Genomic DNA, 49,944 nt, shown 5'->3' on the forward strand with positions numbered 1-49,944 from the left:
AAGGTGCCGCTAGTCGGTATGCAAATCTATAAAAAACATCTTTATTCAATCGTTTATTTAGCTAACTCGCTTAACCAAACACTCGCCACAATATCCAAAACATCCCTATCATCAAGAGAGCAATCACGAGCAGTCGTTTTAGCCAATAGGGCAGTAGAGATTTCTTATAGCCCAAGTCATTTAGCTGATTGTCGACACCATCTTGCAATCCCTTAAAACCTTGGTTTTTCTTGGTAGTCTTAACGCGATTTTTTACCAGTGGCCCAGGTTCATCTTCCTCTTGCTCTCTATCAAAACTGATGGCGCCATTCGGAATACCTTGTTTACTAGCGATCGTATTGAGTTTTTGTTGTTGCTTTACCTTTAGCTGGGTTTCATAAGCATCAATTCTGCTTTTGGCTTCATCCATGCTGATGTTTTCGTCTGCCGACAAAGTTTTAATAGCCATTACGAGGTTATTTTTTTCGATCATCATAATGACGTCTTTTGGCAACTTTGTATTGACCGATTTGTCACTAGGGTCGGGGTTAAACATGATTGTCCTTATTACGACATATAAGTTTGAATGAGTAGTGTGCTCATTATAACCATGTTAGATAAGCAATGTTCAAGCAAAAAAATACCGCGGCCACTATTGTGACGGCGGTATTTTATTATTTATCTTTATCAGCATTTCTACCAATATTTAATAAATTATAGATCTTTCCAACGTTGGATAGATTCTTTGATAACTTCTTTGGCTTCGCTCACGTCACCCCAAGATTCAACGACAGTGGTGCCCGCTTTTTTCAAGTCTTTGTAATGACTGAAATGGAACTCTAGTTGATTGATTAACTGCTTTGGTAGGTCTTCTAAGCTGTTGTAAGCATTGCCTGTGTCGCGATCGTCAGCAGGAACAACAACGATTTTGTCATCTACTTCGCCATCATCAACAAACTTCATTACACCGATAACTTTGGCTTTTAAGAAAATGCCAGTTGGCAGTGGCTGTTCAGTCAATAGCAATACGTCAAGCTCATCGCCATCTTCGTCAAGTGTTTGTGGAATGAAACCATAGTTACAAGGTTTGGCAAAAATCTGTGGGTCAATACGGTCAAGCTCAAATACGGCTAATTCGCGATTCCACTCAATTTTATGGCTGCTACCAGCTGGGATTTCTACTACTACGTTGATGATGCCGCCGTCTACGTCGCCTGCGTCCAAAATTTTATTAAAATCTGCCATAAAATGCTCCAATTTGCTTTTGTTTTAAATGTTTGAATAAGGGGCCGTGCTAGGGATACAGTAAGGATAGTTGCTGTGTCCGATTTGTACTGCATGCGATTATAGCAAGTTTGTACTGAATTTTCTCTTAATGCTTAAGTCTAAGCGTGCAAGATATTATGCAAAAAAAGATTATGCAGAGGTAGGCTCAAAACTCATTTGGGTGTGATTGCTCGCAACTCAATCAGTCCAGCATGGCGCTTGGCGATGTTATCAACAAGTTTTTGAGTGACTACATCATAGCTGAATGAATTACTCGTGTGCTGTTCGGTTTGCGCTTCTGGCTCTTTTTGCTCTGAATCTGTTTGCATGGCTACAAAGTCAGACAGCCGTAGCATTTGCATGCCTGCATAACCACAAGGATTGATAGCGTTAAATGAAGATAAGTCACAATTTAGATTAATGGCAATACCATGATAGCTAAAGCCATGCTTAATCTTGAAGCCTAGCGAGGCCATTTTTCCAAGCATAATTTTATTATCAAGAGATTTATTATCTGTAGTGGTGCTGTCGTCTGTTGCAGTATTGTCGGCATATAGGTAGACACCAGGGGCGTCACGGCGCGCATGCGCACTGATATTATCACTGTTAGATGGTGAGCTACGCAAACAGTCATTGATGACGTCTTCGATCGCTTGCTCAGCGTGTGAAACGAGATTGCGCACACTCCATTTGAGACTGTCCAAGTCAAATAACCAATAGATAACCAATTGCCCATGACCATGCCATGTCACCTGACCGCCGCGATCTGTCTTGATGATAGGCGTATCAGTACGCTGCAATATATGCTCTTCTTTGCCTGCCTGCCCAAGTGTGTAGACGTCGTTATGATCGACAATCCATAATTCATCAGGCGTACGCAGCCCTTGCTGCTTTTTTAGATCAATACGTTCGAGAGTACGTGCCAACATTGCATCGAGAGTAGGGACATAATCGGCCGTTGATAGAGATTTACTAATAAGCGTATCATTAAGAGGTTGTGTGTCATTTTGCATGAGAGTATCTGTCTTATTATTATCAAGGTGAAAATAAATAATGCTCATTGGTAGTGTAGCAGTTTTGGCGACTCTCGCCCAAAGTTATATGCTATCCCAATGTCTATAGAAGGTGTAAATACTAATAACATATAGCTTGGTAATGAGCGATGAAATAACAGGTATATAACAGCGCCAAGTGACTCATAGCGGTGCTACTAGTACAAACGCACTAGTTGACCAAAGGTACTGTTCATTGCTCAGTCGATGCGCTACATTAAAGTATGGTAAATGGAATCTGATGAAAATGTATGGTCAGAGCAGGTTATCAACGAGCGCACCCGACTAGACAGATAGAGCTTCTAACCAAATATAGTGCAGTGACTACAAACCTTATGACTATGACAAGGAAGGCAAATGACAGATAGTAACCAAAGCGCCCATGAGCAGGCAGTGACCGATACAGGTTTTGAGCTGCAGCGTGTGCCTGAAGCACTAAGTACGGCAACGACTATCGATGAGATGAAAGCACAGTTTTTGCGCTTGCAGATATTAAGTCGTACGCAACCAATCAATGATTGGGGCACTCGTGCAACGCAACTAGACAATCTAGAGGTAATGCTGAGTGATAATCAAGAAAGCTTTGCAAAAGCTATTAGCGCAGACTTTGGCTATCGTAGTCAGTCAGAGACACAGTTTGCTGAGATGTTTCCTAGCTTTACTGGTATTAGCCACGCCAAGAAACACGGCAAAAAGTGGATGAAAACACATCGTGCGCCTATTTCAGCATTATATATGCCAGCCCATAATGAAATTCAACCACAGCCATTGGGTGTGGTCGGTATTATGGTGCCTTGGAATTATCCCCTGTATTTGGCAATAGGGCCAATGATTGACGCGCTGACTGCGGGCAACCGAATCATGGTCAAGATGAGTGAGGCTGCACCGCAATTTGCTCAGGCATTCGCTGATGCCATTGCTCGTTATTTCTCACCAGATATGATTTGTGTGGTGCTCGGTGAAGTTGAAATTGCCGCCGCCTTTAGTGAGTTACCGTTTGATCATCTGCTATATACAGGATCGACTGCGGTAGGCAAAAAAGTGATGGCAGCAGCAGCGCCTAATTTGACACCAGTGACGCTTGAGCTTGGCGGCAAATCACCAGTAATTGTACTAGATGATGCCAATCTAGAATCTGTTGTCAATCGTGTAATGATGGGTAAGACGCTAAATGCTGGACAGACATGTATTGCGCCAGATTATGTCTTGATTCAACGTCAGTATCATGACCAATTCATTCAGCTAGCAAAAGAGTGGATGACCAAACACTATCCTAATATTGAAGAAAATCCAGACTATTCTCGCATCATTAATAGTGATCAGTTTAAACGGGTAAAAGGCTATTTAGATGCTTTAACAGATGGTGAGATGCATGCGCTAACTACCGCCGAGGCCAATATAGAGACTCGCCTCATGCCACCAGTCATCGTCAGCGAGCCTGCGCCTGATAGTGAACTCATGCAAAACGAGATTTTTGCTCCGATTTTGCCGCTGATGCATTATGAAACGCTTGATGATGCCATTTACTTTGTGAACTCGCGCCCACGGCCATTGGCGCTATATGTGTTCAGTGATAACTATAGCAGTATCGAAAACGTGCGCAACAACACGGTCTCAGGTGGTCTTTGTATCAACGAAGTTTTGATACATGTGGCTCAGCACGATTTGCCATTTGGTGGTGTGGGTGACTCTGGTACAGGTGCCTATCATGGTAAGGCTGGCTTTGAACGCCTCAGCCATATGAAGCCTGTATTTGTACAAACCAAACTTAATGGCCTTAATTTATTGTTGCCGCCGTATGGTGGATTGTTTAAAAAGGCGATGGCGTTGTTCTTGAAGTAAAGGTCTTTAAAATAACCGTTTTTGAAATAACGGTTCTTGAAGTAGACGTTTATTGTAGTTATGAAAGTAAGTAGTGACCTTTGTTAATCGATATCATAACAAATAGCACCCACCCAAATGGGTGCTATTTTTTTGTCTAAAACATTGATTGCTTAAATATGAATTTCTAAAGTTTAGTGCTATTTACCATAAGAGCGGTATCAAGATTGTCGTAAATTTATCTAGTGCATTAGTCGACAAATAAGCATTTGTCATCACTTCTAGAAGTCGTTACACTTTGTAGTAAGTCCAAACAACAGTAGATAGTAGCTGAATGGCTTATAGATAGCATTGGTAATATCATATAGCGACGTTTAGCCGTTTTTCTTTAGTTCTATTGTTTCAACAGTAATTTTATACCGATACAACATGATAATAGGAAAGCGCATGCGCCAATGGATTGCTTTAAGCTTACTGTGTATGAGCGCGTTACTACTGCCTGTATCGGCTTCTGCCGCGTGTGAGTCGCCGATTAAATTTGGGGCACTAACTTGGGAGAGTGGGCAGTTTACTTCCGGTGTGCTCAAATATATCGTAGAAGATGGGTACGGCTGTACGGTAGAAGAAGTGCCAGGAGCCGGTCCTGCACTTGATACCGCGTTATCACAGAACGACATTCAGGTCATTGGGGAGCAGTGGATTGGACGTTCGCCAATCATGGAAAAAGCTATTGAGCAAAATAAAGTGGCTGTCATTGGCGATACGCTAAAAGGCGGTGCAACTCAAGGTTGGTATGTTCCAAGGTACGTCTTGGAAGAGAACCCAGGACTGCGCAGCTATCAAGATTTACCTAAATATACTGAGCTATTTAAAGACCCTGAAGAGCCTAGTAAATCACGTTTTATGAACTGTCCATCTGGTTGGACCTGTGAGATTTTTAACACACGTTTGCTAAAAACCACTGGTTTAGACAGTCTCTTTAACAACGCACATCCTGGTACGGGTGCTGCTCTCGATGCTGAAATCGCTTCCGCTTTTGAACAGCATAAGCCACTGCTGTTCTACTACTGGCAACCCACTGGGCTAATGGCAAAATACGACCTTGCGCCATTAGAGTTTCCAGCTCATGAGGATGAATGTTGGCAAAACTTACTGCTCGCCGATGGTAAGATGGACTGTGTGTCAGGGTTTCCCGTATCACCCTTAGGTATTGCCGTTTCTACGCCATTTATCGAATCCAACCCTGAATTAGCAACTGTCTTTGAAAAGGTGCAATTTACCTCTGATGAGCTAAATAGTGCTATCTTGGAAATGAGCGAAAGTAAACGCACTGGCGACGAGCAAGCTATGGTATTTTTACGTGAAAACCCAGACGTTTGGCAAGCGTGGTTATCCGATGAAGCAGCAACTAATCTATCTACTAAGTTAGGCCTTAGCTCAACGGGTGCTATCGATACAGAGACAGCTGCATCAAACACCAATCAGTCAGCGCTATCATCAAGCTTTCCTTCATGGTCGCTTGAGACACCACTCAATAATGCTTTAGCAAGCGTCGTTCAAAACTATGGCGATGTATTCCGTACTATTAGTACGATGGCCCTTACTTATCTGCTACTACCTATTGAGCGGTTATTAACTGCTATTCCACCTTGGCTTATTATTGCATTTGTGACCGTACTTGGTTGGTTTGGTGTCCGCAAAATTTGGTTTGCGCTGGCATGTGGTGCAGGATTGTTTTTGATAGGTGCTTTTGGATTGTGGGGCGCACTGATCGATACTTTAGCGCTGCTTATCGTATCGGTACTGGTTACGGTTGTGATTGGTATTCCTATTGGTATCGCCATGTCAGGTAGCAAGCTACTACGTAAGCTAGTGACGCCAGTGCTAGATGTCATGCAGACGATGCCGAGTTTCGTCTATCTTATACCAGTGCTGATGCTGTTTGGTATTGGTAAAGTGCCTGCGTTATTTGCAACCGTCATTTATGCGCTGCCACCCTTGATTCGTTTGACATCATTAGGGATTGCGCAAGTTAACCATGAAATGGTTGAGGCAGGACGCTCTTTTGGTAGTACCCATCTACAGCTGCTTCTTTGGATTAAACTACCACAAGCATTGCCCAGTATTATGGCAGGTATCAATCAGGCCGTGATGATGTCGCTGGCTATGGTGGTATTGGCTTCAATGATTGGTGCTCCTGGGCTTGGGGAAGACGTACTGCAATCTATCCAAACGCTCAATATCGGTCAAGGCTTACAAGCAGGTACGGCTATCGTTATCATTGCCATTATTATCGACCGTATCACGCAAGCATTTGGTCAAGGTAAGCGTACCCGTCAAAAAACCATTGAAGCAGGTAGACGTCCGATTGGATAGAAGGTTATCTGATGGGATATGACTGAACTTATGTTAATCGACCACCGTCATAATAATAAAAACCACATGAACAATGAGAGCAATGAGAGCAATGATGAATCATATCCAATTAAAAAACATCAGTAAGATTTATAATGCCAATAGCACGCAAGCACAGTCTGCATTGGCATTACTGGCTGAGGGTATGGATAGCATCAAGGTAAAAGAGCAAACGGGCTATTCAGTTGGCCTTTATGATATCAATCTAGATATCAAGGCAGGTGAGTTGCATTGCATCATGGGATTGTCAGGTTCGGGCAAGTCAACGCTGATACGACATATTAACCGCTTGATCGATCCAACCAGTGGCGAGATATGGGTAGATACTGCTCTGAATAGAGACCATGCGACTCACACTACAACTGATAGGCAATTAGCGACAGATAATGTAAGTACGGTAGTAGTAGAAGAGAGCTCTGCTACGGCTACTAATATTTTAGCGCTCAATGACAAGCAGTTGCAGCATTATCGTCAACAGACAGTCAGTATGGTTTTTCAGCACTTTGGCTTAGTGCCACATATGACGGTTATACAAAATGTCGCATACGGTTTGCGTGTCCGAAAAATGAGCGTAAACGAGCGACATGAAACAGCTAGACATTGGCTTAATGAAGTGGGGCTATCAAATTTGGAAAACAGCTACCCTGATGAGCTTTCAGGCGGTATGCAGCAGCGCGTTGGTCTAGCTCGTGCCTTAGCGACGGATAATCCAATTCTGCTAATGGATGAAGCGTTCTCTGCACTTGATCCACTCATTCGTGCTCAGTTGCAAGACCAACTACTCGAATTACAAGAACGATTGAACAAAACCATTGTGTTTATCACTCATGATATTGATGAAGCTGTCAAAGTAGGTCAGCGTATCAGTATGCTAAATGGCGGTCGACTCATACAAACGGGTACGCCGAGCGAGTTGCGACATAATCCTTCTGATGATTATGTTGAGCAGTTTATGAGTGCAAAAGCGTAAGCCGTAATAACCACCTACAAATAGATTTTCTGGATAAACTTGGGTGATATCTTTATGAAGGGGTTAAGTAATTGCCATCATCTTACGGTCGTTTCGCTACAATCAAAAGTGAACTCTGAAATAAATACCAAACTTCGTTATACTGAACGATTTATCGATGGCTCATAATGAATAAGCGTGTATTGTTTGTCGTTCATATATGATGTCGCTTTGTCTATCAAATGACGTTTGTTTTTTATTTTTGCACTTTTAAGGCCATAGCATGATTGTTTCTTATGCACCTATTATTACTTCATTACTTGATAATGATTTGTACAAATTTACGATGTTACAAGCCATGCTGCATCAGTTCCCGCAAACCCATGGTGTTTACCGTTTTCGCTGCCGCAATAATAAAGATGCAGCCTATCCATTGTCTGATATTCAAAAAGATCTAGAGCAGCAACTAGACAGCTTATGCGAATTACGCTTTTTGCCAGATGAGCTAGAATACTTACGTAGCCTACGCTTTATTCGCTCGGATTTTGTGGACTATCTAGAGCTGTTTAAATTAAAACGCCGTTTTATTACGGTAAGTACAGACGATAAAGGTCGCCTGTTTATTGATATCGAAGGGCCGATGATTCAAGCGATGTTCTTTGAGGTATTTGTGTTGGCTATCGTTAACGAGCTTTATTTTAATGCGCTCTCTAATGATAGCGTGATTGAAGAAGGACAACGTCGCCTTGATGAAAAAGTGGCGCTATTGCATCAGTATGCCGAAAAGCAAGCTCAGTACGGTCAGGATACGCCGCCATTTATTGTCGCTGATTTTGGTACGCGTAGGCGCTTTAGTCAACGCTGGCAAGCACATGTTGTAGAGACCTTACATAAAGCCGAGCCAAAGATTGTCGGTGGTACATCAAACGTGTATTTGGCCAAGCAATTAGGAATGACGCCAATAGGCACTATGGCGCATGAGTTTATGCAGGCATTTCAGGCATTAGATGTGCGTCTGCGTGACTCACAAAAGGCTGCGCTTGAAGCATGGGTGCATGAGTATCGTGGGGACTTAGGTATCGCGTTGACTGATGTGGTCGGAATGGACGCGTTTTTACGTGATTTTGATTTGTATTTTGCCAAGCTATTCGACGGTCTGCGTCATGATAGTGGCGACCCTTACATCTGGGGTGATAAGGCGATTGCCCATTATGAGAAGCTAAAAATAGACCCAAAGACAAAGATTTTGACCTTTAGCGATGGGTTAAATTTAGAGAAGGCGTGGGAGCTGCATCAATATTTCAAAGATCGCATTAGAACCAGCTTTGGTATTGGTACCAATCTGACCAATGATATGGGTATCACACCGATTAATATCGTGCTTAAATTGGTAGAGTGCAATGGTCAGCCAGTCGCCAAGCTGTCTGATAGCCCAGGCAAGACCATGATCAATAACGACACGTATCTTGCCTACCTGCGTCAAGTCTTTGAAGTTGACGAACCAGAGTAAACCGAATATTAAACTGTTGCGTTGCCAAATGAGATTGATGTGCTTGGTTTGACTAATCAGCTGCTACCCAGTGGCTGTTTTCTATTTAACTATCGAGACTGCTGGTAGATTTTTCTTCAGCAAAGGCTACATCCAATGCTTGCTGTACAGCATTGATACGAGTTTCGCAAACACGATAAGCGGCAATCGACTCTTCAACCGTTGTCATTAGGTTATCAATATCAGGCTCATCCTGCTGCTGCAGCTCAGCCGCATTGGTTTTTAAGATATCATAAGCCGCCTTAAAGGTTTTTGGGGCGGCTTTTTTGCGTCGGCGAGTAGGGGTAGTCATGAAGCTTCCTAATTTTTAAAAGTAAGATAAGTAATCGTTATATATTATTATGTGGTTAAGTTAGAGTGTTTGAGTTTTCCGGCGCTTTTTGATTCGTATTGACATCGACAATCTGCGCTTTTGCGTTGCCATCTTTTAAAATGATATTGACTGTTTGTTCAGCAGACAGTTGAGTGCTACTGGTGAGTGTCTGCTTGTCTTGAGCATCTGTGAGCATGGTATAGCCTTGCTTGAGCACGCGAGACGGACGATGTAATAGCACAATATCACGTAGATGTTCGCTATCGCGCTGTGCTTGCACAATTTTCTGCTGCGCGTTTTGCATGATTGACGCTTGATAACTTTTGCTATTGGTAGCGGCTTTTGCGAGTTGTTGATGCGCTAAGGTTTGCGTTTGCGTGTATCGCTCAGCCGTCAATCTGCTTGCCTGTTTTACTTGACGCTGGGCACTTTGTTGAATACTACGCCATGCATAATCACTGTCTTTTCGTAGAGCGGTGAGTTGTCCAATCGTTTGCGACTGTATTTGGCTCAACTGGCGTGCGGTTTGTTGCTCAGCAATATTTAGTTGACGCTGAGCCGCTTGCTTGATTTGTGCTTGATATTGTAGCGTCTGAGTGACGAGCTGAGCCAAATGACTATGGATAGCAGCAATCACCTTTGAGGGTGTGTCAAAGCTGGTATGCGCCACTTCATCTAAGATGACTTTGTCACGCTCATGACCGATGCCCACCCAGACAGGGACGGGCTGCTCAGCAACCAAAGCTGCCAACTCATAATCATTGAGATAAGCCAAATCACCAACCGCACCGCCGCCACGAATAATAACCAACAAGTCTGGTAGACGCTGATAAGCATCGTAAAACTGCTGCTGGGCGCTAACGATGGCTTGGCGGATTTCAGCGGGCGCATGATTACCCTGAAAAGTCGCATTATGATAGTGGAAGTGACACGCACCTGTACTGGCTAAGCGATCGGCATCGGCTTGAAAATCACCCAATCCAGCTGCCTTTTCAGGGGCGATGACCAGCACATGCTCGATATCAAAAGGGGCAGGTAGCTGTTGATTAAGATGTAATAGCCCCTCACCTGTTAAGCGGTCGACCATTTCTGCATATTGCCGTGCCAAATCGCCTAGCGTATAGCTGGGGTCGATATCTTCAATGGTGATTGAAAAACCGTACTGGGCATGGAACCCTGCCGATACTTTGAGGAGTACGGTCAAGTCACGCTCAAGCGGCATACCGGTCGCGCGTTCAAACTTGGCTAATACACGAGCAGCTTTAAAGCGCCAGAGATTGCCACGACAACTGGCGACTACTTTGCCATCGTCGTCTTTTTCTGCCAGTTCAAAGTAGTAGTGACCACCTTTACTCGACAGATTACGGATTTCAGCCTTTACCCATACACGGTGGTCAAAAGTTTGTTTGATGACCATCTCAACCGCTGATAAATAATCGCTTAGACGTAGGACCGTATCCTCTAAATGGTCTTCTTGCTCAGCGAGTTCAGCCTCTAGAGTTTCCAAATCTTTGGCAGGTGTTAATACTTTGGCCTGTTTAATATTTGAAAGATTGGGTTTGCGCATAATATTAGACCAAAGATAATGAAAATATAAAAACTGACGAAGATGTGCTGAATACGATAGCGCATAGTTTAACTCAAAAAGGAAAGTACAAAAAGCGAAGCCAACAAGCTTTGATTGATATATTATCTATATCGCAGTTTGTTGGCTACTTGATGAGTGGGTATGGTATGTCGTTTGTTAGCGAACGGATTGTTAGTTTTGTTTCATTGACAGGCAGTTGTTGTTATTGGCAACGGAAGTTAATGTTGTATTCATAATCATCGCCACGTGACAAATCTGGTGTACCTGTGCCGAAGATTGAGCCAACAACAGCACCTACTTGGCCAACCATACGGCCAGTGCGTTCGTTCAAGATACCATTGTATTTTGTGTTGTCATCAACGATGATCACTTGCTTGCTTCGACAAGTCTTTTGAGCACTATCGATCGCATTTTGCTGTGCTTTGACTTTGGTCTCGGCGATACCAGTTGTCTCGTAGATAGAGTTGGCACGTTGGATCACTGGTGAAGAAGGCGTGCTTTGACAGGCGCTCAAAGCAAGTGCAGCCACTAACGTTGCCGTCAAACTGGCAGTTTTATTAAAAGTATTCATAAACAACTCCTGATTTATATAAACAGAACGTCTTAGCAATAGGCAAAGCTTTATGAAAATAGCTTATCTATCTATTGAATGTCTAGAGCGTTATTGTGTGATGTATTACGGATATATTGCCAATGAATCTTGTAATAGATACAAACTAGTTTGAAACCCCAAGAACAGTAATATTTCAAAAATGCAGACAACCTTTATTGACCAAAAATAAAACAAGTCGCATCCGTACACAGCAAATCACTTGAAATATAAATTGTATCTAGGATAATTGAGCCATTCATTTTTTATTAATAAGTAATACTATGCAATTGATTCCTGCTCCTGCTGGTGTGCTCGAGGTTGACGCACTGTGGCAAAATGATAATCCTAACGATCCAAATACAGATACTGTGGCGCTGCTGTGCCATCCTAATCCGTTGTTTAATGGTACGATGAATAACAAAGTGGTAACTACCATGTATCGCTTTGCTCGCGACAATGGTATGCATGTGGTGCGCTTTAACTTTCGCGGCGTTGGACAATCGACAGGCGAGCACGATTATGCGGAAGGTGAAGTGGTCGATACAATGACCGTGCTACAATGGATTGCTGAACAAACCAATGCTCGAAAGCTATGGTTGGGTGGTTTTTCTTTTGGTGGCTATGTCACGGCACGCGTGGCTGAGCAAGTGCTTGAAGCATCACATATATGGGGATTGGATGACTTTAAAGTAGCGAGAATAGCTCTGATTGCACCATCGGTTGAAAAAAACGACAGTACTGATATTAGTCTGCCTGCGGATAGAACTTTTGAGATTTATGGCAATGCGGACGAGGTGATTGAACCTCACAATATGCAAGCATTTGCAGACCGGTTGGGTATTGAAGTTAGCGTAGTTGACGGCGCTGGTCACTTTTTCCATGGTCGCCTATCAGAGCTCAAAGGTTTATTAGACAAGCATAGCTTTGGACAGGATAGCTAAGTTTATTCATAGCTAGCTCAGCTTCATAGTTTTCGTTTTGATATGGTTTAGCATGGCTTGATAGCGTTATGCTAAATTGCCCTATTATTTTGATATTTATTTAATTCAACGATGAGTCGTATTATGAGTTTATCTCCATTGCAACGTTACGAGAAAGCCGTCAGTACAGATGAGTTTACTCGGGATGAGCAGCAATTTCAGGCCATGAGCTATCTTGATGAGATATATCAACAGCTCATCAATAGCGCACCGCAAAAGAAAGGCTTTTTTGGCTTTTTAAAATCAAAACCTGTTGCGCCAACAGGTCTTTATATGTGGGGCGGAGTCGGCCGTGGTAAAACATGGATGATGGACATGTTTTATGACTCGTTGACCATCGAGCGCAAGATGCGTCTGCATTTCCATCATTTTATGCAACGTGTCCATAGAGAGCTCAACAAACTACAAGGTGAGAGCGATCCGTTAGAGAAAGTTGCTGATATTATCTATAAAGAAGCGGTCATCATCTGCTTTGATGAGTTTTTCGTTTCGAACGTCTCTGATGCCATGATATTAGGCGATTTATTCACTATGCTGTTCAATCGTGGTATTACTTTGGTTGCTACCTCAAACATTGAGCCAGCTGGACTGTATAAAGACGGCTTACATCGTGACCGTTTTATGCCTGCTATTGCGGAAGTTGAGCGTCATACGACGGTAATGAATATCGACTCTGGAATCGATTATCGTCTGCGCGTATTGCAACAAGCTGAGCTATACGAAGCGCCACTTACTAAAGCGAACTATCATTGGTTAGCCAACCGTTTTGCAAGCCTGTCGAATAATCAAAAAATTAGTAAAGAGCCCATTACTATCAATGGACGAGAAGTAAAAATCAACGCTTGTACCGAAGATATCTTATTCTGTGACTTCCGTCATCTCTGTATGGCGCCGCGCTCAGCAGCTGATTTCATTGAACTTGCCAAACGATTTAGCACCGTTTTAGTTGACTCTGTGCCAGCGCTAGATGATGATACTTACCGTGATCCAACGCGCCGTTTTATTTATCTCGTCGATGAGTTTTATGATCGCCGTGTAAAATTATTGGTACGAGCAGAGCAGCCGATTCTAGAACTGTATCAAGGAGAGAAGCTGGCGTTTGAAATTGAACGTACTCGCTCACGTCTGCTTGAGATGCAGTCAGAAGACTATCTACGCATGGATCATCGAGTCGAAGATGTTGCGTAGCTTAGTTTGTTGCTGAGTTGAGGCTGCCTGTGTGTCGCTCTCAACTGCTCTATAGCCTTTAAAAAAATAAGAAAATGACATGATAAATAATAAGTAGTGACAGATAATAATAAATAAGGATAAAACAATGACTACAGCTGACGATACTAATAATGAAAGCCAAGAAATAAAAGACAAAAAACTGTCTGTTAAAAAAGTAGCAGCGAATGATATCTCATCTACCAGTGATGAGCTGATAGGTTGGATTAACTCAAGACGCAGTATGGGCAATTTAGATGAGCCAGCACCTACACGTGCGCAGATTGAATCTGCCATTGGGTGTGCGGCAACTGCGCCAGATCATAAAAAATTGCGTCCGTGGCGCTTCATCGTGACGCAAGGTGAGGCGCGCCATGAGTTAGGCCGTGCCTTGCTCGAAGCTGCCCAAATAAAAGTGCTACAAGACGGTGAAGAGTTGTCTGAGAAAACTATTGCTAAAACTCAAAATATGCCATTGCGAGCGCCGCTAATCATAACGGCTGTGACTCAAATGCAAGAACACAAAAAAGTACCACCTTTCGAGCAAATGCTAAGTGCGGGTGCTGCTGTGCAAAATCTAATCTTGGCATTAAAAGCTCAAGGGTTTAGTACGGTTTGGCGCACTGGGCTACTATGCAATGAGCCTGCGGTAAAAGCGTATTTCGGCGTAGGTCCAGATGATTATGTGACCGCTTTTGTTTATACTGGCACAAGTCCCAAGGATGAGTCCAAACGCAAACCTATCGATATCGAACCGCTAGTTTGCTTTGAGTCGTAATGTAGCTCAGTACTGTCTATTTATAAAATTGTAATTTCACAAAGTTGTAATTCAAAAAGAGTCAAGCCAGTAACTGAATACTATATATTCTATTGATAATACGTTAGTCAACACGGATAAAAGAACATGACAAGCCCTAACAACAGTAATAAAAGCAACAGCAGTGCTAACAATGAGACGGATAAAGAGTCATCTGAGAAGCAGAACGGTATGCTTGCAGGTATCTTTGAGCGCGCAACCAAGTCAGGTCTCGGCCGTAAGAAGTCAAACCCTAACCCTGTCGAATCAGGTGTAGCAAAAGATATGGCGGACATTCATAGCAATCCGACTAAGCTACGTTTGGCGTTTTTAGGTGGTGGTAGTTTCGGTACGGCAATGGCAAATTTAGCCGCACGTAATGGCTGTGATACCACGCTGTGGGTACGTAACAAGCGTACCGTAAAAGCAATGTCGAAAACACAGACCAATAAAAAGTACCTACCAGGCTATAAACTTGATGATCGATTGAAATACAGTCATGATTTGGCGGCAAGCGTCAAAGACAAAGACGTTATTTTTATTGCTGTGCCAGGTCTGGCCTTTCGCGAAACGCTAAAAAATATCGCACCTTTTATCAGTGGTCAGTCTATTGTATCGTTGACCAAAGGTATGGAAAAAGACACCTTTGCGATGATGAGTGACATTATCAAAGAAGTATTGCCAGAAGTGAACTTTGGCGTCATGTCTGGGCCGAATCTTGCCATAGAAATCATGAAAAATATGCCGTCTGCTACGGTTATTGCAAGTAAGTCAGAACCACTACGTCATGCCGTACAAGCAGCATTGCACAGTGCCTTTTTCAGAGTATTTGCTAGTGATGATGTGCGTGGTGTTGAGCTTGGCGGGGCTCTAAAAAACATCTATGCAATCGCTATGGGTATGGCAGCCGCTTATGAAGTAGGTGAGAATACCAAGGCAATGATACTTACTCGTGCTTTGGCAGAAATGAGTCGTTTTGGCGTTGAAGAAGGCGCCAATCCGCTTACTTTCTTAGGCTTATCTGGGGTAGGTGATTTATACGCTACCTGTAGCTCAGAGCTAAGTCGTAACTATCGTATCGGTAATATGCTCGGTCGCGGTATGAGTATTGATACAGCGGTTAAAAAACTTGGTCAGACCGCTGAAGGGGTGAACACCATCCAGCAAGTTCATGAAAAGGCGACCAAAGCTGGTATCTATATGCCAATTACTCATGCGCTCTATGCAGTCATTTATGAAGACAAGGCTGCTCTAGGCGTTGCTCTACATCTAATGGAAGCAGGATTCCGTAGCGATGTTGAGTTTGTCATGGCGCATGATAATAGCAATGCAGCACTTACCGCTCATATGAAAACCTCTGGCAGTAATACCAATAGCAAAGATGGCGATACTGATGAGTAAGACACACCATTAAAAATCAGTATCAAGAGAGTCGAGCTTAGCGCTCCAAGGAAGGTTATGAAAATTATATTAGTACGTCATGGTCAAGCAGAAGAAGAAACACGTCCAGATAGCGCGCGTCAGCTGACGGACTTTGGTCAGCAGCAAGCAGCACAAACGGCAGAGTATGTGACCACTCACTATAGCCCAGATCGTTTTTTGGTTAGCCCTTATACGAGAGCACAGCAGACTTTATCTGCGTTCCAGTCAAGAGCGCCGCAAGTCGCCTCATCTGTGCAGGACAGTATCACGCCATCGGATGATGCTCGCCAAGCTTTAATAGGTATTGCCAATATTGAAGCTGAGTGTTTGGTCGTTGTTTGTCATATGTCTATTGTCGCTTATATCGCAGGATTGCTTACAGGCGATTATCCTGAGTCCTTCTCTTTAGCAGAAGCCAGAGTATTTGACATGGAGTTTGTGATGACTGGTATGGCAACGGAAGTTGATCGTTTTGTTCCTGAGCAGCCTTACTAGATTTCTAATATTTTGATAACCGCAGCAATAATTGAGGACACGTTTAGTGTTACATGTTTGGTTACGAGCGCAGCATAGCCCGCTAGCTGTCTGGCACGAAGACATACAGCAATGGCAAATGGTTGATGGTTGGCAACAGCTGCAAACGATCTATAGTAACTATAAGTCCAATAGCCAAAAAGTGCTTTGTTTATATTTTCCCTCAGGTCATGCATTGCAAGTGGACACGGCGCTCAACACTGCTCAGCTTAAGCAGCTTGGTAATAGTGGCAAGCAATACTTATTTGAAGAAACCTCACTAACGCCTGTTGAGCAATTGACTATTCGCCAATTGAGCCATGCTGATACGACACAACTGTATGCACTGGCACAAAATAATATTGAGTCATGGCAACAAAGCGCGCAGCTAGCCGGTATGAATATAGTGGCGTTACTGCCAGATTTTTTATTGTTACCACCGCCAGAAGAGGGCGCAGGTCAGCAAGTGATCCTTTATCAAGATTCGCAAACTATCCTGCTGCGCCAATCATTGCGTCAGGGTATGGCCGTCAGTTATTTGCCGTTAATGTTTGAGCGTTTTCCGCATTTGAGTGAGGTAATGGTGCAGCCGTCTATTGAGTCACCTATTGACACATCGGTTGAGTCACTAGATTCTTCATCGTCAGTGGATTTAATGGCGCAAACTAAAGCATTAACTGCCGAACATCAGCTATTGCTGACGACTCTGTCTACAATACCTAAGCCAATTGATAATCCCGAACGTCAAGCGCTTAATTTCTTTATTAAATCTACTGATTCACAATTATCACCATACCTACGGGTGGCGATGATGGTTGCGCTATCGGCGTTGGTGCTGCAAATGGCAACCGACGGTGTGCAATGGTACAAATATAATGAGGCTACCGCAGCAACCAAAACTGCAATTGCAGCACAGTATCAGTCTTGGTTCGCCGATGAACAACTGAGTACGCGCACCAAACTGCAAGTACAGCTGCAACCAAAACTGCGTAGCGATAGCCAAGGGCCTGCATCACATATGGCGGCATTGTCACGAATATCACCGCTGATCAAACAGTCCTCAATGCATGCACAGTCACTAGTCATGCAACCATCAGCACTCAGTTTTACCCTGATTGCTCCAGATCGCGGTAGTCTTGATAAATTTACAAGCACACTGGTAGAACAAGGCTTAAATGCCAAACTTGCGCAAGTCAATAGTAATGAGCAAGGTCAGTTTAGTGGTCAAGTTACTGTCAATGTGGTAGAAAACAATATTGCAGAAAGCAGTGGTATGGCAAATAATGCTGCAGCGTCGTAACTCATCAAGGTATTGGTAATAAAGGTCAAAACATGAAACGATTACAACGCCGTACCAAACGTAATGCAGCTGTCTCTGCAACCAGTACTAAGGCCCACGTATTATCAGAGCGTATGAACAATTATCAAAATGTATTAACGACGCGCTGGCAAGCATTACCTCCACGTGATCAACTCGCGCTAGCTATATTGTCTATATTTTTGCTGTTGTTTATCGGCGGTTATGGTGGCTATAGCGTTCATCAAGCAGCGAGCGATAGTAAAAACGACTATCAGGAGCAAGTGGCGGATTATTTTTGGCTGCGTGCTCAAGCAGGTAACATTGATAGTAGTGCATTGAATACTGGTAATAACGCTACTGGAGAGGCTGATATGCCGCCTGCGAGTCGTATTAACGCGCTGCTCAATACTTCCGGTATAGCAGACGCTCAGGTGGTTGCGACTGGCGATACAGTGCAATTAAGCTTTACGCATTCTAGTCAAGCGGTCGTAAGCACTGCGCTGGGCAAGCTTGAACAGCAAGGCTGGCAGTTCACACAGCTGTCTATGCAACAAGACACGGCTAACAAATCTATTCAGGTGCAAGCAACGGTCACTTCCTAAAATGTCTCAGATTGCGATAGAAATTTTAAATACTTATATCACTGTATGCTTAGTACGCGACACTCGTTGCTCGACAGCAAAATAATGCTTGAGCTTTGGTATCATTGAAAAGCGATTTATCTGGCTCCATTAAACAGTTAATCATATGACTATTGAATAAAAATATTACCAGTAAGGAAAACTTCACATAATGCGGGACAGTATGAGCAACGATAAACGCCGTTCTTTAATTACTTATAATCACATCACCTATTTTTTATATGTGATCAGCTATTTTACTGCTGGTCTATTATGGGTTGTGCCGATTGTCATGAACTATGCCAAGCGCCATGATGCTAGTGGGTCATGGTTATCCACGCATTTTGATTGGCAAATTAAGACTTTTTGGTACAGTGTTGTTTGGTTTGTTATTGGCATTATCCTGATTACCTTTGCACTAGGCGGGTTTGGCATTAGCGTATTAGCAGATAGTGGCAATATCGCTATTGGCTCGATATTGTTGGCTGGACTTGGTTTGCTCATTATGACCTTTACTTTTATCTGGCATTTATATCGCATCATACGTGGGTGGATTGCATTGACTGACGGACGTCCAGTGCCATAAGTTCTTATCAGGATTTCTTAGGTTAATGCTTTAGTCTAAACGCTGGTCGTTTATCGTTATTCAGAAGAGACTCACCAGCATTGTTTACCGCTTAAATGTAGAAATTTAGCGACTGAAACTTTGCTCTTATTTCTGTTAAGCTGATATAATCGCTGCGCTCGATTTCATTCGCATTTTTTATTCATTATTGCTTCCAAGCAGGGTCTGCCATCACTATGTCTTATGCCTTACTTCGTCCTTTTTTATTTAATATGGATCCCGAACACGCCCATGAGATGACGCTATCTTTATTGGATAAAGCGCATAAAGCACGTGTTTTAGGCTTGGCGTATGGTCAGTCAATGCAACCAACAGACTGTATGGGCCTACAGTTTTCTAATCCAGTCGGTCTGGCAGCAGGTCTAGACAAAAATGGCGATTATATTGACGCGCTGGCTGAGCTGGGATTCGGTTTTATAGAAGTAGGCACAGTCACGCCAAGACCGCAAGTAGGCAATGACAAGCCAAGACTGTTTAGAATCAAGCAAGCAGATGCGATTATTAATCGTATGGGTTTTAACAATGAAGGCGTCGATTATCTGATTGAGAATGTCAAACGCTGTAAATATAAAGGCAATATCGGTATTAATATTGGCAAAAATGCCGACACGCCGGTAGATCAAGCCGCTGATGACTATGTATATTGTTTGGAGCGTGTGTATCCGCATGCCTCATACATTACGGTTAATATCTCATCGCCGAACACCAAAAACCTACGTGACCTACAAAGTGGTGAAGCACTGACTCAATTGATGGATACGATTAAAAATCGCCACAGTCAGTTAGCCAACGAATATGGTTTTTATGTCCCATTGGTGCTTAAAGTGGCTCCAGACTTAGAGCCATTACAAGTTGATTATATCTCGCAGCAATTAATAGATTTTGAAATTGATGGTTTGATTGCGACCAATACGACACTGAGCCGCGTAGGTGTCGAAGATTTGCGTGATGGTGATCAAATGGGTGGCCTGTCAGGTCGTCCTGTGAGCCATATTAGTACCCAAATTTTACAGCAGTTCTCTGATCAGCTAGATGGTAAAGTCGCTTTGATAGGTGTGGGCGGTATCGATAGTGGTACTAAAGCCGTTAAAAAAATCGAAGCAGGTGCAGATATGGTACAGCTCTATACGGGGCTTATCTATCGAGGTCCTGGGCTGGTACAGTCTTGCATTCAGGCAATCGGTGGCTATTACGATGCCATGGAAAGCTAATCCAATGAACAAGATAATAAGGCGTAAAGCATGAGTGGTTTAGATATTGTGATTGCTATTGTTGTCTTAATTGGTTTGTGGCGCGGCTTTCAACTGGGATTGATTAAAACAGCAATAGGCTTGGTAGGTTGGTTTATTGCCCTGATCGCTGCTACTAGTCTCGCAGGAGTAGTGTCGCCTCAATTAGCTGACGTCGTACAAAGCCCTGTGCTACAAATGGCGATGGCCTTTTTATTGGTAGTGATTGTGATACTGGCAATCATGCATCTGATGGCTTTCGTGATATCAGGCATACTTAAAACTTTACGCCTGGGCATCTTGGATAAAATGGCAGGCGGCGTACTGGGTGCTGCCAAAAACGTACTGATGGTCTTAGTTGTACTGAGCGTCAGTGCGCCATTACTGGTACAGATGCCGCAATGGCAGACCTCAGTGTTGGCGCCTGAGCTGATGCCATATGCACCGATGGGCAAGGCTTTAGTAACAGAAGTGTTGGGCATGGCGTGGGATCAGATCAATCAGTCGTAACTTTACGGTTGCCTATTATGCTATTTAAGTGTTTATTATTTTACTTCTTTTTATAATTCTAAATATTTGCACGTGTCACTGATAATCACAAACAGATTATCGAAAAATCTCGTTAAGTTTCTTACAACATCATCAGGTTAGCGGCGGGCGGCAGTGAGTAGTTTTAGCAACATACTGTCGTGAAGTTTGCCGTTATTGTCGTACTAATGTATGAGTTAAAATAGGATATAGCTATTATGTGTGGAGTCATTGGAGTTGCAGCTCACGAACCAGTCAATCAGATTCTTTATGACGGTTTGACGATGCTACAGCATCGCGGGCAAGATGCAGCAGGTATTGTTACTTTGCAAGATGGGCGACTCTATCTACGTAAAGAAAATGGCATGGTACGTGACGTATTTATGAATCGTCATATGATGAAACTGGTTGGTAAGTTCGGTATCGGTCATGTGCGTTATCCAACAGCTGGTACGTCTAGCAGTGCTGAAGCTCAGCCATTTTATGTCAACTCACCTTATGGTATTACCCTTGCACATAATGGTAACTTGACCAATGCTGAGAGTCTGGCCAAATCTTTGTATATCGAAGATCGTCGCCACCTTAATACTGATTCAGATTCTGAAGTGCTTTTGAACGTACTAGCTCATGAGATGCAGAATCTAGGCAAAACACATCCAACTGCTGATGATATCTTTGAAGCAGTAAAAGCTGTCTATAGACGCTGTGAAGGTGCTTATGGTGTAGTCGCACTAATTACTGGTCATGGCTTGCTGGCATTCCGCGATCCAAACGGTATTCGCCCACTTATCTTTGGTAAGCGTATGGCACCGAATGGTGGTACTGAATATATGGTTGCCTCTGAATCAGTTGCATTGACAGGTTCTGGCTTTACTATCGTTCGTGATGTAAAACCAGGCGAAGCAATTTTTATCGATTTGAACCATAAATTGCATACGCATCAGTGCGTAGAGCCAAAAGAATACACGCCTTGTATCTTTGAGTATGTTTACTTTGCTCGTCCAGACTCGATCATAGACAACATCTCAGTTTATAAAGCACGCCTACGTATGGGTGAAAAGCTGGCAGATAAAATCCTTGCTGAGTGGGGCGAGGAGCATGATATCGACGTGGTCATTCCAATTCCAGATACGTCGCGTACTTCAGCAATGGAGCTAGCGCTAAAAATGAATGTCAAATACCGTGAAGGGTTTATGAAAAACCGCTATATCGGTCGTACGTTTATTATGCCAGGTCAACAGCAGCGCAAAAAATCAGTTCGCCAGAAACTCAGCGCTGTGCCATTAGAATTCAAAGGTAAAAACGTACTATTGGTTGATGATTCTATCGTTCGTGGTACAACTTGTCATGAAATCATTCAAATGGCACGAGATGCCGGTGCTAATAAGGTGTTTTTTGCCAGTGCTGCGCCACCAGTGAAATTTCCAAATGTATACGGCATTGATATGCCAGTACGTAGCGAGCTTATTGCCTCAGGCAATAGCGTCGAAGAAGTACGTGATATCATCGGTGCAGATCGTTTGATTTTCCAAGATTTGGATGATTTGATTGATGCAGTAAAAGATACCAAACACAGCCGAGTGGAAGGTTTTGATTGTGCGGTATTCAATGGTTGCTATATTACGGGTCAGATTAACGAAGCATATCTTGATCATCTGCAGGAGCAGCGTAACGATACTGCCAAAGCTGGTAAAAAAGGCGTACAAATAGTGGCTGATACTCCAGTTGATATGATGGGCGTAGAAGAGCTTTAAGCTAAAGCTATTGTGATGAGATAAGAAAAAGCTAGATTCCGCATGGTATCTAGCTTTTTTATGTTTGAAATATAGCTAAAGGTGCTGGTATTTATATAAGTGGGCGAAGTTTTTTAGCCCAAAAAATTATTAAATAACCAAAATAGACCATTGATAGCTGCAATGCCGACAACCATACTGACTAAAAGCTGACGGCTAATATGGTAGATAAATAACACCAAAACAAGTGCGCCAACCTGTGCCATTAGTAGGTGCAGCTCGGTGTCATTCAAAGTAATAGACGTCGATACGTCCTGATAGGAAAGGCTCGTCAAAATTAGCAGCACCATCACGGACAACGGTAAGCTCTCATTTAACCGATGTAGCCAAAGTGTGTCTAGTAGCTTTCTAGGTATCAGTGCAGGTAAGGCACGAGTGATAAAAGTCACTGCTGCCATAGCAAGCGTAGCAAAAATAAGATAACTACTGCTCATAAGATTCTCCCGTCTTTTGACGTTCCATCCAAAACCCACGTACTAAAATCATGAACATACAGATAGTGATGGCTACTAGTAGTAACCAGTCGCTGGTAAATAGCGAAGCAATGATTAAACCAAGCACTGCAATACCAATTGGGAAGTAGCGTTTGATACTTTGAAACTGCTCATAAGCGAGAATTGCAAACAGACAAACCAACGCAAAATCTAAATTTGGTACCAAGTCACTGAGCGTACTGCCAATCATCACACCAACCGTACTCGCAAGTACCCACCAACTTTGGTTAAATAGGCTGATAGGTAGTATGAGCGCTCGTCGCGACTCATTCGGCAAGCTTGTCATGATCGAAAAAGTCTCGTCAGTCAAAGCAAACAGACAATAGGTTTTGGCCAGCTTATTTTTTGGTAGATACTGCAATAACGGCATACCGTAGAATACATGGCGCAGATTGATCGCGGCAATATTGGTGGCCATATTGCCAATCGGTAGACCAGCGCTTAGCATCGGCAAACAAGCATACTGAGCAGCACCAGCATAGAGGACAATACTAAGCATAATCGTTGCCCATACAGGGACACCAGCTACTTGTGCGAGTACACCAAAGGCAATACCGGCAGGTAAATAGCCCATAGCAACTGGTAAGCTTTTTTTAAAGCCTTCAGCCCAGTGGTAGCGGTTTTCACGCTGATGACTTAATTCATTTGAATGAGTATTCACATGACATCCTAAATTTTTCTTATGGTATTGTTATCAATCTATAGATTTAAAAATTATTGATTCAAACTGTATTGCTGCAAAAGTAAAAAATGACCTTAGTAAAAGTGATTTATCGAAAATCGATAGAATAGACGTAGTATAAAATCAACTAAGCTTCAGGTTGTAGTTTTTCATAACTGCCAGTCTGATTGGCTCGGTACAAAAATCCACCTAATATGATTAGTCTCAATAGTAATAAACACCACACACTTAGCCAAATACCAGTCATATCCCATTGCTGATAGAGCAACCAGCTCAATGGGAAGAAAACAGCGGCCAGTATCAGCGCCGCATTACGAATCACACTACCAGCCGTCAAGCCAAAAAATATCCCATCCAGCCAATATGCACCAACGCCAACAAGGGGTAGTAATACGGCGTACAAATGGTAGTCATAGGCGAGGGCAAACACTGGCTCAATATTGGTCATGAATCCTAAATATGTGGGCATTGCAAGCCACCAAATGGCGCTCAAAATGATAGCAAGACCATAGCTGACCACGCCTGTACGCTTCACAATAATACGAAAACGCGACCAATCACGTCGTCCTGCAGCTTGTCCGCTCAATGTTTCAGCGGACACAGCAACGCCATCCAGAGCAAAGGCAGAAATACTTAATACTTGTAACAAAATAGCATTGGCTGCCAGTATGACGTCACCGCTTTGGGCTGACAGTCGTGTGATCCAAGCAAAGCTTAGCGTTAAAATAAGGGTACGTACAAAGATATCTTTGTTTAATGAAAATAGCCTAAGCATTTTCTCTTTTGTAAAGTACTGTCGATCCGTCTTAAATAATACAGTCCACGATATTTGTAGATGTTGGCGACTTAACCATAATGCCATCAGTATTCCAAACCAAAATGCAATAGTCGTTCCCAATGCAACACCAACCAATCCCATCTGCATGACAAACACAAAGAACAGAGTCAGTACAATATTGAGCACAGCAATAAAACCCTGCTGGTAGAGCATATAACGGGTCTTACCTTGTCCTGCAAACCAACCAATAAAGGCAAAGTTCATCAGCTCTGCGACTACGCCCCAAAAGCGCACATCTAAGTAGGTTTTTGCGGCGCGTCCACTTTCAGGGTTGGCTGACAGTGCTTGTAAGCCAAAATCAATTAGCCATGGCTTTGCTATTAGCAATATTGCTCCAATAGCGAATGCCAATAATAAAGCGCGTTGTAAGATAGACAGCAAAGGTGTGGGCACTGATACATTGCTAGTATTATTCGCCAGTTGTCCCAATGCCTGTGCGGCGAGCCCAGATGACGCGTACTGCAAAAAGTTAAAGCTGACAAGCAATAGCGAAAGCAGTTGTATAGCTAGACCCATGCCCGCAAGTTTAGCAGTGTCATTCATATTACCTACAATTGCCGTATCAATGACACTTTGCAGTGGCATGGCCAAATTGGCTAGTAGCACAGGCAAAGCTATCGCCACAATGCGTTTATAACTTGTATCAATAGGTGGCATCGCGTAAGAAGTTGTAGAATTAGCTGACATGGATGGCTCATTTATACGTGGGCGACAAAGAGGTACATTCGTTAAATGATAATAAACTTGTAAAATAGTACATTTAACATAAGAGACAAAACAGCTATAAAGACAAAAGCACCTAGACTCATTATTCATGAGTCAGGTGCTCTTATTCAAACATTGTAGCTGTTCACTTAGTAGTTATACAAAGATTAATAACACGATATTTCAGTATATCAATCCATTTAATATACCTTACTAAATATTGTCTTGTTCAGACATTTTTGGGTCATTAAAAGTAACAATCTCTTCTTCAAACTCTGGTTTTACTTTTACGATAAAGTCATCGCGCGAAAGCCCCATACGTAATGGAATCGAGCTGGCGATATAAGTCGATGAGTAAGTACCCGCAAGTAAACCAATAAATAGAGCCACTGAGAACCAGTATAGTCCTTCACCGCCTAAGAATAACATGGCTAATACAACCAATAGGACAGTCGAGATGGTCATAATCGTACGGCGTAGCGTCTCGGTCAATGACAAATCAATCGTTTGCTCAGGCGTAATACCACGGACACGGCGGAAGTTTTCGCGAATACGGTCATACACAACAATCGTATCGTTCAACGAATAACCAATCAATGCCAATACCGCTGCCAATACCGTTAAGTCAAATGGGAAGCCGAATAACGCAAAAACACCGATGGTTACGACGGCATCATGGAATAGTGATAGTACGGCACCAAGAGACAGTTTGAACTGGAAGCGTAGAGCAACATAACCAAGCATACAAGCTAATGCTAATGCCAATGCCATGACTGAGTTTAGATAAACCTCGTTACCAACTTGGCTACCAATGATATTGACGTTACTGATGTCAGCTGTATTATCTGGCAATGCTAAAGCTTGTGTCAGGTTCGCACTCAGGCCATCAACATTATCAGACTGAGGGGGTAGACGTACCAATAGCTCTTCACGCGTACCTAGGTACTGTACAACCGCATCATCGAAGCCATTGTCTGCCAGTGCTTGCACAACAGCAACTTGTTCAACAGGCTGCTCGTAACGTACATCAGCTGATACACCGCCAGTAAAGTCAAGACCTAGGTTCAGACCATTTACGGCGATAGCAATGATACTACCAATAACCATGAATAAAGACAGTAGTGCCATTGGCTTTTCTATCTTCATAAATGGAATGATACGTTGGCTACCAACAGCTTTAATGCCACCTTCAGCGACGGCCGCTGCATCATCTTCAGCATCGCCAGTTACTAGATTAGAATCGACAGCTGTAGATAGCGCTTGATTGTCTTTAGCATTTTGACCTTTACCGCCGCGACGACTAGGGTTTTTTCCTGATTTTGCGCTAGTAGGGTTGTTGCTTTTGGTATTGCTACCTTTGCCATCACGACGCGGTTTATTACGGCGACGCGTACTTGCATTGCTCGACTCACCGTTTGAGCTATTTCGATCAGGATTATTTTGCTGTTCTAAAGGGTTGTTATTATCGATCGCCATAGTGTTCTCCTAACCGATGCTCAGACTTTTGATGGATTTACGCTTACCATAAGCAATTTGTACCAGTGCGCGTGTCACCAAAATTGCGGTGAATAGTGAGCTGACAATACCAATAGCTAGCGTAATCGCGAAGCCTTTAATCGGACCAGTACCAATCGCAAATAGGATAAACGCGACCAATAAGGTAGTAATGTTGGCATCAAAAATACTGCTAAATGCGCGATCAAAACCTGCCACGATGGCTGACTTCGGCCGTACACCATTTGCAATCTCCTCTCGTATTCGCTCAAAGATCAGTACGTTGGCATCAACCGCCATACCGATGGTCAAAACGATACCTGCGATACCAGGTAGGGTAAGTGATGAACCCAAGATTGACATGATTGAAATGATAATAATAACGTTGACGGCTAGCGCGACGTTGGCAATGACACCAAATAAGCGATAGAAGATAATCATAAACGCGAAGACTAACAAATAGCCAACCTGCGTAGAGAACAATCCTTTATCGATGTTTTCTTGACCGAGTGATGGACCAATAGTACGTTCTTCTACGAAATACATTGGTGCAGCAAGAGCGCCTGAACGTAGCAAGAGCGCAAGCTCAGCTGCTTCAGCACTACTATCTAAACCAGTAATACGGAATGATGACCCCAATACCGCTTGAATGTTGGCACGGTTAATGACTTTGGTTTCAGCATAAGGTGTACGTACTTCAGTCGTCTCACCAGTTGCTGGATCTTCTTCGTAAGTAATTTTTTGCTTGTTTTCAATGAATAATACAGCCATCTGTTGACCAACAGCTGTACGAGTGGCGTTCTGCATGAGCTTGCCGCCAGCACTATCCAAGGTAATACTTACTTCTGGTAGACCGCTTTCATCTAAGCCAGTTTGCGCATTGGTTACTTTGTCCCCTGTGACGATCGCCTGACGATCTAATAATACAGGCGGGCCATCAAGTGTTTCAAATGGGAATGCCTCTGTACCCGCCGGAGGTATACCGCCTGTATAGGTATCGGCATCTTCTGCCACCATACGGAATTCAAGGTTTGCAGTACGACCAAGGACACGTTTTGCTTCAGCAGTATCTTGCACACCAGGTAGCTCAACGACGATACGGCTAGCACCTTGCGACTGTACCAAAGCTTCAGTCACACCCAGCTCAGCAATACGGTTACGTAAAGTTGTCAAGTTCTGGTTTACCGCGTAGCTATTGATTTCGTCAAGTGTCGCATCATTATACGATAAGACCAATGCAGGACCTTGATCATCAATAGAAGACTGCAAGTTAAACGTGTTGCTCATTGAGCCTTGTAATACGTTCTGTGCACGGTTACGAGTATCAGTATCGGCAAAATGCAATACCACGCCGCGATCTTCGGTTTTGATGCCTTTGATTGCTACTCGCTCAGCACGTAGCTCACGTCGCATATCGCGACTAGCACTGGTCAAACGCTGTTCAAGCGCCTTGTCCATATCGACTTCGAGTACAAAACGTACACCACCACGTAAATCAAGACCAAGCTTCATCGGTCTTGCACCGATATCACGTAGCCACTGCGGGGTAGTCTGTGCTAGGTTGAGGGCAACGACATAGTCTTCGCCCAAGTTTTGACGTAGCACTTCCTGCGCCTTTAACTGATCGACTGGGTTGTTGAGACGTACCAGCGCGCTGTTGCCTTCAAACGTACCATCGTGGTTATCTAGACCTGCCTCTTCAAGTAAGCTTTGAGACTCGGTTAAGATGCCTTCAGATAGCTGAGTCCCTGCTGCTGCGCTCGTAATCTGCACAGCAGGTTCGTCAGGGTAAAGATTGGGGGCAGCATATAAGCCAGCAACGAGTAGCACGACGGCAATTATTAAGTATTTCCAAGCGGGATATTGCATAATCACTTCTTTAAGTTGATAAACGACTGGCGACATAGGCCACAAGTTAGCAGATGGGAAGTTAGCGATAGCAATGGTCGAGTGCTATGTTCAGCAGCCGTCATCATGCACCATTGCGATCATCCGCGATGATAGTAACGCATAAAAAGTAAAGCAAATAATATAGATGTCTCTTTATCTGGTCACTACAGTCTATATTAGATAAAAATAAAACACCTAAACAGTAAGCCTAATTTATATAGTAATTATACCTTACTGTGTTAATAGCGAAAAATGACCGTAAATCATATACAGTCATTTTTTAGTCATTACATTCAGTAATGCGACAACTATTGAATGATCACTAGTAAAAACCAGTGAACATTCTAATTAGACGCTTTCGATCGTGCCAGCAGGCAATACTGAAATAACAGAAGCACGTTGTACTTTCACGTCAGTATTGTTGTTTAAGCTCACAACGGCATAATCGCCTTCGATCGCTTTAATACGGCCCATTAAGCCACCAGCAAAAATGATTTCACTGCCAACAGTTAATGCGTTAACCATGGCACGATGTTCCTTAGTACGCTTAGACTGCGGGCGAATAACCAAGAAGTAAAAAATCGCAAAAAATGCAACGGGTAGTAAAATCTGACCGAATAGACCTGCAGCACCTGCAGTCTCTGGTGCAGCATGGGCAGCTTGAATAAATAAGCTCATAATATCTCTCAGTAAGTCATGGACAATAATAAAATTAGACGCATAGTAACAAAAAATCTTAGTCTTGGTAACTGTTAATCATAGGCTGAGCATGTTTTTCTTAGCATAAGGCATACTATTAGCCAACGGATAGGACAACATTTTTTTACTATATTCAAATCCTAACGCAAAAGTTCAGATCAGGTAAGCATAAAGAATAGGCTAGTAAAGATGTAATCGTACAACCATTAATAGTAGGGCAATAAAAGTCATCAAAAAACAAAAACTTAAAAATGGCGACTTATTGTGAAATGGTATCATCAATGCTACTATCAAATGGCAATGATTGCCTGCATTTAAGATACTATATATTGAAGCGTAATACGGCTTTTTGAAGCATAGTATGACCTTGAAATAGTTATTAAATCAGCTTTGATTAATGATTTGTACGGTAGACAGTTGCCTTCTATTACTTTAATAATAGTACTCTGCAAATTATTACGAAACACTTATTATATTATCTTCCTTTTCCTCTTTTTAGGTTACCCAACTTGTTCACCACTTTTATGTTTGTACCTCGTTTATGTCGTCCGCGCGCTCATCGTAAAGACGCATCTGCAGAGCCTCCCCCGAGAATGACTACTAGTTCTCGATTTGGTTATACTTCTTTTTCGGCACTTTCTGTATTAGCAATTTTCATGCTACCGCAGACAGTGTGGGCAGCGGGTGCTGTATCAACATCTACCGCTGCGGCAGCCCCAACTGCGCTGAGCATTTCTTTATTAATCTTTTTTGTCTTACTCGCTATTGGTGTCTCTTTTGCTTGCTCATTAGCAGAATCTGTTTTACTGAGCATGACACCATCATTTATTGCGGATGTGCAAGAAAGCAATCCCAAAAAAGCAGAAATGCTCAAAAGCCTTAAAGTAGACAATATTGATCAGTCACTAGCTGCTATTTTAACGTTGAATACGGTTGCCCATACACTCGGCTCTATCGGTGCTGGTGCGCAGGCTACGATCGTATTTGGTAGCGCTTGGTTTGGTCTGTTTTCTGCTCTGATGACGCTTGCTATCTTGTTCATGTCTGAGATTATTCCAAAAACATTGGGTACATTGTACTGGCGTCAGTTAAGCGGCTTGGTTGCTTATTTTGTTCGCGGCATTATCATGATTCTGTACCCATTAATTTGGTTCTCAGAGCGTCTGACGAAGTTATTGGTACGCGGTAAAGAACCGCAGACGTTTAGCCGTCGCGAATTTGCGGCTCTTGCTAGTATCGGTGAAGAGTCAGGACAAATTGACCCGTTAGAGTCGCGTATCATTCGCAACTTGCTTGCATTTGGTGCTATTAAAGTCGAAGATATCATGACACCGCGTTCAGTAATGCTCGCATTTGAAGAAAATAAAACGGTTGCCGAGCTATTGGTTGATCGTCCAAAACTGACGTTTTCTCGCTTACCAATCTATGATGGTGATTTGGATAATATTACAGGTTTTGTCCTAAAAACGGACATGTTACTGGCGAAAGTCAATCATGCTATGCATAAACCGTTGACACAGTTTCAGCGAGACATCACTTTTGTCTTCTCTAAAATGAAGCTATTTGATTTGTTGGAACTGATGTTAAAAAATCGCATTCATATTGCGATTACAGTTGGTGAGTATGGTGAAGTCAAAGGACTTGTAACTTTAGAAGATGTATTTGAGACATTATTGGGTCTTGAAATTGTTGATGAAATAGATCGCGTTGAGGATATGCAAGCATTAGCTCGCCAGATGATGGATAGACGGGTAGAGCGCTTAGGCATGAAACTCAGCGATGATGAGCGGTATGAAGACAGCAACAACGATGCTAAGCTCTAACGAAACTGAGCTTAAATGATGATATTGGTAGTTTAGACATAATCATTTGAGCTAGGGTTTTCAGCATAAGTCCTCAAGAATATTTGAGTTGATAGCCTGTTTTTCATTCGCAATAATTACACAGGGTGTCACATGACTGTGAGAATTCGATGATAGGCTCGGCATATGATATGAGTACACTAATATAGATATATCTATACAGATACACTGTCAAAATAAATGATAAAAGAGCGTTAATCGTCAATATATGACACTAACGAAAAAAAATATCGCTAAGGATTATCATGAAAAAATTATTGGGAAATGGGCTATTAGCTTTATTGGTGAAAAGTGCCAGCATCACTGCAATTGTAGCAGTAGCCAGCACCATTAGTATCAATGCACAAGCGGCTACCATGACCGAGGATTTGGTACAGAACTATGCTGCAGCAATGAAAGCATCAGCGAATAGTCAAAGCATCAATCAGGTATCACGCCTAGTATCAGATGACGCGCTTATTTCTTTATCTAGAAAAGGTAAGTCTACTAGTTTAGATAAAGATGCGTATCTAAGGCTGCTCCAAAACAGTTGGAATGACACGTCTAATTATCGCTATGACATTTCGGTAGAAAACGTGGTGATTACTGGTTCACAAGCAAAAGCTAATGTGACGACCAATGAGAGCTGGGTAAAAGATGGTCAGCAGGTATCATTCGTCACTACATCTCGTGTGACTTTGACCTTGTCTACTGGTAATGCAGTGCTGTTGCGAGCAGTATCACAGGTGGCTATCAACTAAGTCATTATTGACTATGTAGGGCAAGGCAACGCTTTGAGCGTCTATTATTATCTTTTATATTAGGCTAGTTTTTGCTTTATATTGCGTACTATACTATCCATCAACTTTATTTTATTAATTTCTGTCGTTAGGAAGCTTCCAATACCATGTCTACTGTGCTATCACATTCTCGCTCATTTATTGCGTTGCCATTGACGCTTGCGGTATCCACTTTACTGATTAGTGCGTGTAGCAATACATCAGCAGTAAAAAACAACGGTGCGGCCAATAGCTCATCTGTCATCACCAAAAGCCCTACCAACCAAGGGACAAATACAGGTAGTGCAGACTACTCAACGGCGTTTTTGGACGCAGAGAGTTTAGATGAGTTGGCTGACCTGTTAGAAGCCACTGATATGACAATGGTAGAAGGTAATAAGCTTGCCATTCAGCAGTATGGTGATTTGTGGAACCGTTTGCGCGCAGGCTATCGCATGAATGGTGGCAAGCCAATCTATAATCAGCGTATTGAAGGCCAAAAAAGCTGGTTTACCAGTAGACAGGATTATCTAAATCGTCTAACTGCGCGTGCCAGTCGCTATATCTATCATACGGTAAGGGAAGCGGAGCGTCGCAACATTCCGACAGAGCTGGCCTTATTGCCAGTTATCGAGAGCTCTTACGATCCTAGCGGTACGAGTAGTGCGGCAGCCGCAGGCTTATGGCAGTTTATTCCAAGCACGGGCCGTATTTATGGTTTGAACCAAAGCAGCACTTATGATGGTCGTCGTGATGTGATCGAGTCGACACGTGCTGCCTATGACTTCTTGACAGCGTTGCACAACCAGTTTGGTAGTTGGGAGCTAGCATTGGCTGCTTACAATGCTGGGCCTGGCCGTGTACAAAAAGCAATTGATGCCAATGCAGCGCGCGGACTACCAACAGATTATTGGTCACTTCAACTGCCTACTGAAACGATGAACTATGTGCCACGTTTCTTAGCTGTTGCCGAGATCGTTGCCAAGCCTGAACAGTATGGGGTGTATCTACCCGCTATCGCTAACCGTCAGCATTTCCGTAGTGTGCCTGTTAATTACGGTGTGAGCTTGTCTGAAGTGTCACAGTTGACTGGCGTTAGCTACGATGAGCTAGAGCGTTTAAACACTGCACTGACTTCAGGCCGTGTTGATTCTTCGGGTCCGCAGCGTGTCATTATTCCAAACGATGTTAGTCTCAATACTGATGCTAAATTAAGTGGGCTCAGAGGCAATGGTACAGGCAATGTACTTGCATCGACTAATACAGACAGCTCAAGTACGACATCGACTACGCCAAGCTACAATAACAAACCATATAGTGCCTCATCGCTACCGTCTACTGGCAGTGCATTAGCTGACTATGCCGCTAGCGCTAGCGTACCTCAGCAGACAACCAGCTATATTTCACCGTCTGCCACATCAAGCAGCTCTGTAGGTAGTAGTAATTCCTCAGCTCGTACAGAGCCACCACTGACCACTGCAGAAACTAATAAAATCAATGCTGAGCTTAAGAGTAGTAACAGTCTACCGACTACGTCCGCTCAGATTACTCAGAACAATACGATTGTCCAAGAACCACCACTTAGCAAAGAAGAGCGTGATTTCATTGCGAGTCAGATCCGTAGAAGTACTTCTGAGACCAATGTCATCAATGCTGACGGTAACATCAATTTATCAGCCGTACAGACGCAGCAGTCTATCTTAGAAGCAAGTGGTGAAGAGAAAAAACTTAGTTTTGCCAAAAATACGGTAAGTAAACCAAAACCACAAGGCACTCGTACTACCTATACAGTAAAACGTGGCGATACGCTTTCGAATATCGCGAGCCGAGCAGGGGTTAGCTGGCGTGAGATTGCAGAATGGAACCAAATAGATGCCAGTGCTAACCTGCTATCTGGTAGTACGCTGTACTTATACGATGCTAAGACCATTGAGCCATTAAGTACTGCTAACAACGCAGTTGCTAGTCAGCCTGACAGTTACGTCGTAAAAAGTGGTGATACCCTTATCGGTACAGCAAATCGTTTTGGTTTGTCAGTTACCCAGCTAGCCAGCTATAACAACCTTAGTAGCCGTGCTGATCTGTTAAGGGGTCAAAAACTATGGCTCATACCAGGTAAAGTTACTGCACCTAAAACTACACCAGCAGCACCTTCTACCAAGCCGAGTCAGTCAAGCAGCGCGACTAAGAACTATAGAGTAAAAGCAGGGGATGGACTGATTGCATTAGCACGTCAATTCAATGTGTCGACAGATACTTTAGCCAGTCTCAACGGTATCAATACTAAAAGTTCGCTATATGTTGGTCAAACGCTTAAAGTACCAGCCAACGTCGATTTTGATGCTGTAAATACTACAGGTGCTAGCAGTAGCAACAGCTCAAGCTCAGTGGCTACCACCAGTTATAAAGTAAAATCAGGTGACACACTGATTGGTATTGCTAACAGCATCGGAATTAGTGCAACTGAACTGGCTGCGGTAAATAGTAACTTTGATGCAAAAGCCCGTCTGCAACGTGGCCAAACGATTAAAGTTCCTGCTTCTAAAGAGTTGGTTGACCGTCAGTTAAATGATAAAGCGGTCAGTTACAAGGTAAAATCAGGTGATACGCTAACGGGTGTCGCCAGACGCTATAATATTGGCTTAAGTGATTTGGCATCAGCAAATAATCTGAACACTAATTCTAATCTTATACTGGGTCGTACTATCACTATCCCTGCTAGTGGCAGCGTCGCAAGTACATCTACTAGCAGTCAAAGCAGCAGTTCTGCTAGTAGCAGTAGTAGCTCAGCAAGTAGCGGAACAAAACTGAGCAACACCGAAAGTTACAAGGTGAAATCTGGTGATGGCCTCATTGCTTTAGCACGTCGGTTTGGCGTATTGGTAGAAGACTTGGCAGCAACCAACAATCTAGCGACTAATGCTCAGCTACAACGCGGGCAAACACTAAAAGTGCCAAAAGCGACAGTAAGCTATACGGTTGGCTCGGGTGATAGTTTGATTGGCCTAGCCCGTAAATATGGTGTCTCAACGCAAGAACTGGCTGATATGAATAATATCGCAGCCAATACTATGTTACAGCGTGGTCAGCGTTTAACCGTACCTAATCGTTAATCAGTATTTTATTATCGAATGATGTTTAAGTAGGTAGTACTAAATCAATCGTATCGCACAAAAAAGCTGCTCTTTATAAGAGCAGCTTTTTTTATTGAAAAAGAATAACTTACTGTAAGAATTCAGCTTACAAGCCGTCTATTACTATCTGTAAATTAGACAGTCTGAGTTTTAATAGTCTCAAGATAGCTTCTGATATTACTGACATAGTGCATGGCTTGACCATAGCGGCTATTCGATGCTCTATTGTCTGCTAAATAAGCATAGACGTTCGCCCAGCTCTTATCGTCGATACCTTGATCTCGTAGTTCGCGTTGGATTCTTTTTACCGCATTAGGACCCATGTTATAACCTGCAAGGGCAAACCAGATACGGTCAGTTTTTGGCACATCAGCAAAATCTGCTTTCACTTGCTCTAAATAACGTGCGCCGCCACCAATACTTTGATAGGGGTCAACGCGATCTGAGACGCCCATCGCTTTTGCGGTATTGTTGGTCAGCATCATCAATCCGCGTACACCAGTCGGCGACACAGCGTTGGCATCAAGATGTGACTCTTGATAACCCATCGCGACCAGTAGTTCCCAGTCGTGATTGTAATTGCGTGCTTGCTCTTCAAACGAAGACTGATAGTCAGGTAATTTTTCTGTCAACGTTCTATGAAAATGATCCTGACTATAGGCATCTTTTAGCAAGTTTTGATTGTAAAACGCGGCAAGCTTTTGTGTGTTTTGCAGCTTGATGCTATCGCACAAAAAGTAACTGGCCTTTCTTGATAATGGGTCATTAGACGAGCTAAATGACCAACTTACTTTGGGATGTAAACCATTTTTAGTCAGACTAGAATCATAACCACAGCTGACATTGATAGACGAGAGGTTTAGCTGGCTTTTTAGCTTGGTGCTGGCCGTAGTCAACGCCATATCGGCATTGCCTGTTCTTAATGCTTTTAGCGCCGCTTCTTCACTGGCATAGGCTTTTAGATTGATATCGACACCAAGCTCGTCGGCATACGTGCGCACCAGATCAAAGCCAAAACCATGTTGGAAGCCATCGGTAGCAAAGTAAGTGCTATCGCCTGGCACCGCAGCAATGGTCAAGGTGTTCTCCAGCATGACATTGTCATAGGCTGGTACTGATGTGTTTATGGTCGTCAAACTCTCAGCGGGCAAAGAGAGCAGAGCGATGCTTGAGATTTGTGCCAGCTTCTTGGTTCTGGCAAAACGATTAGACGCAGTAGGGGTAAAGGATGAAACGATGTTACTTTTGGTGTTTAGTAGGCGTTTAGATGGACGCAGTAAATAAGAAATACGGCGTTTGGCCCCTTGCGCAGATACTTTTACACGATAAGTAATACGCTGCATGGATGTCTCCTAATTTTAGCCATCCTGCTTACCGCAAAAACACGTACAAATATATATGCATAATATTGATATATATCGATATCGTGTTTTAAATAGAGTGGCATTTTTAATAGGATAAATGCCGCTCTATCTTGTTTGACTATAGCGCCACTAGCGTACTCTCTCTAAGAGTTAGTGGGATAGTTTGTCGTCAGCCAGCTATCGATGTGTCATAAAGCGTTATAAACAGTATTCGTAAGTACTGGGTCAAAATACTGAACACATAGCGACGCGAAGGATATACATCAGATGATTCCTTCATCGATAACTAAATATGGCTAGTGGCCAAACAACTATACATCAAACATAGGTAAGGTCATGATTAAGTTATTGAGACAAAGACATAGTTTGAAACATTGATGTAAAGTTTTGCCAATCAGGCAAGTACATTCATCTATTTTAACTATGCTAACTGTGATGGCTGGCTAACTTTTGAATCACTAATATTAAGTTACTAGTAATAGGGTAGCTGGCTATTAAAGTTAATTGTCCAGCGATGAGGAGAAACGAATAACCAAAATTGATAACATATAGCTGCTTATCAAACTGACTATCTCATACCGTCATCGCGACACTAAAAATAAAAAAATACCATGCTGCTAACGTTTATAGTGCAAACATAGTATCTCAATGGGTAGCGGTTTAAAATCTTATCGCTGATATAGCATGATAAAATCTTAAACAATTACCAGCGTCATTTTAGTGCCATAACCGGAAGCTGTAATAATGGGAAGTTTCATGACAAAACTTACTGTCTTACGGGTTGTAATATGCGGTTACTTCTTGCATTATTCAAGTGGAGTTAAGAAAAAAACGATAAAACTTAACAATTAAGCTATAAACGGATAATTTTTCAGGTATTTAGTACGTAATAATCAGAAATAGAATAATCAAGCCTAAATAGAAGCAAAAATAGACTTTATACTTATAAGATAATTACAGCTGCTATTAAGTCTAGTTTGGTTTTTGAACTATTTTTTTCTGCAACTAATAGCTGTTTAAAATACTTTTCTATGTAGCTACTCTATAAAACATTCGTCTATAACCCGTCACTATATAAACAACAACCTTATCAGCAGCATGATTTATGCTGGATTCTCGATATCAATAAAGGTAACTGGTAAACCAAATTTTTGAGCGACTATCTTTCCTAACGCTTGAATACCGCCACGCTCCGTTGCATGATGACCACAAGCAAAATAATTAATACCAAGCTCACGTGCGCTATGCGTGGTACGCTCAGATATTTCACCAGAGATAAACGCATCACAGCCCATGGTAGCAGCTTGCTCAATCATATCCTGCGCACCGCCTGTACATATCCCCACACGTTCTATCAGCCTAGCATCTGTCTGGGCAGAGGCATCTGTATGATACTCAGCTGCGATATGCAGTGGCGAGCGTCCTAATGCCTGAGTAATGGTGGCAATAAGGGCATCAGCACTTTGTGGTGTACAAGTGGCGATATTGCCCACAGGATGAGATTCGGTAGGATAGAGCGCACCAATGATTTTCATATCTAACATATTAGCAAGTTTTGCGTTATTACCAGAGAGAGGATGCGCATCGAGTGGTAGGTGATAGCCAATCATAGAAATACCGTGTTGCATCAATTTTCGCACGCGTCGACCTTTCATACCGGTGAGCGTGGCAGGTTCACCTTTCCAAAAATAGCCATGATGTACCATAATTGCATCGGCATTGTCAGCGACGGCAGCATCGATTAAGGCTTCACAAGCCGTTACACCAGTGACAATACGCTGAATCGGTCGTCCACCATCGACTTGTAGGCCATTTGGTGCATAGTCCTTAAAAGCACTGGCGGATAAATAGTCGTCACAGAACTGTGTCAATGTCTGAGCACTGATGCTCTGATTGGTAGAGTCTACTGCTGTATTATTTGCAGTCATTATGTTTTCCTATCGTCAATAAAATATATGTCGTAATAAAGTGCTGTGGATTGAGTCAGCAAGAATTATCTATCATGTTTGAGAGTATCTGATTTTAAAATTCTAGCTCTATAGAAGTTATTTTAACATGCCGTTGTAAGCAAGCAGACAAGCTGGATAACTGAAATGGTACACGATACGTTACTATTTAATGGTATTGCGGTTATAATTTATACTTGTGAGTATGTCTAGCTATAGAGCACTTGACCACCCTATGAGTGGCTCAATACTAGCTAAGCCGCTAGCATTACCTCATGTCGTTTTTCATTGTCCGTTTGCATTAAATTTATAGAGGTTGTGTATGTCGTCATCCCGGAACACCAATAACAAGACGTCTTTATTAAAATGGTTACCTTGGGTCTTATTGCTGATAGTATTGGCAGCGTTTATCTGGTTGTTCACGAGTATGAAGTCGACGTCGGAGGCTACATGGGAGCCACCAAGAACTCCGCCTGAGGAGCAGCAAGCGTCTGAGACAGTATCGGACACGCCAGAGCCGATATCTTCTTATCATGATGCAGTGGCACGCGCATCGCAATCTGTGGTCAATATCTACACAACCCAAACGATGACAGAGCATCCTTATATGGATGATCCTGTACTGCGTCGTTTCTTTGAGTTTCATGGTGGTCCATCACAAGAGCAGGGCAATACAAACTTAGGCTCAGGGGTCATCGTATCAGAAGACGGCTATATCGTGACCAATGCCCACGTCATCGAAAAAGCAGATGAAATCACAGTCGCGTTCAATGATGGTCGTAAAAACCGTGCCAGAATCATCGGTACAGATCCTGATAGTGACTTAGCCGTGATCAAGGTTGATATGACAGGACTGACGCCGCTTGGCTTCCGCGAAGATCCGATTCGTGTGGGTGATTTGGCACTAGCGATTGGTAATCCATTTGGTGTGGGTCAGACAGTGACGCAGGGGATTATCTCAGCGACTGGACGTACTGGACTGGGTGTGAATAAGTTTGAAGACTTTATCCAAACGGATGCGGCGATCAACCCAGGTAACTCAGGCGGCGCACTGGTTGATGCTCGTGGTGAGCTGGTCGGTATCAACACCGTCATATTCTCTCGTTCTGGTGGCTCGATGGGTATTGGCTTTGCGATTCCAACGGCGCTGGTTGAGCAAGTGATGAATGCACTTATCAAAGATGGCCGTGTCAGTCGTGGCTGGTTAGGTATCGAAATTCAGTCACAGCTACGTGACCCAACGCAGCTTGAGACCTCAACAGGCGTGGAAGTGCTAAACGTCATTGATGGTAGTCCAGCAGCAAAAAGTGGCCTACGTGTTGGTGATATCGTGCTGACTATTGATGATGTCGAAATGACAGACGCCAATACCTTGATTCAGTATGTGGCTCGTAAGCCGCCAAATACTGAGCTAGATGCGCAAATATTGCGTCAAGGTCAAAACGCCCAAGTAAAAATCACCCTAGAAGAGCGTCCAGCACAAGAGCCGATTGAACGTCCTGTCGTACTGCAAAATGAAAGCATGGGCGGAATGAATCAGCCAAATATTCAAAACGATGAAGAAACACCGATGATGTCAAAAGCAGAGCGTGATCGCATGCGTGAAGAGCTGATGAAACTGTTTGAGCAGGATGCTACGGCACAGTAGGGTGTTTTGATAATATGTGCTATCCGTTAGCACATTGATTTAGTCGATAGCATAAAAAAGCGCGCTCCTTTAGATAAGGAGCGCGCTTTTTGTTGGCGTAAGTTTTAGCAAAGCTGATTTCTGTAAAGCTAATTATCGAAAGGTTAAGTTTTTGCGTTTATCATTCCACTAGGACTTTTCGATTGGGTCATGATTGATATGAATGACGCCTTGCACACGGCAGCAACAAGGCAAGATTTCATCGTCTTCAATCATCGCCAGTGGATCAAATGGATAATCGACCGTATGCGAGCTGGCGATACGCTTGACTCGGCAGCTACCACAGTAGCCTTCACGGCATTGATAATTGACATCATGTCCAGTGCGCAGCAGACCATCAAGCAGACTTTCATCATCATGCAAGTAGAATTGCTGTTTACTGGTCATTACCCACGTCATAATTCATCCTATTGGGATATGTCTTTGCTATTACTATAAAAGCTTAAAAAGATTACAGTTCAAAGCTCTTATAGCTCAAGCCTTTACAACTCAAAGTCATCAAAATCACTGTCTGATAAGTCAGAGTCAATCTGACCAACCAAGTACGAGCTAATCTCAGTCTCTTGTGGTGCGACTTGCACATTGTCAGACGACAACCACGTGTTGATCCACGGGATTGGGTTTGATTTTGAGTTCGGGAACGCCGCTGGCAAGCCGACGGTTTCCATACGCAAGTTGGTGATGTACTCAATATATTGGCAAAGGATGTCTTTGTTTAGACCAATCATTGAGCCGTCTTTGAACAGATAACCTGCCCATTCTTTTTCTTGTTCAGCAGCCTTGCGGAAGATTTCGATGCTTTCTTCATAACACTCTTCGGCAATCTCGACCATCTCAGGATCGTCACGACCATTACGCATAAGGTTCAGCATGTGCTGTGTACCCGTCAAATGTAGCGCTTCATCACGAGCGATTAGCTTAATGATTTTGGCATTGCCTTCCATCAATTTACGCTCAGCAAAGGCAAACGAGCAAGCAAACGACACATAGAAACGAATGGCTTCTAAGACGTTGACCGCCATGATGCACAGATACATCTGCTTTTTCAGTGATTTCAAATCAACCGTGACTTGCTCGCCATTGACGTTGTGCGTACCTGGGCCATACAGGCTATATAACTGTGAGTTACGGTACAGTTCATCATAGTACTGGGCGATATCAGAGGCACGGCCTAAGATGTGCTCGTTTTGCATAATGTCATCAAAGATAATATTTGGGTCATTGACGATATTACGAATGATATGCGTATAGCTGCGTGAGTGAATGGTCTCAGAGAACGACCATGTCTCAATCCATGTCTCAAGCTCAGGGATAGACACCAGCGGCAGTAGCACCACATTTGGACTACGACCTTGGATAGAGTCGAGTAGGGTCTGGTACTTGAGGTTACTCAAAAATATATGCTGCTCGTGCGAGGACAGATTGCTAAAGTCGATACGATCCTTTGATACATCAACTTCTTCTGGACGCCAAAAGAACGATAGCTGCTTTTCAATCAATTGCTCAAAGATAGGGTGCTTTTGTTGGTCATAGCGTGCTACGTTGACTGGCTGACCAAAGAACATCGGCTCTTTTAGCGCATTGTTTGGCGTTTGAGAAAAAATCGAGTAAGTCATGGGACTGCCTTTATAATTGATACGGTTATTAATTTATAGGGGTTTGACTGGTTTTGATTTGATGCAATAACACATTCTGGTTTATAGCTTTTTAGCTTAGAGGTTCTCTAGCGATATCTGTGACGACTCTTGGCCATCGTTTATATAGGCTTTGAATATCTCGCTCAGCTCACTATCATCAAGCGCTTCTAATTCATCAAGTGCGCTTTTGCGTAGGGTGCTCACATCAGGCTCTTCTGCTGCTATTTTTGTGTCTTTTTTAGCCACTCTCGATGCTGGTTTTTTGGCTGCTTTTGCTACGTTTTTTTTGGTGGCGGCTGATTTTGGTGTTTTACTGGTATCTAACTGCTGACGCACCGCTGCAATATCAACCTCGACTTGTACGATATGCGAGCCACCATCGTCTAGCTCTGAAAATACGTTTGGGATAAACAAGCCACCGTCTTTGATGATCGCAGTATATTGCACATGACCTCCGTCAGTTTTATGGTTTGTGTGTTTCAATGATAACAGTAGCCAATCCCGCCTACCGCTTGTATCTGCTTTGCCGCTGGCGTGCAGTCTATCGTGTTTGACCGCATTCCTGTTGTCTCGATACTGCGCTCAGCCACAGCCTGCATCGCCATCGTCGTTAGCAGGATACCGCTATAGTCGCGGCTAAACGACCTCGTTGTAGCAAGGTTGGTCTTCCTAATCAAAACTGATATTTAAGCATCGTTTGTAGGGTGCTTTTTAAGCAGAGTTAAACTAAACTTTCAAACTGTTGGCGCGTGGAACGCACCTTACATCACGAACCAACATAAGCTATAAAGTTGGACTTTTTTTGTGTAGGTTTGGTTTTTAACCCAGCCTACAACAACCGCTACGATCTAAAGGTAGGTTGGTGTCGAAGGATGAGACCTGAGAGCCGTAAAAATGAAGCATTGCTTCATTAGGCTCGCAAGGAAAATCCTTTAAATAGGATTTTCTATTATTCAATTAAAATCGTTAGGTGTCGCAAGCTCCACCCAACCTACGCTTGCTAATTTTAGAACGAAAATTAGGTCTTATTTGTTATTCTATATATTTTGTAGGGTGTGCTTCGCGAATTAAGCCTATAGAAATTATGCTTAACGATTCACCCCCTGTTGATTAACGCCAGCCTATAATGAATTGCTTTTTGTTTCATCAAATAGACTATTAAAAGTTATTTTAATAAAACTTGGCATTCTAGGATCTGAAAAGCTATAGCATCCTGGTGCTGTTTTATTAAGTATATTAGTATCACTAAAATTTTCCGAAAGTCTCGAAAGTCTTCTATTAATAGTACTGGAAGGTATAGTCATACCGAATAATTCGTTTAGTTTATTAACAACTTCTCTGCTTCTAAAGTCTTTCTTATTACAGTGAGAAGTTGCTAGTAAAAGAAGCTTATATTCGTTAGGCTTTTTTATATTTCTAAGCATATTATCTAACGAGCTTAACAAGGTACTCTCAGAGTCTTTTGAAGAACGAATCAATGCCTCGTTAAGTATATCCTCCTCTATATGACTTTTGTTCTGCTCAATAGCAATCTCAGAACATTTTAAACATATCAAATGTGTAAAATGGGGAAAACCAGAGCTGATGTTTACAATTTTATCTACAACATCGTCACTAGGCTTTTTACCAATAGATTTCATGCCATTTAATACTATCTTTTTAATATCTTCATTTGACATTCTTTCTAAATGAATTTCTTTTAGACATCTTTCAATTGACTTATGACCAGCCGTTAATTCATTAGCTGTTTTCGCTATACCAATCAGTATTATCTTAAAACCAGAGTCAAAATCACTTAATAGTTTTATCAGCTCGGCAAGTTTACGTTTATCTTCACTGTTAGATAAAGTATCAACTTCATCTAACAGAAGAATACCGTCTAGATCTTTTAATTTATCGGCTACCCAAGATGGAGAGTCGAGATTGGTCTGGCTTCTATGGTTTATATTAGTTTCATGTTCGCTAACTAATTCGCCTTTGGCTACAGCTATATTGGCACTTGCAGTACCAGTATACTTAACTCTCTTACTATCACCGCTTTTAAAAATACTTACACCAGCATCAGTTAGTGGTTTGTGCAATAAAGTACTAAAAGTATCACTTCTGTCGCAACTTTTAGAGTAAATTTTTCCCTTATTAAGAGCTTCATTGATTTTTCTCAAAATAAGATTACAAGTGGTTTTGGCTAAAGAGGTTTTACCTACGCCTCTATCTCCAAATAATAAGATATGTAGTCCAGGCGAGGTTATTACCCCAATGATTCTTTTTACCTCTTCATCTCGACCAAAAAAATGTTCTAACTGATTTATAGGTATATGAGGAGTAAAGACTTTCCTTACTCCGCTTTTAATTATCTTAACTTCATCAGTTATACTTTGTTGGATATCAGACATCTGTGAACTCCTTGTAAACATGTGATGCCTCCTAGATCTTACAAGCACCGCCAGCACAATCATCTTCCATATCTGCTTGGGCATCGTTCGCACCATCACGAGTGTTATGGTAATACAACGTCTTCACGCCCATTTTATAAGCGTTTAGCAGATCTTTTAGCAATATCTTCATCGGTACACGGCCACCAGCATAACGAACTGGATCGTAGTTAGTGTTGGCAGAGATACTTTGATCGACGAATTTTTGCATGATAGCGACCAGCTTTAGGTAACCGTCATTGTTTGGCATTTGCCACAGTAGCTCGTACTGATCTTTTAGGGTGGCAATCTCAGGCACGACTTGTTTTAGGATGCCGTCCTTTGACGCTTTGATAGACACTAGACCACGTGGTGGCTCGATACCGTTGGTTGCGTTGGCGATCTGGCTTGAGGTCTCAGACGGCATCAATGCAGTTAGGGTAGAGTTGCGTAGACCGTGTGCTGTGATCTCGCCACGTAGCGTCTCCCAATCGAGATGTAGTGGCTCTTGGCAGATCTTATCCAAGTCGGCTTTGTACGTATCAATCGGTAAGATACCTTGTGAGTAAGTGGTCTCATTGAACGCAGGACACGCGCCTTGCTCTTTTGCCAATTTGTTCGACGCTTTTAGTAGATAGTACTGTAGTGCTTCAAACGTCTGATGGGTCAGACCTAGTGCTGAGTCGTCAGAGTAGCGTGCGCCATTCTTAGCCAAGTAATACGCATAGTTAATCACGCCCACACCGAGCGTACGGCGACGCATGCTGCCGTTTTCAGCCGCTTTGACCGGATAGTCTTGATAGTCGAGCAGGGCATCTAGCGCACGGACGATGAGCTCGGCTGGCTCTTCGATATCGCTGACGTTTTCGACTTTACCCAAGTTGACCGCTGATAGCGTACAAAGCGCGATTTCGCCTGCTTCGTCATTGATGTTATCCAGTGGTTTGGTCGGTAGGGCGATTTCCATACATAGGTTTGACTGGCGAATCGGCGCAACGGCTGCGTCAAATGGGCTATGCGTGTTGCAATGATCGACGTTCTGGATATAGATACGACCCGTGCTGGCGCGCTCTTGCATCATTAGGCTGAATAGATCTGCTGCTGGGATCTGGCGGCTACGGACGTTAGGATCGTTTTCGTACTTGGTATATAACTCTTCGAATTTGTCTTGATCTTCAAAGAATGCATCATACAAACCTGGCGTGTCACCTGGTGAGAACAGCGAGATGTCTTGGCCTTTGATTAGGCGCGTGTACATCGTTTTGTTCAACTGTACGCCGTAGTCCATGTGACGCACACGGTTGTCTTCGACGCCGCGGTTGTTTTTGAGTACCAGTAATGACTCAACTTCTAAATGCCATAGCGGGTAGAATAGGGTCGCAGCACCGCCACGCACGCCGCCCTGTGAGCAGCATTTAACAGCAGTTTGGAATAGCTTATAGAATGGGATACAGCCAGTATGCTGTGCTTCGCCGCCACGGATAGGGCTACCAAGGGCACGGATACGACCCGCGTTGATGCCGATACCAGCGCGCTGTGACACATAGCGTACGATAGCGCTGGTGGTCGCATTGATAGAGTCTAGGCTGTCACCACATTCGATGAGTACGCACGAGCTAAACTGACGTGATGGGGTACGCACGCCCGCCATGATAGGCGTGGGTAGTGAGATTTTGAATTGTGAGGTCGCATCATAGAAGCGTTTGACGAAATCGAGACGATCTGATTTGTCATATTGGCTAAACAAGCACATACCAACCAGCATGTACAAGAACTGCGGGCTCTCGTAGACAGTCTTGCTTACGCGGTCCTGTACCAAGTATTTACCAGCCATTTGCTCAACAGCCGCATAAGCAAGATTCATATCGCGCCAGTGGTCAAGGTACGCTTCTAGCTCATCGAACTCAGCACGGCTATAGTCCGCTAGGATATGCTCATCATACTTGCCAGCTTCTGTTAGGGTTTGAACATGGTCATATAAATGCGGCGGCGTGAATTTGTTATAAGCAATCTTACGTAGATGAAAGATTGCTAAGCGCGCAGCCAGATATTGGTAGTCCGGCGTGGTTTCAGAGATCAGGTCGGCAGCAGACTTGATGATGGTTTCGTGAATGTCACGAGTCTTGATACCTTCATAAAACTGGATGTGCGACTTTAGCTCGACTTGTGATACAGACACATTTTCCAAGCCATCTGCGGCCCACGCTATCACCTTGTGAATTTTGTCTAAATCAATAGGCTCTAAACGTCCATCACGTTTGGTTACTTGGATTTTGTCAATATGTGTCATGCTGGCCTCTATTTTGATTGCTTATTGTGATGCTACGCGCCGAGTGGGCGGCAGACATTCTTTATAACGCTATTATGTTGGGTTGTGATAGGTCGTTTTTTGGACAAAAGGCTACCACTACTCGTAGTGACGGTTAAAATCACTGAGTACTACATATAGCGTGTTTGTTAATTGGTAGGCACAATATAGCGGGAAAATTTTGAAAATACTATATTGATTTTAGAATAAAACTATGTTGCTACAAGGTTGTAGGTGGTCCAAATTTTGGCAAAGGACGATGGGATAAGGGTTAGACGCAAATGAGGCCAATAATAAAATTTTTGTAAAAATTTCGTGACGATTTGCTTTTCATTCTCTCGGTTATTGTCGGCTGATAATGGGAGTCATGGCGGCAATAATGCGGGCGCAGATTGTACATCAAACCACAAAAAATCGCCACCCATATGTTACTACTAATGAGTGACGATTTGGACTAAAAAGTCGTTAAAGTTTTCTATGCGACTTATAAAACGATACGAACCGTTTTTGCATTATCCAATGAGGCATAAAGCGTATTCACTTGTTCAGCAGCCGTTAGGTACAAATTGACCCGTGCCGAGTGAAAACGACCTGTTTTAGACGGTTTAACTTCGATTGAGGCCAAATCAAAGTCAGGGAACTGGCTACCCAAGATGAGCTTTATCTCATTAAGCAGACCCTCACGCTCGCCTTCATGACCGATGATGCTGAGTGGGTAGTTCATCGGGAACTCCCAAAGCTCTGGGTTTTGAATGTCGGTCTTTTTGCCTACCAATGCGCCTCTATTTGGCGTCAGGTCAGTGACTTTAACTGAGGGTTTATTACTGGTTGGGCTATTTGCGCTTTTGTCGACGTTATCGTTGTTGTCTTTTGAATCATCACTCATGATATGAGCCTCGCTTTTATTAAGATTTAGCTATTAAATTAAGAGATTTATTGGCTATTTATAGTGGTGCTGACCTTATTATTCAAGTGCAATGCTGGAATACGGCAATGACTTCGATCGAAAAGGTTCGCCCCTTATTATCATTCTCTGTGGCAAACAGCTACTGCAAATAACTGTTGATAGGTGCGATCTCAGGCGGGATGTCCGTCTCTCCCATAGCGTCTAATAAGTTGATTTCAATCGTGCGCGATAGTGCCATCAGTGGCAGCTGATTAGACGCAAAACCAAATGGCTCTTCTAGCTCTTCACTAAGGGCGTCTAAACCGAAAAAGGTATACGCAATGACAGCGCAAATGAGGGGCGTTGCCCAACCGAGCGAGGCCACCAAGCCAAAAGGCAAGGTAATACAATACAGGTAAGTCGTACGATGCACCAATAGCATGTAAGCAAACGGCAGTGGCGTATAATGAATACGTTCGCAGGCTGCCAAGACAATCGTCATAGACGTCAGGCGCTCGTCCATGTTTTGTACCATCAGCTCCGATGACAACTGTTGACGACGTACATCACCGAGCTGTTTACCTAACAGGCGCATTAAATAGTCGGGTAGGTTTCTCGCTTGACGCATGCTGTCATGATGGGCCGCTGCGACGAAAGGCTCGACATCTTCCCAAGGTGAGGTACCGCGTAGTCTGTGGCGCACAGCGTGAGCAAAAGCAATGTTCAGATGAATCATCGAGCGCTGAGCGTCACGTCCAGCTTCAGTATCATCGTCTACAAAAGACAGCACTTGACGAGTAAAGCTACGAGAATCATAAACCAATTGTCCCCATAGTCCGCGCGCCTCCCACCAACGTTGGTAGCTAGCGTTATTCCGAAACCCCAAAAACAACGACAGTGCAATTCCTAGCAAGGTAAAAGGCGCCATACCATAATAAGGAAAAGAGTCAGGAAGCCAATGTTGTACAACCGTTATGACTGTACTAAGAATAGCGATGAGTAAAATTTGCGGATAGACTTTCGGAATGACTGACCCGCGCAGGGTAAGAAATATCTTAAGGGCGTTTGGGGTTTGCCGGACAATCATGCGAGTTCCCTAGCGACGCAGTGTGTAAATACACTATTATTTGTAGGGTATGATTCTAATATAGAATTAAAATCTGTAAAGCCTAAAAGTCTATAAATTTATTCAAACAGAAGGGTAGGGTAATAACTCAAGCTGGATAATAAGGATAGCTAAAATAGTTAAATTCTTGGCAAAAAGTAGAAGGTAATAGGTCGTCAAAAGGAAGGGATAGCTAGAAAGGATGTCATCAGTTTGGATGACGTGGTAACGAAGAAGTTAATCGTTATATTGGAATATTTAGATTTATTGCAGTGAAGTGAAATAATCTAAAGATGATTAGAAATTTTTAAAGCTTTAGCAGCTCTTTTTCAACTTCGTTAAGAAAGGCTTTGATATTGGCTTCGTGACGCTGATAAAACGTCCATTGTCCATGGCGCTCAGAAGTAACCAGTCCTGCTTTTTTTAACACACCCATATAGTTTGAAATGGTTGATTGTGACAATCCTGACTTTTCTTGAATGTAGCTGACGCATACACCATCCAAATCAGCATGCTCTGGTAATGAGGCTGGAAAATTTGATCTGTCTTTCAACCATTTTATGATTTGACGACGCATAGGGTTGTTAAGTGCAGATATTATGTTTTCTGTATTCATAAAATATTTGATATCGATACCTAGTTAATAATCAACAACTGTCAGAGATAAGCACTAGGTGCTTAGCTTGCTCATTATGGTGCTAAACAAGAAAGCAGTGTAAGGTCTATATAGTGTTAATACATTGATTTTATAAAAATAAATGACTACTGTTAGGACACCGCGCGCAAACATCGGTTATTCCTGAACTATACTTTTATATGACAGTAGATTATACAGTCAAAATTAGCTTAATTATGGCAGTTGTACTGTCTAGTCATCGGAATATTGTCGAATAATATCAATATGTGATTGGTAAAGCAGTCTGTTTCAAGTCGAATTTAACATTAAACGTTGTTAAGGCCTGCTTATTAAATAAACGTTATTCTCAACATCCCGAGCAGTAAGATAGTATTAGAAAGCTTCTGATATGACAAGGGCGTGTTGAATATTCAACACGCCCTTGCTGTTTTACGTTCTTCAATTTTATTAAGCTTTTTTATTAATGTGGTTAGCGTCGCGGTAGAGTGCTAAAAATTTAATAAACATGGTCGTGATATTTCAGCTTTTTAGAAAGGCCTCAATCTTTGGTTTAATAGTCATAGAGACAATGACCATTAACGCCAATCCTACTGGTAATGCAACTAGAAACCCTTCTAACCAACCGTTTAAAAATGCCGTTTGATTAGCAAAACCAATCGTCTTTGAGGCAGTACTAAAGGCCAACATAGACTCCATTATACAAACCATCAATATACCTGTGATGAGATTGCGCTTGTACGCTTTGGTATTAGGTAGCTTGTGATTAATAAATTTTGTTACCAGACCCATCAGTAAGAAGCCAATCGGCATGATCGCATACGCCACCAGTAGCGATCTAGACCAGTCTATAAAAAATGTATCGGAGTATCCG

44 protein-coding genes are annotated in these 49,944 nt (G+C 42.9%); 19 read left to right on the top strand and 25 right to left on the bottom strand.

Annotated elements, in window-relative coordinates; genetic code table 11:
• Positions 1 to 70: 70 nt before the first annotated feature.
• The 3 genes from ACT3QQ_RS09120 to lipB all read right to left on the bottom strand — a co-directional run bounded on the left by ACT3QQ_RS09120 (position 71) and on the right by lipB (position 2,258).
• Positions 71 to 535: a hypothetical protein gene (locus tag ACT3QQ_RS09120; protein ID WP_444527760.1), complete on the bottom strand. Its 465-nt coding sequence runs from the start codon at positions 533 to 535 to the stop codon at positions 71 to 73.
• Between the two features lie 158 nt (positions 536 to 693).
• Positions 694 to 1,224 (bottom strand): inorganic diphosphatase, encoded by a 531-nt coding sequence (locus tag ACT3QQ_RS09125; protein WP_290177799.1) that lies wholly within the window; start codon positions 1,222 to 1,224, stop codon positions 694 to 696.
• Positions 1,225 to 1,418: 194 nt separating this feature from the next.
• Complete coding sequence (lipB, locus tag ACT3QQ_RS09130) at positions 1,419 to 2,258, bottom strand: lipoyl(octanoyl) transferase LipB (protein WP_444527761.1); 840 nt, start codon at positions 2,256 to 2,258, stop codon at positions 1,419 to 1,421.
• A 396-nt stretch (positions 2,259 to 2,654) separates the two neighbouring features.
• On the opposite strand from lipB, the gene ACT3QQ_RS09135 reads away from it, so the two are divergent.
• From ACT3QQ_RS09135 to pncB, 4 genes are all read left to right on the top strand, one after another.
• Positions 2,655 to 4,139: a coniferyl aldehyde dehydrogenase gene (locus tag ACT3QQ_RS09135; RefSeq protein ID WP_444527762.1), complete on the top strand. Its 1,485-nt coding sequence runs from the start codon at positions 2,655 to 2,657 to the stop codon at positions 4,137 to 4,139.
• Positions 4,140 to 4,565: 426 nt separating this feature from the next.
• Complete coding sequence (locus ACT3QQ_RS09140; protein WP_444527763.1) at positions 4,566 to 6,494, top strand: glycine betaine ABC transporter substrate-binding protein; 1,929 nt, start codon at positions 4,566 to 4,568, stop codon at positions 6,492 to 6,494.
• 94 nt (positions 6,495 to 6,588) lie between these two features.
• Positions 6,589 to 7,503 (top strand): ATP-binding cassette domain-containing protein, encoded by a 915-nt coding sequence (locus tag ACT3QQ_RS09145; RefSeq protein ID WP_444527795.1) that lies wholly within the window; start codon positions 6,589 to 6,591, stop codon positions 7,501 to 7,503.
• 262 nt (positions 7,504 to 7,765) lie between these two features.
• The gene (gene pncB / locus ACT3QQ_RS09150; protein ID WP_444527764.1) at positions 7,766 to 8,992 is read left to right on the top strand and encodes a nicotinate phosphoribosyltransferase; all 1,227 of its coding nucleotides are present in this window, start codon (positions 7,766 to 7,768) and stop codon (positions 8,990 to 8,992) included.
• A gap of 85 nt (positions 8,993 to 9,077) precedes the next feature.
• Here pncB and xseB read toward each other — a convergent pair whose 3' ends face one another.
• The 3 genes from xseB to ACT3QQ_RS09165 all read right to left on the bottom strand — a co-directional run bounded on the left by xseB (position 9,078) and on the right by ACT3QQ_RS09165 (position 11,503).
• Complete coding sequence (gene xseB, locus ACT3QQ_RS09155) at positions 9,078 to 9,323, bottom strand: exodeoxyribonuclease VII small subunit (RefSeq protein ID WP_444527765.1); 246 nt, start codon at positions 9,321 to 9,323, stop codon at positions 9,078 to 9,080.
• Between the two features lie 55 nt (positions 9,324 to 9,378).
• Positions 9,379 to 10,911, bottom strand: a complete 1,533-nt coding sequence (gene xseA / locus ACT3QQ_RS09160) for an exodeoxyribonuclease VII large subunit (protein WP_444527766.1) — start codon at positions 10,909 to 10,911, stop codon at positions 9,379 to 9,381.
• A 223-nt stretch (positions 10,912 to 11,134) separates the two neighbouring features.
• A complete protein-coding gene (locus ACT3QQ_RS09165; protein WP_444521987.1) occupies positions 11,135 to 11,503 on the bottom strand; it encodes a hypothetical protein in 369 nt (122 codons plus the stop codon).
• Positions 11,504 to 11,805: 302 nt separating this feature from the next.
• On the opposite strand from ACT3QQ_RS09165, the gene ACT3QQ_RS09170 reads away from it, so the two are divergent.
• The 11 genes from ACT3QQ_RS09170 (at position 11,806) to purF (ending at position 22,497) form a co-directional block, all read left to right on the top strand.
• A complete protein-coding gene (locus tag ACT3QQ_RS09170) occupies positions 11,806 to 12,465 on the top strand; it encodes an alpha/beta hydrolase (RefSeq protein ID WP_444527767.1) in 660 nt (219 codons plus the stop codon).
• A 123-nt stretch (positions 12,466 to 12,588) separates the two neighbouring features.
• On the top strand, positions 12,589 to 13,692 hold the full coding sequence (zapE, locus tag ACT3QQ_RS09175) for a cell division protein ZapE (RefSeq protein WP_444527768.1): 1,104 nt from the start codon (positions 12,589 to 12,591) through the stop codon (positions 13,690 to 13,692).
• A 127-nt stretch (positions 13,693 to 13,819) separates the two neighbouring features.
• Positions 13,820 to 14,488, top strand: coding sequence for a nitroreductase family protein (locus ACT3QQ_RS09180; protein WP_444527769.1), 669 nt, complete (start codon positions 13,820 to 13,822; stop codon positions 14,486 to 14,488).
• 126 nt (positions 14,489 to 14,614) lie between these two features.
• Complete coding sequence (locus ACT3QQ_RS09185; protein ID WP_444527770.1) at positions 14,615 to 15,907, top strand: NAD(P)H-dependent glycerol-3-phosphate dehydrogenase; 1,293 nt, start codon at positions 14,615 to 14,617, stop codon at positions 15,905 to 15,907.
• Positions 15,908 to 15,964: 57 nt separating this feature from the next.
• Positions 15,965 to 16,423, top strand: coding sequence for a phosphohistidine phosphatase SixA (gene sixA / locus ACT3QQ_RS09190; RefSeq protein WP_444527771.1), 459 nt, complete (start codon positions 15,965 to 15,967; stop codon positions 16,421 to 16,423).
• 46 nt (positions 16,424 to 16,469) lie between these two features.
• Positions 16,470 to 17,741: a type II secretion system protein GspL gene (gene gspL, locus ACT3QQ_RS09195; protein WP_444527772.1), complete on the top strand. Its 1,272-nt coding sequence runs from the start codon at positions 16,470 to 16,472 to the stop codon at positions 17,739 to 17,741.
• A gap of 32 nt (positions 17,742 to 17,773) precedes the next feature.
• Positions 17,774 to 18,343, top strand: a complete 570-nt coding sequence (gene gspM, locus ACT3QQ_RS09200) for a type II secretion system protein GspM (RefSeq protein ID WP_444527773.1) — start codon at positions 17,774 to 17,776, stop codon at positions 18,341 to 18,343.
• 202 nt (positions 18,344 to 18,545) lie between these two features.
• Positions 18,546 to 18,947 carry a DUF4870 family protein gene (locus ACT3QQ_RS09205; RefSeq protein ID WP_444527774.1) on the top strand — a complete coding sequence of 134 codons (402 nt, stop codon included), beginning with the start codon at positions 18,546 to 18,548 and terminating at the stop codon, positions 18,945 to 18,947.
• A 215-nt stretch (positions 18,948 to 19,162) separates the two neighbouring features.
• Positions 19,163 to 20,197 (top strand): quinone-dependent dihydroorotate dehydrogenase, encoded by a 1,035-nt coding sequence (locus ACT3QQ_RS09210; RefSeq protein WP_444527775.1) that lies wholly within the window; start codon positions 19,163 to 19,165, stop codon positions 20,195 to 20,197.
• Positions 20,198 to 20,227: 30 nt separating this feature from the next.
• On the top strand, positions 20,228 to 20,725 hold the full coding sequence (locus tag ACT3QQ_RS09215; RefSeq protein ID WP_444527776.1) for a CvpA family protein: 498 nt from the start codon (positions 20,228 to 20,230) through the stop codon (positions 20,723 to 20,725).
• A gap of 236 nt (positions 20,726 to 20,961) precedes the next feature.
• A complete protein-coding gene (gene purF / locus ACT3QQ_RS09220; protein ID WP_444527777.1) occupies positions 20,962 to 22,497 on the top strand; it encodes an amidophosphoribosyltransferase in 1,536 nt (511 codons plus the stop codon).
• A 113-nt stretch (positions 22,498 to 22,610) separates the two neighbouring features.
• Here the strand turns inward: purF and ACT3QQ_RS09225 are convergent, their stop codons facing one another.
• The 7 genes from ACT3QQ_RS09225 to ACT3QQ_RS09255 all read right to left on the bottom strand — a co-directional run bounded on the left by ACT3QQ_RS09225 (position 22,611) and on the right by ACT3QQ_RS09255 (position 30,152).
• Positions 22,611 to 22,970 carry an AzlD domain-containing protein gene (locus tag ACT3QQ_RS09225; protein WP_444527778.1) on the bottom strand — a complete coding sequence of 120 codons (360 nt, stop codon included), beginning with the start codon at positions 22,968 to 22,970 and terminating at the stop codon, positions 22,611 to 22,613.
• On the bottom strand, positions 22,960 to 23,691 hold the full coding sequence (locus ACT3QQ_RS09230) for an AzlC family ABC transporter permease (protein ID WP_444527779.1): 732 nt from the start codon (positions 23,689 to 23,691) through the stop codon (positions 22,960 to 22,962). The genes ACT3QQ_RS09225 and ACT3QQ_RS09230 overlap by 11 nt, the downstream gene beginning before the upstream one ends.
• Positions 23,692 to 23,839: 148 nt before the next feature.
• Positions 23,840 to 25,237 carry an MATE family efflux transporter gene (locus ACT3QQ_RS09235; RefSeq protein ID WP_444527780.1) on the bottom strand — a complete coding sequence of 466 codons (1,398 nt, stop codon included), beginning with the start codon at positions 25,235 to 25,237 and terminating at the stop codon, positions 23,840 to 23,842.
• 231 nt (positions 25,238 to 25,468) lie between these two features.
• Positions 25,469 to 26,731 carry a protein translocase subunit SecF gene (gene secF, locus ACT3QQ_RS09240; RefSeq protein ID WP_444527781.1) on the bottom strand — a complete coding sequence of 421 codons (1,263 nt, stop codon included), beginning with the start codon at positions 26,729 to 26,731 and terminating at the stop codon, positions 25,469 to 25,471.
• Positions 26,732 to 26,740: 9 nt separating this feature from the next.
• Positions 26,741 to 28,618: a protein translocase subunit SecD gene (gene secD / locus ACT3QQ_RS09245; RefSeq protein ID WP_444527782.1), complete on the bottom strand. Its 1,878-nt coding sequence runs from the start codon at positions 28,616 to 28,618 to the stop codon at positions 26,741 to 26,743.
• A 369-nt stretch (positions 28,619 to 28,987) separates the two neighbouring features.
• Complete coding sequence (gene yajC, locus ACT3QQ_RS09250) at positions 28,988 to 29,317, bottom strand: preprotein translocase subunit YajC (RefSeq protein WP_057759529.1); 330 nt, start codon at positions 29,315 to 29,317, stop codon at positions 28,988 to 28,990.
• A gap of 637 nt (positions 29,318 to 29,954) precedes the next feature.
• A complete protein-coding gene (locus ACT3QQ_RS09255; RefSeq protein WP_444527783.1) occupies positions 29,955 to 30,152 on the bottom strand; it encodes a hypothetical protein in 198 nt (65 codons plus the stop codon).
• Between ACT3QQ_RS09255 and ACT3QQ_RS09260 the strand changes: the two genes are divergently transcribed.
• The 3 genes from ACT3QQ_RS09260 to ACT3QQ_RS09270 all read left to right on the top strand — a co-directional run bounded on the left by ACT3QQ_RS09260 (position 30,151) and on the right by ACT3QQ_RS09270 (position 35,071).
• The gene (locus ACT3QQ_RS09260) at positions 30,151 to 31,161 is read left to right on the top strand and encodes a CNNM domain-containing protein (protein WP_444522003.1); all 1,011 of its coding nucleotides are present in this window, start codon (positions 30,151 to 30,153) and stop codon (positions 31,159 to 31,161) included. The two genes, ACT3QQ_RS09255 and ACT3QQ_RS09260, sit on opposite strands and share 2 nt — an antisense overlap.
• Positions 31,162 to 31,445: 284 nt before the next feature.
• Entirely contained in the window at positions 31,446 to 31,940 is a 495-nt protein-coding gene (locus tag ACT3QQ_RS09265) for a hypothetical protein (protein ID WP_444527784.1), read from the top strand.
• A 146-nt stretch (positions 31,941 to 32,086) separates the two neighbouring features.
• Positions 32,087 to 35,071, top strand: a complete 2,985-nt coding sequence (locus ACT3QQ_RS09270) for a LysM peptidoglycan-binding domain-containing protein (protein ID WP_444527785.1) — start codon at positions 32,087 to 32,089, stop codon at positions 35,069 to 35,071.
• Positions 35,072 to 35,226: 155 nt separating this feature from the next.
• On the opposite strand, the gene ACT3QQ_RS09275 is transcribed toward ACT3QQ_RS09270, so the two are convergent.
• On the bottom strand, positions 35,227 to 36,435 hold the full coding sequence (locus ACT3QQ_RS09275) for a transglycosylase SLT domain-containing protein (protein ID WP_444527786.1): 1,209 nt from the start codon (positions 36,433 to 36,435) through the stop codon (positions 35,227 to 35,229).
• Positions 36,436 to 37,559: 1,124 nt separating this feature from the next.
• A complete protein-coding gene (locus tag ACT3QQ_RS09280) occupies positions 37,560 to 38,384 on the bottom strand; it encodes a Nif3-like dinuclear metal center hexameric protein (protein WP_444527787.1) in 825 nt (274 codons plus the stop codon).
• 340 nt (positions 38,385 to 38,724) lie between these two features.
• Here ACT3QQ_RS09280 and ACT3QQ_RS09285 point away from each other — a divergent pair, with 340 nt between their 5' ends.
• The gene (locus ACT3QQ_RS09285; RefSeq protein ID WP_444527788.1) at positions 38,725 to 40,050 is read left to right on the top strand and encodes a S1C family serine protease; all 1,326 of its coding nucleotides are present in this window, start codon (positions 38,725 to 38,727) and stop codon (positions 40,048 to 40,050) included.
• Positions 40,051 to 40,218: 168 nt separating this feature from the next.
• Here the strand turns inward: ACT3QQ_RS09285 and yfaE are convergent, their stop codons facing one another.
• From yfaE to ACT3QQ_RS09335, 10 genes are all read right to left on the bottom strand, one after another.
• The gene (yfaE, locus tag ACT3QQ_RS09290) at positions 40,219 to 40,488 is read right to left on the bottom strand and encodes a class I ribonucleotide reductase maintenance protein YfaE (protein ID WP_444519667.1); all 270 of its coding nucleotides are present in this window, start codon (positions 40,486 to 40,488) and stop codon (positions 40,219 to 40,221) included.
• Positions 40,489 to 40,571: 83 nt separating this feature from the next.
• Positions 40,572 to 41,705 carry a class Ia ribonucleoside-diphosphate reductase subunit beta gene (gene nrdB / locus ACT3QQ_RS09295; protein WP_444519668.1) on the bottom strand — a complete coding sequence of 378 codons (1,134 nt, stop codon included), beginning with the start codon at positions 41,703 to 41,705 and terminating at the stop codon, positions 40,572 to 40,574.
• A 96-nt stretch (positions 41,706 to 41,801) separates the two neighbouring features.
• Entirely contained in the window at positions 41,802 to 42,173 is a 372-nt protein-coding gene (locus ACT3QQ_RS09300) for a hypothetical protein (protein ID WP_444527789.1), read from the bottom strand.
• A 32-nt stretch (positions 42,174 to 42,205) separates the two neighbouring features.
• A complete protein-coding gene (locus ACT3QQ_RS09305) occupies positions 42,206 to 42,403 on the bottom strand; it encodes a hypothetical protein (protein WP_444527790.1) in 198 nt (65 codons plus the stop codon).
• Between the two features lie 444 nt (positions 42,404 to 42,847).
• Complete coding sequence (locus ACT3QQ_RS09310; protein ID WP_444527791.1) at positions 42,848 to 44,119, bottom strand: AAA family ATPase; 1,272 nt, start codon at positions 44,117 to 44,119, stop codon at positions 42,848 to 42,850.
• 31 nt (positions 44,120 to 44,150) lie between these two features.
• On the bottom strand, positions 44,151 to 46,427 hold the full coding sequence (nrdA, locus tag ACT3QQ_RS09315) for a class 1a ribonucleoside-diphosphate reductase subunit alpha (RefSeq protein WP_444527792.1): 2,277 nt from the start codon (positions 46,425 to 46,427) through the stop codon (positions 44,151 to 44,153).
• Between the two features lie 502 nt (positions 46,428 to 46,929).
• Positions 46,930 to 47,220: a YbeD family protein gene (locus tag ACT3QQ_RS09320; RefSeq protein ID WP_444519844.1), complete on the bottom strand. Its 291-nt coding sequence runs from the start codon at positions 47,218 to 47,220 to the stop codon at positions 46,930 to 46,932.
• A 271-nt stretch (positions 47,221 to 47,491) separates the two neighbouring features.
• Entirely contained in the window at positions 47,492 to 48,418 is a 927-nt protein-coding gene (locus ACT3QQ_RS09325; RefSeq protein ID WP_444527793.1) for a bestrophin family protein, read from the bottom strand.
• Between the two features lie 325 nt (positions 48,419 to 48,743).
• Positions 48,744 to 49,052, bottom strand: a complete 309-nt coding sequence (locus tag ACT3QQ_RS09330) for an ArsR/SmtB family transcription factor (RefSeq protein ID WP_444519675.1) — start codon at positions 49,050 to 49,052, stop codon at positions 48,744 to 48,746.
• 540 nt (positions 49,053 to 49,592) lie between these two features.
• Positions 49,593 to 49,944: hypothetical protein (locus tag ACT3QQ_RS09335; protein ID WP_444527794.1), on the bottom strand; the 352-nt coding region annotated here is incomplete at its 5' end.

The organism is Psychrobacter sp. AOP7-A1-24 (assembly GCF_052376235.1).
Classification (GTDB): Bacteria; Pseudomonadota; Gammaproteobacteria; order Pseudomonadales; family Moraxellaceae; genus Psychrobacter.

What these genes read in the sequence shown, in the direction of transcription:
- ACT3QQ_RS09310 (WP_444527791.1), bottom strand. Translation starts at nt 44,119, where the DNA reads ATGTCTGATATCCAACAAAGTATAACTGATGAAGTTAAGATAATTAAA.
- yajC (WP_057759529.1), bottom strand. Translation starts at nt 29,317, where the DNA reads ATGAGCTTATTTATTCAAGCTGCCCATGCTGCACCAGAGACTGCAGGT.
- ACT3QQ_RS09125 (WP_290177799.1), bottom strand. Translation starts at nt 1,224, where the DNA reads ATGGCAGATTTTAATAAAATTTTGGACGCAGGCGACGTAGACGGCGGC.
- ACT3QQ_RS09140 (WP_444527763.1), top strand. Translation starts at nt 4,566, where the DNA reads ATGCGCCAATGGATTGCTTTAAGCTTACTGTGTATGAGCGCGTTACTA.
- ACT3QQ_RS09120 (WP_444527760.1), bottom strand. Translation starts at nt 535, where the DNA reads ATGTTTAACCCCGACCCTAGTGACAAATCGGTCAATACAAAGTTGCCA.
- ACT3QQ_RS09275 (WP_444527786.1), bottom strand. Translation starts at nt 36,435, where the DNA reads ATGCAGCGTATTACTTATCGTGTAAAAGTATCTGCGCAAGGGGCCAAA.
- sixA (WP_444527771.1), top strand. Translation starts at nt 15,965, where the DNA reads ATGAAAATTATATTAGTACGTCATGGTCAAGCAGAAGAAGAAACACGT.
- ACT3QQ_RS09330 (WP_444519675.1), bottom strand. Translation starts at nt 49,052, where the DNA reads ATGAATACAGAAAACATAATATCTGCACTTAACAACCCTATGCGTCGT.
- ACT3QQ_RS09210 (WP_444527775.1), top strand. Translation starts at nt 19,163, where the DNA reads ATGTCTTATGCCTTACTTCGTCCTTTTTTATTTAATATGGATCCCGAA.
- ACT3QQ_RS09280 (WP_444527787.1), bottom strand. Translation starts at nt 38,384, where the DNA reads ATGACTGCAAATAATACAGCAGTAGACTCTACCAATCAGAGCATCAGT.
- ACT3QQ_RS09205 (WP_444527774.1), top strand. Translation starts at nt 18,546, where the DNA reads ATGAGCAACGATAAACGCCGTTCTTTAATTACTTATAATCACATCACC.
- zapE (WP_444527768.1), top strand. Translation starts at nt 12,589, where the DNA reads ATGAGTTTATCTCCATTGCAACGTTACGAGAAAGCCGTCAGTACAGAT.
- ACT3QQ_RS09180 (WP_444527769.1), top strand. Translation starts at nt 13,820, where the DNA reads ATGACTACAGCTGACGATACTAATAATGAAAGCCAAGAAATAAAAGAC.
- lipB (WP_444527761.1), bottom strand. Translation starts at nt 2,258, where the DNA reads ATGCAAAATGACACACAACCTCTTAATGATACGCTTATTAGTAAATCT.
- secD (WP_444527782.1), bottom strand. Translation starts at nt 28,618, where the DNA reads ATGCAATATCCCGCTTGGAAATACTTAATAATTGCCGTCGTGCTACTC.
- nrdB (WP_444519668.1), bottom strand. Translation starts at nt 41,705, where the DNA reads ATGACTTACTCGATTTTTTCTCAAACGCCAAACAATGCGCTAAAAGAG.
- ACT3QQ_RS09260 (WP_444522003.1), top strand. Translation starts at nt 30,151, where the DNA reads ATGACACCATCATTTATTGCGGATGTGCAAGAAAGCAATCCCAAAAAA.
- xseB (WP_444527765.1), bottom strand. Translation starts at nt 9,323, where the DNA reads ATGACTACCCCTACTCGCCGACGCAAAAAAGCCGCCCCAAAAACCTTT.
- nrdA (WP_444527792.1), bottom strand. Translation starts at nt 46,427, where the DNA reads ATGACACATATTGACAAAATCCAAGTAACCAAACGTGATGGACGTTTA.
- ACT3QQ_RS09165 (WP_444521987.1), bottom strand. Translation starts at nt 11,503, where the DNA reads ATGAATACTTTTAATAAAACTGCCAGTTTGACGGCAACGTTAGTGGCT.
- ACT3QQ_RS09225 (WP_444527778.1), bottom strand. Translation starts at nt 22,970, where the DNA reads ATGAGCAGTAGTTATCTTATTTTTGCTACGCTTGCTATGGCAGCAGTG.
- ACT3QQ_RS09135 (WP_444527762.1), top strand. Translation starts at nt 2,655, where the DNA reads ATGACAGATAGTAACCAAAGCGCCCATGAGCAGGCAGTGACCGATACA.
- ACT3QQ_RS09215 (WP_444527776.1), top strand. Translation starts at nt 20,228, where the DNA reads ATGAGTGGTTTAGATATTGTGATTGCTATTGTTGTCTTAATTGGTTTG.
- ACT3QQ_RS09235 (WP_444527780.1), bottom strand. Translation starts at nt 25,237, where the DNA reads ATGTCAGCTAATTCTACAACTTCTTACGCGATGCCACCTATTGATACA.
- ACT3QQ_RS09145 (WP_444527795.1), top strand. Translation starts at nt 6,589, where the DNA reads ATGAATCATATCCAATTAAAAAACATCAGTAAGATTTATAATGCCAAT.
- gspM (WP_444527773.1), top strand. Translation starts at nt 17,774, where the DNA reads ATGAAACGATTACAACGCCGTACCAAACGTAATGCAGCTGTCTCTGCA.
- pncB (WP_444527764.1), top strand. Translation starts at nt 7,766, where the DNA reads ATGATTGTTTCTTATGCACCTATTATTACTTCATTACTTGATAATGAT.
- ACT3QQ_RS09325 (WP_444527793.1), bottom strand. Translation starts at nt 48,418, where the DNA reads ATGATTGTCCGGCAAACCCCAAACGCCCTTAAGATATTTCTTACCCTG.
- purF (WP_444527777.1), top strand. Translation starts at nt 20,962, where the DNA reads ATGTGTGGAGTCATTGGAGTTGCAGCTCACGAACCAGTCAATCAGATT.
- ACT3QQ_RS09255 (WP_444527783.1), bottom strand. Translation starts at nt 30,152, where the DNA reads ATGCTCAGTAAAACAGATTCTGCTAATGAGCAAGCAAAAGAGACACCA.
- ACT3QQ_RS09265 (WP_444527784.1), top strand. Translation starts at nt 31,446, where the DNA reads ATGAAAAAATTATTGGGAAATGGGCTATTAGCTTTATTGGTGAAAAGT.
- ACT3QQ_RS09170 (WP_444527767.1), top strand. Translation starts at nt 11,806, where the DNA reads ATGCAATTGATTCCTGCTCCTGCTGGTGTGCTCGAGGTTGACGCACTG.
- ACT3QQ_RS09285 (WP_444527788.1), top strand. Translation starts at nt 38,725, where the DNA reads ATGTCGTCATCCCGGAACACCAATAACAAGACGTCTTTATTAAAATGG.
- secF (WP_444527781.1), bottom strand. Translation starts at nt 26,731, where the DNA reads ATGGCGATCGATAATAACAACCCTTTAGAACAGCAAAATAATCCTGAT.
- yfaE (WP_444519667.1), bottom strand. Translation starts at nt 40,488, where the DNA reads ATGACGTGGGTAATGACCAGTAAACAGCAATTCTACTTGCATGATGAT.
- ACT3QQ_RS09185 (WP_444527770.1), top strand. Translation starts at nt 14,615, where the DNA reads ATGACAAGCCCTAACAACAGTAATAAAAGCAACAGCAGTGCTAACAAT.
- ACT3QQ_RS09270 (WP_444527785.1), top strand. Translation starts at nt 32,087, where the DNA reads ATGTCTACTGTGCTATCACATTCTCGCTCATTTATTGCGTTGCCATTG.
- xseA (WP_444527766.1), bottom strand. Translation starts at nt 10,911, where the DNA reads ATGCGCAAACCCAATCTTTCAAATATTAAACAGGCCAAAGTATTAACA.